Annotated in this window: 53 protein-coding genes and 1 riboswitch (1 of these 54 cut by a window edge); of the genes, 31 read left to right on the forward strand and 22 right to left on the reverse strand. The window is 56.0% G+C overall.

The genetic code is table 11. The features are described from left to right. Positions 1–59: 59 nt before the first annotated feature. Positions 60–968, reverse strand: a complete 909-nt coding sequence (locus ACE6ED_RS12680) for an NAD(P)-dependent oxidoreductase (RefSeq protein ID WP_410827535.1) — start codon at positions 966–968, stop codon at positions 60–62. 406 nt (positions 969–1,374) lie between these two features. On the opposite strand from ACE6ED_RS12680, the gene ACE6ED_RS12685 reads away from it, so the two are divergent. The 3 genes from ACE6ED_RS12685 to ACE6ED_RS12695 all read left to right on the forward strand — a co-directional run bounded on the left by ACE6ED_RS12685 (position 1,375) and on the right by ACE6ED_RS12695 (position 4,079). Continuing rightward, a complete protein-coding gene (locus tag ACE6ED_RS12685; RefSeq protein ID WP_410827536.1) occupies positions 1,375–2,730 on the forward strand; it encodes a glucose-6-phosphate isomerase in 1,356 nt (451 codons plus the stop codon). 129 nt (positions 2,731–2,859) lie between these two features. Continuing rightward, on the forward strand, positions 2,860–3,492 hold the full coding sequence (locus ACE6ED_RS12690) for a YigZ family protein (RefSeq protein WP_410827537.1): 633 nt from the start codon (positions 2,860–2,862) through the stop codon (positions 3,490–3,492). A gap of 5 nt (positions 3,493–3,497) precedes the next feature. Beyond that, entirely contained in the window at positions 3,498–4,079 is a 582-nt protein-coding gene (locus ACE6ED_RS12695) for a TetR/AcrR family transcriptional regulator (protein ID WP_410827538.1), read from the forward strand. A gap of 200 nt (positions 4,080–4,279) precedes the next feature. On the opposite strand, the gene ACE6ED_RS12700 is transcribed toward ACE6ED_RS12695, so the two are convergent. Further along, on the reverse strand, positions 4,280–4,681 hold the full coding sequence (locus tag ACE6ED_RS12700) for a secondary thiamine-phosphate synthase enzyme YjbQ (protein WP_410827539.1): 402 nt from the start codon (positions 4,679–4,681) through the stop codon (positions 4,280–4,282). Between the two features lie 219 nt (positions 4,682–4,900). On the opposite strand from ACE6ED_RS12700, the gene cysT reads away from it, so the two are divergent. From cysT to ACE6ED_RS12720, 4 genes are all read left to right on the forward strand, one after another. Next, a complete protein-coding gene (gene cysT, locus ACE6ED_RS12705; RefSeq protein ID WP_410827540.1) occupies positions 4,901–5,716 on the forward strand; it encodes a sulfate ABC transporter permease subunit CysT in 816 nt (271 codons plus the stop codon). After that, a complete protein-coding gene (locus ACE6ED_RS12710; protein ID WP_410827541.1) occupies positions 5,713–6,510 on the forward strand; it encodes a sulfate ABC transporter permease subunit in 798 nt (265 codons plus the stop codon). Before cysT ends, ACE6ED_RS12710 begins: the two co-directional genes overlap by 4 nt. A 1-nt stretch (position 6,511) precedes the next feature. Beyond that, positions 6,512–7,579: a sulfate/molybdate ABC transporter ATP-binding protein gene (locus ACE6ED_RS12715; RefSeq protein WP_410827542.1), complete on the forward strand. Its 1,068-nt coding sequence runs from the start codon at positions 6,512–6,514 to the stop codon at positions 7,577–7,579. A gap of 97 nt (positions 7,580–7,676) precedes the next feature. Then, complete coding sequence (locus tag ACE6ED_RS12720) at positions 7,677–8,684, forward strand: sulfate ABC transporter substrate-binding protein (protein ID WP_410827706.1); 1,008 nt, start codon at positions 7,677–7,679, stop codon at positions 8,682–8,684. Between the two features lie 180 nt (positions 8,685–8,864). Here the strand turns inward: ACE6ED_RS12720 and ACE6ED_RS12725 are convergent, their stop codons facing one another. From ACE6ED_RS12725 to ACE6ED_RS12735, 3 genes are all read right to left on the reverse strand, one after another. Next, positions 8,865–9,800 (reverse strand): ABC transporter permease, encoded by a 936-nt coding sequence (locus ACE6ED_RS12725; RefSeq protein WP_410827707.1) that lies wholly within the window; start codon positions 9,798–9,800, stop codon positions 8,865–8,867. A 230-nt stretch (positions 9,801–10,030) separates the two neighbouring features. Beyond that, on the reverse strand, positions 10,031–11,044 hold the full coding sequence (locus ACE6ED_RS12730; protein WP_410827543.1) for an ABC transporter ATP-binding protein: 1,014 nt from the start codon (positions 11,042–11,044) through the stop codon (positions 10,031–10,033). 3 nt (positions 11,045–11,047) lie between these two features. Next, a complete protein-coding gene (locus ACE6ED_RS12735; protein WP_410827544.1) occupies positions 11,048–12,211 on the reverse strand; it encodes an NEW3 domain-containing protein in 1,164 nt (387 codons plus the stop codon). Between the two features lie 265 nt (positions 12,212–12,476). Here ACE6ED_RS12735 and ACE6ED_RS12740 point away from each other — a divergent pair, with 265 nt between their 5' ends. The 4 genes from ACE6ED_RS12740 (at position 12,477) to ACE6ED_RS12755 (ending at position 15,621) form a co-directional block, all read left to right on the forward strand. Then, on the forward strand, positions 12,477–13,076 hold the full coding sequence (locus ACE6ED_RS12740) for an RNA polymerase sigma factor (protein ID WP_410827545.1): 600 nt from the start codon (positions 12,477–12,479) through the stop codon (positions 13,074–13,076). Continuing rightward, on the forward strand, positions 13,060–14,040 hold the full coding sequence (locus tag ACE6ED_RS12745; protein WP_410827546.1) for an anti-sigma factor domain-containing protein: 981 nt from the start codon (positions 13,060–13,062) through the stop codon (positions 14,038–14,040). The genes ACE6ED_RS12740 and ACE6ED_RS12745 overlap by 17 nt, the downstream gene beginning before the upstream one ends. Positions 14,041–14,107: 67 nt before the next feature. Then, positions 14,108–14,896, forward strand: a complete 789-nt coding sequence (locus tag ACE6ED_RS12750; RefSeq protein WP_410827547.1) for an MBL fold metallo-hydrolase — start codon at positions 14,108–14,110, stop codon at positions 14,894–14,896. Positions 14,897–15,042: 146 nt separating this feature from the next. Continuing rightward, positions 15,043–15,621 (forward strand): GNAT family N-acetyltransferase, encoded by a 579-nt coding sequence (locus tag ACE6ED_RS12755; protein WP_410827548.1) that lies wholly within the window; start codon positions 15,043–15,045, stop codon positions 15,619–15,621. Positions 15,622–15,699: 78 nt separating this feature from the next. Here ACE6ED_RS12755 and ACE6ED_RS12760 read toward each other — a convergent pair whose 3' ends face one another. After that, positions 15,700–16,503 (reverse strand): Cof-type HAD-IIB family hydrolase, encoded by an 804-nt coding sequence (locus ACE6ED_RS12760; RefSeq protein ID WP_410827549.1) that lies wholly within the window; start codon positions 16,501–16,503, stop codon positions 15,700–15,702. Between the two features lie 312 nt (positions 16,504–16,815). Between ACE6ED_RS12760 and ACE6ED_RS12765 the strand changes: the two genes are divergently transcribed. Then, on the forward strand, positions 16,816–17,550 hold the full coding sequence (locus tag ACE6ED_RS12765; protein ID WP_410827550.1) for a metal-dependent hydrolase: 735 nt from the start codon (positions 16,816–16,818) through the stop codon (positions 17,548–17,550). A gap of 182 nt (positions 17,551–17,732) precedes the next feature. On the opposite strand, the gene ACE6ED_RS12770 is transcribed toward ACE6ED_RS12765, so the two are convergent. Continuing rightward, entirely contained in the window at positions 17,733–18,734 is a 1,002-nt protein-coding gene (locus ACE6ED_RS12770) for a lipoate--protein ligase (RefSeq protein WP_410827551.1), read from the reverse strand. Positions 18,735–19,055: 321 nt separating this feature from the next. Here ACE6ED_RS12770 and ACE6ED_RS12775 point away from each other — a divergent pair, with 321 nt between their 5' ends. Beyond that, positions 19,056–20,078: a glycosyltransferase family 2 protein gene (locus ACE6ED_RS12775; RefSeq protein ID WP_410827552.1), complete on the forward strand. Its 1,023-nt coding sequence runs from the start codon at positions 19,056–19,058 to the stop codon at positions 20,076–20,078. A gap of 293 nt (positions 20,079–20,371) precedes the next feature. Here ACE6ED_RS12775 and ACE6ED_RS12780 read toward each other — a convergent pair whose 3' ends face one another. Continuing rightward, positions 20,372–21,364 carry a ketoacyl-ACP synthase III gene (locus ACE6ED_RS12780; RefSeq protein WP_410827708.1) on the reverse strand — a complete coding sequence of 331 codons (993 nt, stop codon included), beginning with the start codon at positions 21,362–21,364 and terminating at the stop codon, positions 20,372–20,374. A 259-nt stretch (positions 21,365–21,623) separates the two neighbouring features. Next, on the reverse strand, positions 21,624–23,315 hold the full coding sequence (locus ACE6ED_RS12785) for a methyl-accepting chemotaxis protein (protein ID WP_410827553.1): 1,692 nt from the start codon (positions 23,313–23,315) through the stop codon (positions 21,624–21,626). A 344-nt stretch (positions 23,316–23,659) separates the two neighbouring features. Here ACE6ED_RS12785 and ACE6ED_RS12790 point away from each other — a divergent pair, with 344 nt between their 5' ends. Further along, a complete protein-coding gene (locus ACE6ED_RS12790; protein ID WP_410827554.1) occupies positions 23,660–25,768 on the forward strand; it encodes a methyl-accepting chemotaxis protein in 2,109 nt (702 codons plus the stop codon). A 68-nt stretch (positions 25,769–25,836) separates the two neighbouring features. After that, positions 25,837–25,882, forward strand: a riboswitch (PreQ1 riboswitch). A gap of 7 nt (positions 25,883–25,889) precedes the next feature. Beyond that, positions 25,890–26,639: a queuosine precursor transporter gene (locus ACE6ED_RS12795; RefSeq protein WP_410827555.1), complete on the forward strand. Its 750-nt coding sequence runs from the start codon at positions 25,890–25,892 to the stop codon at positions 26,637–26,639. Between the two features lie 452 nt (positions 26,640–27,091). Here ACE6ED_RS12795 and ACE6ED_RS12800 read toward each other — a convergent pair whose 3' ends face one another. Then, complete coding sequence (locus tag ACE6ED_RS12800; RefSeq protein WP_410827556.1) at positions 27,092–27,979, reverse strand: NAD-dependent epimerase/dehydratase family protein; 888 nt, start codon at positions 27,977–27,979, stop codon at positions 27,092–27,094. A 271-nt stretch (positions 27,980–28,250) separates the two neighbouring features. Continuing rightward, entirely contained in the window at positions 28,251–29,348 is a 1,098-nt protein-coding gene (locus ACE6ED_RS12805; RefSeq protein ID WP_410827557.1) for a M24 family metallopeptidase, read from the reverse strand. Between the two features lie 450 nt (positions 29,349–29,798). On the opposite strand from ACE6ED_RS12805, the gene ACE6ED_RS12810 reads away from it, so the two are divergent. From ACE6ED_RS12810 to ACE6ED_RS12820, 3 genes are all read left to right on the forward strand, one after another. After that, the gene (locus tag ACE6ED_RS12810; protein ID WP_410827558.1) at positions 29,799–31,106 is read left to right on the forward strand and encodes a PQQ-dependent sugar dehydrogenase; all 1,308 of its coding nucleotides are present in this window, start codon (positions 29,799–29,801) and stop codon (positions 31,104–31,106) included. Positions 31,107–31,198: 92 nt separating this feature from the next. Continuing rightward, positions 31,199–32,044: an SDR family oxidoreductase gene (locus tag ACE6ED_RS12815; protein WP_410827559.1), complete on the forward strand. Its 846-nt coding sequence runs from the start codon at positions 31,199–31,201 to the stop codon at positions 32,042–32,044. A 41-nt stretch (positions 32,045–32,085) separates the two neighbouring features. Beyond that, positions 32,086–32,592, forward strand: a complete 507-nt coding sequence (locus ACE6ED_RS12820) for a GNAT family N-acetyltransferase (protein WP_410827560.1) — start codon at positions 32,086–32,088, stop codon at positions 32,590–32,592. 43 nt (positions 32,593–32,635) lie between these two features. Here ACE6ED_RS12820 and ACE6ED_RS12825 read toward each other — a convergent pair whose 3' ends face one another. Continuing rightward, positions 32,636–32,983 (reverse strand): winged helix-turn-helix transcriptional regulator, encoded by a 348-nt coding sequence (locus ACE6ED_RS12825; protein ID WP_410827561.1) that lies wholly within the window; start codon positions 32,981–32,983, stop codon positions 32,636–32,638. Between the two features lie 82 nt (positions 32,984–33,065). Here ACE6ED_RS12825 and ACE6ED_RS12830 point away from each other — a divergent pair, with 82 nt between their 5' ends. The 8 genes from ACE6ED_RS12830 to ACE6ED_RS12865 all read left to right on the forward strand — a co-directional run bounded on the left by ACE6ED_RS12830 (position 33,066) and on the right by ACE6ED_RS12865 (position 42,850). Then, the gene (locus ACE6ED_RS12830; RefSeq protein ID WP_410827562.1) at positions 33,066–33,338 is read left to right on the forward strand and encodes a YqkE family protein; all 273 of its coding nucleotides are present in this window, start codon (positions 33,066–33,068) and stop codon (positions 33,336–33,338) included. A gap of 257 nt (positions 33,339–33,595) precedes the next feature. Continuing rightward, the gene (locus tag ACE6ED_RS12835) at positions 33,596–34,549 is read left to right on the forward strand and encodes an ABC transporter permease (protein WP_410827563.1); all 954 of its coding nucleotides are present in this window, start codon (positions 33,596–33,598) and stop codon (positions 34,547–34,549) included. Then, the gene (locus ACE6ED_RS12840) at positions 34,546–35,490 is read left to right on the forward strand and encodes an iron chelate uptake ABC transporter family permease subunit (RefSeq protein WP_410827564.1); all 945 of its coding nucleotides are present in this window, start codon (positions 34,546–34,548) and stop codon (positions 35,488–35,490) included. Before ACE6ED_RS12835 ends, ACE6ED_RS12840 begins: the two co-directional genes overlap by 4 nt. Then, positions 35,484–36,245, forward strand: coding sequence for an iron ABC transporter ATP-binding protein (locus tag ACE6ED_RS12845; RefSeq protein ID WP_410827565.1), 762 nt, complete (start codon positions 35,484–35,486; stop codon positions 36,243–36,245). Before ACE6ED_RS12840 ends, ACE6ED_RS12845 begins: the two co-directional genes overlap by 7 nt. A 161-nt stretch (positions 36,246–36,406) precedes the next feature. Continuing rightward, positions 36,407–37,432, forward strand: a complete 1,026-nt coding sequence (locus ACE6ED_RS12850) for a siderophore ABC transporter substrate-binding protein (RefSeq protein ID WP_410827566.1) — start codon at positions 36,407–36,409, stop codon at positions 37,430–37,432. 192 nt (positions 37,433–37,624) lie between these two features. Continuing rightward, positions 37,625–39,715 carry a serine hydrolase gene (locus ACE6ED_RS12855; RefSeq protein WP_410827567.1) on the forward strand — a complete coding sequence of 697 codons (2,091 nt, stop codon included), beginning with the start codon at positions 37,625–37,627 and terminating at the stop codon, positions 39,713–39,715. Between the two features lie 403 nt (positions 39,716–40,118). Continuing rightward, the gene (locus ACE6ED_RS12860; protein WP_410827568.1) at positions 40,119–41,567 is read left to right on the forward strand and encodes an RtcB family protein; all 1,449 of its coding nucleotides are present in this window, start codon (positions 40,119–40,121) and stop codon (positions 41,565–41,567) included. Beyond that, positions 41,564–42,850 (forward strand): AAA family ATPase, encoded by a 1,287-nt coding sequence (locus ACE6ED_RS12865; RefSeq protein ID WP_410827569.1) that lies wholly within the window; start codon positions 41,564–41,566, stop codon positions 42,848–42,850. Before ACE6ED_RS12860 ends, ACE6ED_RS12865 begins: the two co-directional genes overlap by 4 nt. A 461-nt stretch (positions 42,851–43,311) precedes the next feature. Here ACE6ED_RS12865 and ACE6ED_RS12870 read toward each other — a convergent pair whose 3' ends face one another. Further along, positions 43,312–43,434: an RCKP-type rubredoxin-like domain-containing protein gene (locus tag ACE6ED_RS12870; protein ID WP_410827570.1), complete on the reverse strand. Its 123-nt coding sequence runs from the start codon at positions 43,432–43,434 to the stop codon at positions 43,312–43,314. Between the two features lie 226 nt (positions 43,435–43,660). On the opposite strand from ACE6ED_RS12870, the gene ACE6ED_RS12875 reads away from it, so the two are divergent. The 3 genes from ACE6ED_RS12875 to ACE6ED_RS12885 all read left to right on the forward strand — a co-directional run bounded on the left by ACE6ED_RS12875 (position 43,661) and on the right by ACE6ED_RS12885 (position 45,494). After that, complete coding sequence (locus tag ACE6ED_RS12875) at positions 43,661–44,167, forward strand: metallophosphoesterase family protein (protein ID WP_410827571.1); 507 nt, start codon at positions 43,661–43,663, stop codon at positions 44,165–44,167. 126 nt (positions 44,168–44,293) lie between these two features. Beyond that, positions 44,294–44,755: a GNAT family N-acetyltransferase gene (locus ACE6ED_RS12880; RefSeq protein ID WP_410827572.1), complete on the forward strand. Its 462-nt coding sequence runs from the start codon at positions 44,294–44,296 to the stop codon at positions 44,753–44,755. A gap of 22 nt (positions 44,756–44,777) precedes the next feature. After that, complete coding sequence (locus ACE6ED_RS12885) at positions 44,778–45,494, forward strand: HAD family hydrolase (protein ID WP_410827573.1); 717 nt, start codon at positions 44,778–44,780, stop codon at positions 45,492–45,494. Between the two features lie 280 nt (positions 45,495–45,774). Here the strand turns inward: ACE6ED_RS12885 and ACE6ED_RS12890 are convergent, their stop codons facing one another. Both ACE6ED_RS12890 and ACE6ED_RS12895 read right to left on the reverse strand, forming a co-directional pair. Continuing rightward, positions 45,775–46,860, reverse strand: coding sequence for an FAD:protein FMN transferase (locus ACE6ED_RS12890; RefSeq protein ID WP_410827574.1), 1,086 nt, complete (start codon positions 46,858–46,860; stop codon positions 45,775–45,777). A gap of 267 nt (positions 46,861–47,127) precedes the next feature. Next, positions 47,128–48,060, reverse strand: coding sequence for a glycosyltransferase family 2 protein (locus ACE6ED_RS12895; RefSeq protein WP_410827575.1), 933 nt, complete (start codon positions 48,058–48,060; stop codon positions 47,128–47,130). Between the two features lie 213 nt (positions 48,061–48,273). On the opposite strand from ACE6ED_RS12895, the gene ACE6ED_RS12900 reads away from it, so the two are divergent. Beyond that, a complete protein-coding gene (locus ACE6ED_RS12900) occupies positions 48,274–49,533 on the forward strand; it encodes a glycosyltransferase (RefSeq protein ID WP_410827576.1) in 1,260 nt (419 codons plus the stop codon). Positions 49,534–49,959: 426 nt separating this feature from the next. After that, positions 49,960–50,673: a DsbA family oxidoreductase gene (locus tag ACE6ED_RS12905; RefSeq protein ID WP_410827577.1), complete on the forward strand. Its 714-nt coding sequence runs from the start codon at positions 49,960–49,962 to the stop codon at positions 50,671–50,673. Positions 50,674–50,900: 227 nt separating this feature from the next. On the opposite strand, the gene speD is transcribed toward ACE6ED_RS12905, so the two are convergent. The 7 genes from speD to ACE6ED_RS12940 form a co-directional block, all read right to left on the reverse strand. After that, positions 50,901–51,731 (reverse strand): adenosylmethionine decarboxylase, encoded by an 831-nt coding sequence (gene speD / locus ACE6ED_RS12910; protein ID WP_410827578.1) that lies wholly within the window; start codon positions 51,729–51,731, stop codon positions 50,901–50,903. 193 nt (positions 51,732–51,924) lie between these two features. Beyond that, on the reverse strand, positions 51,925–53,505 hold the full coding sequence (locus ACE6ED_RS12915) for an oleate hydratase (RefSeq protein WP_410827579.1): 1,581 nt from the start codon (positions 53,503–53,505) through the stop codon (positions 51,925–51,927). 340 nt (positions 53,506–53,845) lie between these two features. Next, the gene (locus ACE6ED_RS12920; protein WP_410827580.1) at positions 53,846–54,415 is read right to left on the reverse strand and encodes a TetR/AcrR family transcriptional regulator; all 570 of its coding nucleotides are present in this window, start codon (positions 54,413–54,415) and stop codon (positions 53,846–53,848) included. A 34-nt stretch (positions 54,416–54,449) separates the two neighbouring features. Beyond that, entirely contained in the window at positions 54,450–54,857 is a 408-nt protein-coding gene (locus ACE6ED_RS12925) for a hypothetical protein (protein ID WP_410827581.1), read from the reverse strand. A 60-nt stretch (positions 54,858–54,917) separates the two neighbouring features. Further along, positions 54,918–55,433 carry a hypothetical protein gene (locus tag ACE6ED_RS12930; protein WP_410827582.1) on the reverse strand — a complete coding sequence of 172 codons (516 nt, stop codon included), beginning with the start codon at positions 55,431–55,433 and terminating at the stop codon, positions 54,918–54,920. 128 nt (positions 55,434–55,561) lie between these two features. Continuing rightward, positions 55,562–55,747 carry a CLC_0170 family protein gene (locus tag ACE6ED_RS12935; protein ID WP_410827583.1) on the reverse strand — a complete coding sequence of 62 codons (186 nt, stop codon included), beginning with the start codon at positions 55,745–55,747 and terminating at the stop codon, positions 55,562–55,564. A gap of 72 nt (positions 55,748–55,819) precedes the next feature. Beyond that, positions 55,820–56,626: the 3' portion of a Ger(x)C family spore germination protein gene (locus ACE6ED_RS12940; protein WP_410827584.1), read on the reverse strand. 402 nt of this gene lie beyond the right edge of the window; the window shows 807 of its 1,209 coding nt (coding positions 403–1,209); its start codon lies off the right edge, out of view; the stop codon is at positions 55,820–55,822.

Here is a 56,626-nt window from a genome sequence, read left to right on the forward strand (position 1 = left end):
TGACGCCTTACAGCGCCTGACGCCTTACAGCGCCTGACGCCTTACAGCGCCTACTGACCTCAATCCTGCTTGTCCGACGCGGTGCTGCCCATTTTCCGGCCGATCCAGTGCTCGTAGACTTTTACGACGGCCGACAAGTCCTCATCGCCGTAGCCCTCCGTGTAGCCAGCCTGGAACAGGCTTTTGGCAAGGCCGAGCATCGGGGTCGGGACGCCGGTTGCGTCGCTTAGAGATGAGGCCAGCTTCAGGTCCTTCAGCATCAGGGCAAGCGAAAATTGGTTGCTGAAGTCGCCTTCAATAATCTTGCGGCCCTTCAGCTCGGCCTGCTTGCTGCCTGCGGAGCCGTTTTGCACCAGCTCAAGGAACTTATCCGCCGGCACGCCGTTATTGACCGCAATCGCGAAGCCTTCCGCCAAGGCCGTGTTGTGAATGCCGACCATCGCATTATGCGCCAGCTTGGCGACAGCTCCGCTGCCGTTGCCGCCCATGTGCAGCAGGCGGGTGCCCATGGCGTCGAACACATCGCGGTGCTCGGCGATGGCTTCCGCGTCTCCGCCGACCATAAAAACGAGCGTTCCGCCGACCGCGGCCGGCTTGCTGCCTGTCACCGGCGCATCAAGAAAACGTCCGCCGCGCTGTTCCACTTCAGCGGCGATTTCTTTGACCAGCTCGGGCGATATGGTGCTGTTGTCGATAACAACCGCTCCAGGCTTCAGTGCTCCCAGCACGCCGTCCGCGCCGTAATAAACTTCCCGGATGGAAGCATCGTTGCTGATCATCGTAATGACGACATCTTTGCCGCCCGCCGCCGCACCGGGCGTAGCAGCGGCTGAAGCGCCAGCCGCCGTAAGCGGTTCGCATTTTGAGGCCGTGCGGTTATACACTGTTACGGAAAAACCTTTGGCTAACAGATTGGAAGCCATAGGAGCACCCATCGTGCCGAGTCCAATAAATCCGATCGTTTTCATTATTCGGTCACACCTTTGCTGTTGTAGTGTAGGTCGCTAGGCGTCAATCCAGGCATATAGAGCAACGGCTTCTTGTCCTAATTCTGATATCTTGGCCGCCTGCGTAAAAATAAAGTCGGCGCCGCGCAGAACCCGCCGCGCCCGGCTGAAATCTAGTGTATCACGGCCCCGCGGCAAGCACCAACTGGCCGGGATCAGCAGAACTTTATTTTCGCCATTCGCAGAACTTTATTTCCGCCATCCAGTGAACGCGCGTTACGCATAAGAACGGCGTTTTTTTGAGTCTGCCGGGAAGGCGTGATGTGCCGTAAAACCTTGCGTGAGCAGGAAAATTAAAGTATCCTATTATAAAGTTGTTACAAACGGTGTCAAATCGAAAGAGACAAACAGGAGGGTACCATTACCGATGTCCAAAAAGATCAGTTTTGATTACAGCAAAGCCCTTGCTTTTATCAGCCAGCACGAAGTCGACTACTTGGCCGAACCGGTGAGATTGGCGCACGAGCAGCTACATAACAAGACGGGGGCAGGCTCGGATTTTCTGGGCTGGATCGATCTCCCGACCGCGTATGACAAGGAAGAATTTGCACGCATCCAGAAGGCCGCATCCAAAATCCAGAGCGATTCCGACGTCCTGATCGTGATCGGCATCGGCGGTTCCTACCTGGGCGCCCGTGCTGCTATCGAATCGTTGTCCCATTCGTTCTATAACAATCTGCCGAAGGACAAGCGCAAGACGCCGGAGATTTATTTTGCAGGGAACAATATCAGCTCCACTTATGTGAAGCATCTGCTGGATCTGGTAGAAGGCAAGGACTTCTCCGTAAACGTTATTTCCAAGTCGGGCACTACGACGGAGCCGGCGATCGCTTTCCGGATTTTCCGCGCCGAGCTGGAGAAGAAATACGGCAAGGAAGAAGCCCGCAAACGGATCTACGCTACAACCGACAAAGCCAAAGGTGCGCTTAAGAAACTGGCCACTGAAGAAGGTTATGAATCGTTTGTGATTCCGGACGATGTAGGCGGACGTTATTCCGTATTGACTGCAGTCGGCCTGCTGCCGATCGCAACCGCGGGGATCAATATCGAAGAAATGATGCAGGGCGCTGCCGCCGCGGCTGATGAGTTTAACAACCCGGACCTGGCAACGAACCTGAGCTATCAATATGCGGCTGTCCGCAACGCGCTGTACCGCAAAGGCAAAACAACCGAAATTCTCGTCAACTACGAGCCATCCCTGCACTTCGTGTCCGAATGGTGGAAACAGCTGTACGGCGAAAGCGAAGGCAAGGATTTTAAGGGTATTTACCCGTCTTCGGTCGACTTCTCGACAGACCTGCACTCGATGGGGCAGTTCATTCAGGAGGGCAGCCGGAATATTTTTGAAACAGTTATCCAGGTGGAGAATGTTGCCGAACACATCACGATCGAAAGCGATCCGGACGATCTGGACGGCCTGAACTTCCTGACCGGCAAAACGATGGACTTCGTCAACAAGAAGGCGTTCCAGGGCACAATGCTGGCGCACACCGACGGCCAGGTGCCGAACCTGATCGTAACGCTGCCGGACCAGACCCCTTATACATTTGGCTACATGGTTTATTTCTTTGAAAAAGCCTGCGGCATCAGCGGTTACCTGCTGGGCGTCAATCCGTTTGACCAGCCGGGCGTAGAAGCTTACAAGAAGAACATGTTTGCGCTTCTCGGCAAGCCGGGTTATGAGCAGGAAAAAGCGCAGCTGGAAGCAAGACTAACCGAATAGGCCGTCCCTGATCCAGCCTTAGACAACAATTAACGGGAGCAGTCCATAGGTAATTCTACCGCGGACTGCTCCTAAATATATATTTATCCGCCATTACAATTCACTAACAGTAAGGATTGAAGGTAACGCATGCTGGAACGATACCGTACCGTCCGGGGACCCGGCTCCCGGGAAGTGGTGATCCGCAAGTCGCGGTTTATCGGCCACGTGATGCCGGTGGAGAAGGAAGAGGACGCTGTAGCTTTTATCGAACGAATCAAAAAAGAACACTGGAACGCGACCCACAACTGCTCCGCCTACATGATCGGAGAACGGGACGAAATCCAGAAGCAGTCCGATGACGGGGAGCCGAGCGGAACCGCGGGCAAACCCATTCTTGAAGTCATTAAGAATCAAGGCGTCAAGAACGTTGCTATCGTCGTCACCCGCTACTTCGGAGGCATTATGCTTGGAGCCGGGGGATTGATCCGGGCTTACACGGACGGTGCGGTGCTTGCGCTGGAAGCCGGAGAAGTCATTACCCGGGTGCTGCGGCGTGAAATTTTTGTCGAACTGGATTATACCTGGCTCGGCAAAGTGGAGAACGAGCTCCGGAACCGGGGCTACAAGACGGGAGAGACGCAATTTACCGACAAAGTGACGCTGACCTGTCTGCCCACCAATGAAGAAGCGGATGCGTTTGTGGCCTGGATGACCGATCTGACCCAGGGGCAAGCGGCCGTAAGCGAGGGACGGCAGCTGTACTACAACGAAGGGGAATAACAACTATGGCCAGAAGAGCAGTGGAGCAGGAGTTGACAAGGGAGAGGATATTGGAGGCGGCGAGGCATCTGTTTATCACCAAAGGCTACCGCGCGATATCCATGCGCAGCATCGGTCAGCATTTGGGCTACAGCCATGGTTCCCTGTATTATCATTTCAAGGAGAAAGCGGAGCTGTTCTACGCCATCGTCGTCGAGGATTTTAATTATATCGCCTCCCTGCTGCTGCAAGCGATGAACGAACCGCCCTTGGAGAATTTGAGCCGGGTAGAGCAGCTGTTGATGGAATTTATCCGTTTCGGTCTGAACCACCCGCATCAATACGAAATTATGTTTATGATCAGGGATGAAGAGCTGCTGGCTTACTGCCGGTCGGAGCAAGGCAAATGTTTTGAGCTGTTCTCCAGTATCGTGCGCAAGCATATGCGGGAGGAAGGTTATGTTTCGGAGGATTGGCAGAGCCTGCCGCTGACGCTGTTTTTATCCGCACACGGATTCATTTCTTATTACATCCAGGACAAAATACCATTCGAAGACGTCAAAGCCGCAGCCCTGTCCCATGTAAAGGTGTTGTGCAGGAATTTGTAGTTCTTCACGCTTTCCTGCTTTATAGCTGTGAATTATTAACTGTTTGCATGGACAAAGTTATATCTGCACTTTTACCGAATTGTATCGAATTGAAATAACCGCTTCCCGGATAGGGGGAGCGGTTATTTCAATTGGAGACCGGTTCCGCGCAGAAACGGCTGGTTTATCGATTTTTGTTTAGCCGGCTGGCCTTATGCGTTTTATCCTTTCATGATTTTCAGATAACACTCCCGGCGGCGCGGCCCGTCGAATTCGCAAAAATAAATCCCCTGCCAGCGCCCGAGCAGTAGCTCGCCGTTTTGAATAATCACCGTCTGGGACGGGCCTGAGGTGATGGATTTCAAATGCGACGCCGTGTTGCCTTCACCATGCCGGTATTTGGGATGTTCCCACGGATACACCTCATCCAGGCGCATAAGCACGTCATGCTTCACATCCGGATCGGCGTTTTCATTAATGGCGATGCCCGCCGTCGTGTGGGGACAATAGATCACCGCGACTCCCTCGCTTACGCCGCTTTTTTTCACATATGAGCTGACTTCCCTTGTAATATCCCGCATTTCGTCCCGTTTGCTTGTAGTAATCTCCAGCTTGTGCAGCATGTCTGTTTCCCCGCTTTCCGTCAAAGTAGGATTGTCCCGCAGGCAGCGGACAGTTTCATAAGGTTTATTTATATATTTTACCCGAAAAAGCTTGGAAAGTAATTGACGGTGACGGGCGGCATTTGGTAAAGTAATGACTAATCCAAGTATGTTAATAGGAATAATATTAGCTTGTCTAGGCAACCGACCGGTCAGCCGGAGGTAGGGGAGGAAGGTTAGTTGAACACACTTCTGAGGCACAAGGGTTGGACCTGGGGGTTCCGCAGTACGGTGCTGCTGTATTTTACGGTATTGATTGTGCTGCCGATTCTTGGGGTCTACTATAACTCGTTTACCGGCGGGCTCGGATCCTTTGTGCATGCCGTAAGCGATCCGATCGCATGGAAATCCGTACTGCTGACGCTTAAACTTGCAGTTATCTCTACGCTGATCAATGTGGTGCTTGGGACGATGGTTGCTTGGGTACTGATCCGGTATAAGTTCCCCGGAAGATCACTGCTGAACAGCATGGTGGATCTTCCCTTTGCGCTTCCCACGGCGGTCGGCGGACTGATGATTCTGTTGCTGCTCGGACCGGGAAGCCTGATCGGCGGTTTGTTTGAGTCCATAGGGATTGAAATTGTGTTTCATCAGCCGGCGATTGTCATCGCGATGGTATTTGTAACGTTTCCGTTTGTGATCCGGGCCGTGCAGCCACTGCTGGAGGAGCTGGATGCTTCCGAAGAAGAAGCGGCGTACACGATGGGGTCAAGCCGGTTCCGCGTGTTCCGGCAGGTGATTCTGCCGTCGATGGCGCCGGGGATGATCGGGGGCGGCATGCTGGCTTTTTCCAGGGCGCTGGCGGAGTTTGGAGCTGTCGTGCTGGTTGCGGGCAATATTCCCGGACGGACGCTAGTTTCTTCCGTATTTATTTACGGTGAAGTGGAAAGCGATAATCCGGCGGGAGCTGCGGCGGTATCAATTATTTTGCTTACTCTTTCTTTTGTGATTTTGTGGCTGATTAACCTCGTACAGATGCGGGGGCGCAGACGATGAAAAAACTGCTGATTCTGCTCACTTACCTTGTCTTCGCCCTGTTGATTTTCGCCCCTTTAGGCAAAATGGTGTGGGGCGCCTTTGAGGAAGGTCCGGACGCGCTGTGGGCGGCGTTGACCCGGCCCGAGGCGCTGCATGCATTGATGATGACCGGACTTGTTGTGCTTGTTGTGACCGTGGTGAACACGCTGTTTGGCGTGATGCTGGCTCTTTATCTCGTCCGTGCCGATTGGATCGGCGGGCGGATGAAAAGACTTCTGAACAGTATCGTTGATCTGCCTTATGCGGTATCCCCGGTAATCGGCGGGCTGATGATTGTCCTGCTGCTTGGACCGGACAGTGCGGTAGGCGGCTGGCTAGCCCAGATGGACTTCAAAATCGTCTATGCTTTTCCCGGCATGGTCATCGCCACCTTGTTTGTGACGTTTCCGCTTATGGTGCGTGAAGTGATGCCTGTGCTGCAGGAGATCGGCTCCCAGCAGGAGGAGGCTGCATCGACCCTTGGCGCTTACGGCTGGACGACGTTCTGGAAAGTGACTTGGCCGTCGATACGGTGGGCGGTGATCTATGGTGTGATTTTGACGGTCGCCCGTTCTTTGGGAGAGTTTGGGGCTGTACTCGTCGTATCGGGCAACATTATGAACCGCACCCAGACGGCGACGACATTGGTTTATCAGGACGTGGAGAACTTTAATATATTGGCGGCAGGCGGTGTGGCGCTGGTGCTGGCGGCATTTTCCGTAGGCCTGCTGCTGCTGATGGAATGGAGCAAAAGAAGAAAGGAAGTGCGCTGATATGCACGTGGAGGTCCGTGGACTCGATAAGCATTTTGGAGATTTTCATGCCGTGAAGGATGTGCATTTTCAGATTTCCAAAGGACATCTGATCGGCCTGCTCGGACCGAGCGGCGGCGGCAAGACGTCGATTCTGCGCATGCTGGCCGGGCTGGAGACGCCCGATGCCGGCGATATTTTGTTCCACGGACAGCGGGTGAACGCACTCCCTCCGCAGGAACGGGGGATCGGCTTTGTGTTCCAGAACTATGCGCTGTTTAAGCATATGACCGTGTTCGACAACATTGCGTTTGGACTGAAGGTGAAGAAGGCAAGCAAGGCGGTCATCAAGGACCGGGTGAACGAACTCGTCGAATTGACCGGGTTAAAAGGATTCGAGAAGCGTTATCCTCACCAGCTGTCGGGCGGGCAGCGCCAGCGCGTCGCTTTTGCCAGGGCGCTTGCGCCGGAGCCGCAACTGCTCCTGCTGGATGAGCCGTTTGCCGCCATCGACGCAAAAATCCGCCAGGAGCTGCGTTCCTGGCTGAGAGAGATGATCGAGCGGCTTGGCATTACCTCCATTTTTGTAACACATGACCAGGATGAAGCAATTGAAGTAGCGGACGAGATTATGATCATCAATCAGGGGCGGCTGGAGCAGAAGGGGACGCCATGGGATATTTATAAAGAACCGCGGACTCCGTTTGTGGCGACCTTTATCGGGGAATCCACGCTGATTCCGGATGTCACCGAATTAAAAGGCTTTAGAGCTGAAGCCGGCGGCGGTCAGCCGACCAAAGCGCTGATCCGCCCCGAATATATCGAAGTTGGCCAGCGTCATGAATTTAACATGCCGTCAGCGACCGCGCAGGGCATCGTGAAGCATCTGCATTTCCGCGGCAGCGAGTGGCTGGTGGAGGTAGAGGTAGGCGGCCATAAGCTCTCCACTTACCGTTCGCTTGAGAAGGAGACGCTGCAGCCCGGGCAGGAGGTTGCCGTGCTCGTCCACCGGGCGTACCTGTTCAACGAGGAACGGAGCTGGATTCAGGAGAACAGCCTGAAGGAAGATCCGATGCCGGTATTTATTTAAGCAATCATAACGTCAAAGGGATGTGGCATGCGTGGCTTCACTCGGAACGAGCAGACAACTGCAGAGACGAATTGTGCCGGTACTGTTGGCGGCGCTAATGCTGGCGCTGACGCTTGCCGGGTGCGGCTCCGCTCCGGAGGCCGACGGTAAAGCGGCGGCTCCGAAAGGGGACGTCACGCTTGTTATTGGCGCATACAGCGTGGCCAAGGATGCGATGGGCGAAATTCTGCCGATGTTCGCAGCGGACTGGAAAGCGAAAACCGGACAAAGCGTCGTGTTTGAGGAGTCGTATGAAGCTTCGGGGACGCAGGCGCGGGCCATCGCCGGCGGGTTTGAAGCGGATGTGACGCTGCTTGCCATGGAAAGCGATGTCGACAAGCTGGTTACTGCCGGACTGCTGGACGACTCGTGGCGCAAACGCGGCGAAGGCGGGATGGTGACGCGGTCCGTCGTGGCCCTCGGCACACGGAAAGGCAACCCGCTGAATATCCGCAGCTTTGCCGATCTGGCGAAGCCCGGCGTCAAAGTGCTGTACCCGAACCCGAAGACGTCCGGCGGAGCGCAGTGGGATATCAACGCAATCTACGGAGCGGGTTTGAAGCAGGCGGAACGGGAAACGGGGAGCAAGGATCCCGCTGCGGCCAAAGCTTTTTTGGAGCAGGTCCACGCCAACATTGAATCGCTTGATAAAAGCGGGCGGGCGTCTATGGCGGCTTTTGAATACGGGGTCGGCGACGTCATTGTCACCTATGAAAATGAGCTGCTGGCCCGGATCTACCAGGGCGTCGATTACGAAGTGATTGTCCCGGACGATACGATCCTGATCGAAAATCCAGCCGCGGTGGTGAGCCGTTATGCGGACCGCCACGGCACCCGGGAAGCGGCCGAAGCGCTCGTCGATTATTTGTTGACTCCCGATGCGCAGCGGATTTTTGCGAAGCACGGCTTCCGTCCGGTACTGCAGGAGGTGTACGCGGAGAACAAGGACCGCTACCCGGTTCCGCCTGGACTGTTCGACATCAGCTATCTCGGCGGCTGGAAGGAAGTGCGGTCGACCCTATATTCTTCGCGGGGCATCTGGTATCAGGTGCTGGCCGGGATTTGAGCGATTTGACCTCATAAGGCCGATACCGTAAAAGAGGCCTGTGCCGCGCTCCAGAAGGAGCCCGCACAGGCCTTTTGGTGTTGAAGCAGATTTATTGGGTGGATGCCATCTGCCCTGGATGCATTGGGGCCCGGTAAACTGCATAAGCCTTGTAGTCCGTCAAGTTTACCGCTTTCCGTCCTAGACGCGAGAGCGCACCTCCTGGCGCATAAAGAGCAGATAGGAGATTCCAAAACATACCATGGTGGCTGCCAGCAGACCTGTCAGCTGCGGCCAGACGAGCAGCAGGCTTTGACCAAACGACAGCGGGCTGGAGATCGCGCCGACCAGCTGGTCCATCGTCAGCGGTCCAAGCGAGCGCACACCCGGCGAAAGCATCGTTGTAATCGTTTCGGAGAACAGCTGGGTCGGCGACAGGCGGTTCAGCAGCAGAATGAAGTTGGCCTGGCTGAGCTGGGCGGACACATCGGCGGTTTGCGGAAGCGCCGTTGCGCTGTTGATGAGCCCAACGATCATGTCATAAAAGATGGTGAAGAATAGCCACACCGCAATCGACGAGAGTGCAGAGGTCGCAGCCTGGCGGAACCGGATCGAAAACAAAATGGAGAGGTTCAGCCAAAACCCAATATAGACGACCGCAATCACCAGAAACAGCACAATACGCAGGAACTCCTCAGGCGTCGGCGGGTAGCCGATCGTAAACAGCCCAAGCCCCATCACCAGAAAACCGAGCGAAAACACGACAACCGCAATCAGGGCAAGCGCGGAAACGAATTTTGCCTTAATAAAATCGTCCCGGTACAGCGGCTGGGAGAGCAGCCGCCCCAGCGTTCCTTTGCTCCGCTCGGTATTGACGGCGTCGAAACCAAGCGCAATCCCGATCAGCGGCCCAAGCCACGACAGGAACGTGGTGAAGGTCGGAATCGACAGCGAAGGGCTGGACAAGGTATACAAGCGTAGGAACAGGAATGACTCGTCGATCTGCTGGCTTTGCGTGCCTTCCGACATCCCTTTGACGGCGGAGTAGACGGAGCCGATACAGGCAAGGACGATAATCGAGATCAGAATGCCGAACCTCCAGCTCCGGATATGGTCGCCGATTTCTTTTTCCACCATGACCCAAAAAGGAGACAGGGAGCTGCGGGCAGCCGAAACGGCACCGGAACCGGCACTGAAACCGCTGTCCGCCGGATTCGGTTTCTCCAGTCCCGCTGCTCCCGCGGTGCCGTCTGCTCCCGCGGAAGCCTGCAGCTCCTGCCGGCCCCCGGAAGCTTTTTGGGCCGAACCGTTTCCCGGCTTCATCCGCAGCCGCCATCCCCGGGACAACTTGAGCGCGTTGATCCGGTTCATTCCCCTTCCCTCCTTTCAAAATAATGGTGATAGATTTCCTCCAGACCGTAGTCTTTTTTGCGGATATAAGACAGACTGGCGCCGGCGGCAATTACAGCTCCCGCGATGTGCGAGGAGACATCCCGGTCGCAGACAATCGTCACTACCGGTGCAGTGGCGCCCGGCTCTTCTCCGGCTGCCGCCGAGGCATACTGCAGCCCGGTAACGCCGTCCAGCTCCCGGATCGTCCAGGCCAGCTCTTCGGTCCAAGGCTGCGCGGTGAGCTCGACATAGACGTGTTTGTCTCCGTCCAGCTGTCTGGACAGCTCGGCGACGTTGCCGGAGGCGATCAGCTGCCCCTGAACAAACAGGCCAACCCGGTCGCAGATCTGCTGCACCTGATGAAGATGATGCGACGACAGCAAAACGGTCAGCCCTTCGTCCCGGCTCAGCGCCGAAATGAGCTGAAGCAGCTCCCGCACGCCTTCGGGGTCGATGCCGAGCGTCGGTTCGTCCAGAATGATGACCTCCGGCTGTTTAATCAGCACGTCGGCCAGTCCCAGCCGCTGGCGCATCCCCCGGGAAAACGAACCGACCTTCTGATTCCCGTGTCCGTCCAGTCCAACCCGCTGCAGCAGCTCGGCGGCTCTCCGGCGCGCTTCGCGCAGCGGAATGCGGTTAAGCCGGGCGGTGTAGACGAGATTATCTTCGGCCGTCCGGTCCTCATAAAAACCAACGTCATCGGGAAGGTAGCCGACCTTCCGTTTGACCTGCAGCGCGGAACGAGCCGGATCGAGGCCGCAGATGGAGGCTTCACCCGACGTCGGCTCGGCGAGTCCCAGCATCATCAGAATCGTCGTCGTTTTGCCCGCGCCGTTTGGTCCAAGCAGTCCAAATACCTCGCCTGGATAAATATCAAGGCTGAGCGCGTTTACGGCGGTGAAATCGCCGTACTTTTTGGTGAGCTGGTGCAGACGGATGATCGGCGTACCCGCTGCGGGGATGGAAGTGGTCAGCGTATCCGTACTCATGGCTTACCGTCTCCCGTATTTCCGGAACAGATAATACAGCCCGCCGCACACCGCCAAAATAATCAAGATGCCGATCCATCCCCACAGCACCGATGACTTCACTGTCATCCGCAGATCTGCTTTGGCCGTTTTGCCGGAGGCCTGTGCACTCAGGCTGACGACATAATCGCCCGGGAGCGATTGGTCGCTTGCCTTAATGGTGGCCTGCACATGGGCCTGCTCGCCTGCCGGCACGCTGTTGATGGTAGAGGGCTCAAACGACACCTCCCAGCCTGAAGGCGTACCCGCTGAGGAAAAGGACAGGTCCTGCAATTCCGCCGATCCGGTGTTCGTGACGACAAAATCCATTTTCCGCTGCGATCCGGCCTTGACGTCCCCGCTGAGCAGACCATCCGGTGTCGAAAACTGCATATCGTAGGTCCCTGTGATAACCGCTTCAACCGTGGCTTTCGCATTGGTCGAGTTGTTGGAGGCGGTCACCGGAATCTCGTAGGTTCCGGCCTTTACCTGTTCCGGCGGCTTGACTTCAATGGTTATCGTTTTTTCTGCGTTCGGTTCGATCTGGACGGAGGTGACATTGTTGCCGTCCGCTTTAAAACGGACATCCCACCCGCCTTCCGACTGGGCGCTCAGCGCGTAGGTCTGCTGCTCCGTCGTCCGGTTGCGCAGCACGGCGCTGTAGGTGAAGGTGGTGTCGGAGTGACCCTCCATATTGGCCTGGTCCAGGGTCAGCTCGGTTTTGAAGGTCCCCTGTTCCGATACATTGACGGTCAGCGGCAGCGTGCCTTGACCCGCCGCAGAGAGCTGAAAGGTATAACGGCCTTTATTGATCTTCAGCGGGACATCCAGCTGAAGGTTGATGGTCTGCGTATCGCCCGGTTTTACGGACAAGCTGCGGATTTCACGTCCTCCCGCGGTCAGCTGGGCTTTCCAGTCGCTGTTGCCGTTTGTCTGAAACGACAGGTCTGCCGTCTGGGTGGCAGAGCCGCGGTTAATGACATCAATGGAGTAGCTGATCGATTCGCCCGGCGCCGCGGACCACTCCCGGTACGGGGTATACAGCTCCAGCGAACCGGCGGCATAGGCCTCTTTTCCGGGAACGCCCCAGGCCAGCCCGGTCATGACCAGCAGCAGCAGCGCCGCTGCCATTCGAACGCGTTGTTTCATTGCTCCGATTCCTCCTGAACAGTTGTGTCTAAAATGCGCGCAAAATCCGTTGGCGCAAGGCGCCGCCTTCCTCCGATGGGCCCCTCGGGAACAAGGCCGCAAACGCCTCCGGGAACTTGCTTCATGAAGGATACGCACGAGCGGAGCGGATGGATTTACCGGACCAAAAAAAAAATTTGCGGGACTTTTCCCGCTTCGGATTTTCTGGTAAAACGTTAAGTAAAGAGCGTTAAACGGGTAAGCGGAAAGCGGAAGGAGAACGAGCATGGACCTTCTCAACGAGGCGATGGCGAAACGGCTGCAGGAAATGTGCCGCGGATCGTCCGAAGCGTTTGATGCGTTTTATTGCGAATATGCGCCTTTTGTCCTGCATATCGCCGAGCGGATTGTGGGCGAGCGGATGGAGGCGGAAGACATCTGTCATGATGTCTTTCTGGAGGTGCTGCGGCGCGGTGCCGATTACGACCCGGCGCGGGGATCGATCCGGGCCTGGCTCGCCGTGATGACGCGCAGCCGGAGTCTGGACCGGCTCCGCAGGAAGCAGCGGGTGCGCCCGCTGGCCGACCGGGAAGCGGAGCTGCCGGAACAGGCGGCAGCCGGGCAGGAGGAAGAGGTGCTTGCCAGACTGGAGGGGGCGGCTCTCCGGGCGGCGCTGAACTCGCTGCCGGCTCCCCAGAAGCGAGCGGTCGTGGCGTCTTATTTTGAATACCTGACACAGGCCCAAATGGCGGATACCTGGAAAGTGCCGATCGGTACGGTAAAATCCTGGATCCGGTACGGGGTGTCGAATTTGCGCAAGCAGATGTACCGGGCGGGCTGGATGGAGCAGACGGGAGAGGGGGAGCCTCATGAGCGAAAAGGCTGAACACGGCTGGCTGCCGCGAACAGAAACGGAACGGACAGAAACAGGACCGGCAGAAACGGAACGGACAGAAACAGACTGGACAGAAATGAGCCGGACAGAAATGGACCGGATAGAAACAGACCGGACAGAAATGAGCCGGACACGGATAGAAACGGGCAAAAGAAACGGGCGGGAAGATGCTGGAGACCGCATTTGCGCTTACTCGGAAGAGGATTGGGTGGACTTCCTTTCGGGTGCCGCGGGCGGCGGCAAATCGGCCGCCATGATGCGACACCTGCCCCTCTGCTCCCGCTGCGCGTCTGTGCACGCGGAATGGACACGGCTGCTTGCCCCGCCTGCAGGCCACGAGCAGATCCCGGCCGGTGGAGACGTGAAAGCGGAGGTGCGACAGCCGGGTGCAAATGCCGTCCCGCCTGCTCCCCGCGTCTACCGCTCGCTGCGGAGGCGGGTCAAGCGGATCGGCCTCCGCCGGCGGCTTGGCGCCATCCGCCCGGCCTACCGCTGGGGAGCGGCCGGGGTCTGTGCGGCGCTGCTGCTGGTATTCGGCCTGCTGCGCATGAATACCGCCGCATCCGATAATCAGTGGAGCCGCTATGTGGCTGCGTATGAACCGGCGGCGCTGACCGTGCTTCATGATCCCGGCACCGTTTCTTACCCGATTGACACAGCCGCGTTCCAAAAAGGGGAAGGCCGGATCTGGTACAACGAGCAGTCGGGGGAGGTGCTGGTGCTGGTTAACGGCCTGCCGCCGGGTGAAGACCGCGTCTTTCAGGCCTGGGCGGTCCGCAGCGGCGGCCGGGACAATCTCGGCCTGCTGCATTATCACCTCGACCGGGCGCATCTCTATATCCGGCCCGATGCCTGGAACGGGGCGGGCAATATTGCGCTTACGGTCGAGCCAAACGGCGGCAGTCCCGTTCCGACTACGCCGGATACGGTTCTTTTGAGGCTGCCGAAGCCTTGACGCCGCCTGTATAATAGGGGAACAAGGATACGTGTAATCGATTCGGCAGCTAAAGGAGCTAGACGTCATGAATGAACTGACTTTTCTTGGAACAGGCGATGCGATGGGCGTGCCGCGGGTCTACTGCGGCTGTCGGGTATGCGCCGAAGCGCGCGGCGGAGGAGTGAACCGGAGATTGCGTTCATCGGTGCTTGTCCGCGGGGACGGGGAATTTTTTGTCATCGACTGCGGACCCGACTGGCGCAAGCAGATGGAATCACAGGGAATCCGAAGCATGGAAACGCTGGTTGTGACGCACGCGCATTTTGACCATATCGGCGGACTGCCGGAATGGGCGGATGCCTGCCGCTGGCTTGGCGTACGCGGAAAGCTGTACGCGCCGGCGGAAGTGATCGACATTATTTTGCGGCAGTACCCTTGGCTCGGCGGCCACATCGACATGACAGCAGTTGGAAAGACCTTCCGGCTGCAGGGCTGGGAGATCCGTTCCTGGAAAGTATGTCACGGCAAAAACGGGTATTCCTACGCCTACCGGCTTGAGCGGGAGGGGTATGCCTGGGTCTACTGCTCCGATTCGATTTCGCTTGGAACGGAGGAGACGCTGCCGATGCTGGGGGCGGATCTGCTGGTGCTGGGCACAAGCTTTTTCCATGAGGAGGCCGAACTTTCGACCCGGTCCGTATATGATATGACTGAAGCCGCCGGTCTGCTGGAGGAAGTGCGCCCGGGCCGGGCCATTTATACCCACATGTCGCACGGAGTGGACCTGAACGCCGGTTATCCGCTTCCGGAGGGCGTAACGCTGGCCCGAACCGGGATGACGATACCGCTGAGCCGGGACTATACGAAGGAATAGAGGATCATTGTGCGAATGACCTGCACACGCTGTACCGGCGGATGGGGTTTTATTTTGCATAACCTATTTTAAACGCGGCGGGGTGGCCCGATTCCGGCCTCCTTGCCGTTAGAAACTCAATTTGTTCCGGCAAGGAGGCCAAATACATGGCTGTATTAAAACCGGTTTTATTGGATATTCCCGAGAGCTTCGAGACGGAGCGGCTGCTGATCCGCGCGCCGAGGCTTGGAGACGGACCCGCGGTTTGCGAGGCAGTACACGAGAGTCTCGAAGAGCTGCGGCCCTGGATGCCGTTTGCGGAACATCCCCCGACTCCTGAAGATTCCGAGCTGCATTCCCGGGAAGCCAGGCTGAACTATTTAGCGCGTTCGGATCTTCTGCTGCGGCTGTATGATAAACAGACCGGGAAGCTGATCGGCAGCAGCGGGCTGCACCGGATCGACTGGGAGGCGGGCAAATTTGAGATCGGCTACTGGATCCGGACCTCGTGTTCCGGACAAGGCTACATGACCGAAGCGGTAAACGGCATTACCGCGTTTGCGGTAAATGAGCTGCAGGCCAACCGTGTCGAAATCCGCTGCGACGCACGCAATATCAAAAGCGCCCGGGTGGCGGAAAGAGCGGGCTTCCGTCTGGAAGCGGTTCTGAGAAAGGAAAAACGCGCTTTGGACGGGACGCTCAGCGATACGAAGGTGTATGCGAAAGTGCGCGGTGAGGAATTTTAAATGGACATAAAAAAAGCGGGCCCTTCGCTTCGGGGCTCGCTTTTTTGCGGATGCACTGGCGGTAAACCAGCTTTATATTTACTCGGCGGTCTGTAAAATGAACTTGTCGATGACGTGCTTGACGCCGTCTTCATTATTGCTGCGGGTGATATAGCCCGCAATTGCTTTGAGCGCAGGGATGCTGTTGCCCATCGCAACACCAAGGCCTGCGACCTCCAGCATTTCATGGTCGTTCCAGGAGTCGCCGACGGCGATGGTGTCCGCCAGGTCGCAGCCGAAATGGCCGGCAAGGAATTCCAGCGCTTTGCCTTTTGTGCCTTCGTAATGCATGATTTCCAAAAAGTGCGGCTTCGACTTGGTGATGTGCACTTCGCTGCCGAGCAATTCGCGCAGGATGGGGGCCAGATCGTCGAGGAAGTCCGGATCGTCGATGATGAGCAGCTTCGGTGTCGGCTGGGCGGCCAGCTTCTCCCAGTCCGGCTCGACATAATACTGCGTTTTGTTCAGATCGGTGTATCCTTTCAGCTTGTCGTTCTCCTCGCGGGCGTACAGCTTGTCGTCGATATACGTCTGAAGGTGCAAATTATGCTCCACGCAGTAAGCAAACAGCTTGTGTACGGCATCCTGCGGTACATTTCGTTCGTACAGCACCTGTTCATCCATCAGATTTTTGACGAGCGCGCCTTGGTAGGTGATGATCGGTACGTTCAGTCCCGTCTGGCGGGCAATGGCTTGGGCGGACGCGTAAGCGCGGCCGGTGGCCAGCGTTACGACCACGCCTGCGGCGACGGCCTGTTCCAAGGCGGTTTGGGTGGCGGGGGTCACTTCTTTGTCGTCATTGATCAACGTGTCGTCAATGTCGATGGCGATCAGTTTGTACATGCAGATTCTCTCCTTCTCCGTATCTCTCTTCATCTTGTGCAAGTTGCGCGGCGGACAGCGGTTCCGCTTACTTACTGTTATCCCGACAAATTGTATCCTAAAAACGGGAGGAGAACAAGGCTTTACGCCTTCTAATCCCCTTCCGCTGTGCGCGCTCAGGCGGGTAGGGGCATGCCCTTGGAGTCCAATAATGATCCAGGGCTGAATCCAAAATGCTGCATAGCTGTAGACAGAATTGGAGAGGACTGGTATACTACAATACCGTACATATGTTCTTATTCGTTCAGTCACCAAGAAAGGAGCACATTTCCCATGATGGGTAAATCCCACCTGATAATCGGAACCGGCGTTTCGCTGTCGATCATGCAGCTGGCCGGCGTGGAAATTACGCTCCCCTGTGTGGCGATTGCGGCAGTCAGCTCGCTGGCGCCCGACCTTGACGAGCCGAATTCACTGCTTGCCCGCAAAGCGATTCCCGGTATTCTGCTGCGCGTGCTGCAGGTGCTGCTGCTGGCAGCCGGCGTCTATATTTACGCCGCCGAATTGGCTCCCGCCCCGTGGCATCTGGTGTTGGGGATACTAACCGCCTCCGTGTCGTTTGTGCCAGGACGCAGCCTGCGGCAGCTCGCGATGCTGCTGATCGGCGTGGGCCTGATCGCCTTTCTGGAATCAGCCGCTCCCTGGAACTCCGTTGCCGGCAGCATTCTGGTGCTGTCGGCCGTGGTGCAGCACCGCGGGTTTACGCATACGTTTTATGCTTTGGCGGGCTGGACGGCGCTGTTGTATTTTGCCGGGCAGCAGGCCGATTCGGCGTCGGGACTGTGGATCGCCGGCGGCCTTGGTTATGCGCTGCATCTGCTGGCCGATTCGCTGACCCGCAGAGGCATCAAACCGCTGCCGCCTCTTCCCATCAAGCTCCGGCTGAAGCTGATGAGCACCGGGACGAAGAAGGGGGACAAGGTGGAGCGGATTTTTGTAGTGCTGACGCTTGTGCTGGTTGTGTATGCTTTTGCTCCGCCTCTGTTTGAACGGCTGACGGGAAGCTGATTCATACGGCCCGCAGAACCTCACATTTTTGACAGAGAAGAGACCACTTTATCCGCATCCCCGCACAAAAAAGCGGCTCCCAGCTAACATGGCCGGGAACCGCTCCTCGAACCGCGCCGCCAGGCGCTTTTCCCTCGGGTGCCGGGTTACTGCTCCCCGGTCTGCGCCGCCAGGCGCTTTTTTTATTCCTCCAAGAAAACAAGTCCGATGAAGTCTTCCGGTTCGATTTTGCCGAAATAGTGTTTGAGATCCAGCTCGGCCAAAGCCTGCGTGACTTCCACCTGCTCATAACGTTTGCCGCGAAGCGCGTTCTCCACGTCGGCTACATCGCCAACCCCAAAGAAATCGCCGTAAATCTTGATCTCTTCAATCTTGCCGTCCGCAATTTCCATCCGCAGGTCGATAATGCCGGCCGGGAATTTACGCGCATGCTTAACGTTGCTTTTTGGCGATTGACCGTAGTTCCAGTCCCAATTTTGATACCGGTCTTTGGAAATCTGGTTGATCACTGCCCAGTCCTTGTCCTCAAGCTTATACTGCGGCACCTGATCGGGCTCCATGCCAAAAATTGAGCGCAGCAGGCCGCTGCGGAACTCCTCAATGGTCATATCCGTTCCAAGCAGGTCTTTGATGTTGGCGACCCGGCTGCGCACCGATTTGGTGCTTTTGGATTTGAATTTCTCCGGATTGGCATTCAGGGAAGCTTGTACATCCTCCAGATTCAGATCGAACATCAGCGTGCCGTGACTGAACATCCGGCCCCGGGTGGAGAACTGCGCGTTGCCTGAAATCTTTTGCTCGCCGACCTGGATATCGTTTCGTCCAGTCAGTTCGGCGTTTACGCCCATTCCACGCAAATAGTCGATAACCGGCTGCGTGAATTTGAGGAAGTTGTGGAAGGATTGTCCGTCGTCTTTTGTAATGAAGCTGAAGTTCAGGTTGCCCAAATCGTGATACACCGCCCCGCCTCCGGACAAACGGCGCACGACGCGGATGTTGTTCTCCTTCACGTATTCCTGGTTAATCTCTTCGATTGTATTCTGATGCTTCCCGATAATGATGGAGGGCGCGTTGATGTAAAAGAGCAGGTAACTTTCGTCGACGGACAGATGCTTCAGCGCATATTCCTCGATCGCAAGATTGATTGAAGCGTCCGTAATTCCGGCATTGTCGATAAACAGCATATTTTATTACCCCCGTTGCGGCATGATGATCTACGTAACTTATTGTAAACCAACTTGGGACAGAAACAAAGCAGGACCAGCCTGAAGCAGCGGGGCGGGGGATCACCATCCGGCAGCGTGTCGGGCGTTACAGCGCAGATTGAGTCAAAAAACGGACAAGTAGACAAAAGTATTACAGCCGGCTTCCCCTTCGGGATGTTGGCAACGGTCCGGGCGGCTAGTATGGTAAACGTAAGAGAACAACCGAGAATTTTGTCTAAAAAGCGGCGGGGGCCCCAGCCGGACCTACATGCCGCATCCGATTTGTCAGGGAGTGAAGAGATGAGAAAAGAACCGCTGGTATCTGTGCTGATGCCCGTATACAACGGGGAAAAATACCTGGCGGAGGCGGTGGAGAGCATTCTCAGCCAGACCTTCGCGGACTTCGAATTTTTGATCATCAATGACGCTTCCAGAGACCGGACTGTTGAAATTATTGAATCTTACGGCGATCCCCGGATCCGTCTGATTCATAATGAAACCAACCTGAAGCTGATTGCAACGCTGAATAAAGGAATCGAGCTTGCGCGGGGCAAATATATCGCCCGGATGGACGCTGACGACATCTGTCTGCCAAACCGGCTTGAGCGGCAGATCAAATTTTTGGAGGCCAATCCTTCCATTGCCGTCTGCGGCTGTTGGGTGGATATGATTGGAGAGGATCAGGGCAAGGTGTGGAAATTTCCCGTCGAACCGGATGAAATCAAAGCGCGCCTGCTGTTTGAAAACTGTATTTCTCACCCTGGAGCTACGGTACGTAAATCGATCCTGGAGCACCCGCCGATCCGTTACAACCCGGCTTATCCCCATGTCGAGGATTGGGAGTTCTGGTGCCACATCAGCATGAACCACCGGATTTACAACATTCCTGAAGCGCTGCTGCAGTACCGCTTGAATGACAATAGCGTCAGCCAGGTGTACAAGGATGAGCAGACCTACAATAACCGCAAAGTTTTTGTTCCTTATCTGAACCGGCTTGGCATTGAACCTACGGAAGAGGAAATCGATACGCACCGGAGGTTTAATTTTGAGGCATGGCCTTTTACACCGGATAAGGAGTTTATCCAGCGCTGCCAGCAGTGGCTGCTTAAGCTCCAGGCAGCGAACCGGGAACGGGGCGTGTACGCGGAACCGGCTTTTACCAATCAGCTTGCGCAAAAATGGTATCTGATCTGCAGCCGTTCACGCAACTTAGGCTGGTGGGTATGGACGCAGTTCTGGAAATCCCCGCTGATCAACAACCGGCAGCTGTCCATCAAGCAGCGCACGAAGTTCATGATCAAAAGCGCGGCGGGCAAAAGCTGAAGCTTCTGAAGCTTCTGAAGCTCCTGAAGCTCCGCTTGTTGCTAGTCTCGCGGACACCAGGGGGAATTCTTCACACAAATTCATAGAACTGTAGCAAATGCTGCTGGATTTAGCTGTCCCCCGCATAGCAAGCGGGGGGCAGCCTTTTTATGTGCAAAGAGTTCCGCATATGAGGGGCAAATATAGAGCGAATTTAATAGCTGATTTTCAGCGAGCTTGCGGCAGTGTTACAGCAAACTTGCGGCAATGTATAGCAAAATTGCAGTTGTCTTAGCCTCAGGTTTATAGCGCGTTTACAGCGTCCAGCGGACAACGGCCCCGCCGTACACCAGCCCGCCGCCGAAGCCGAACAGGAGCATCCGGTCCCCGCGCCGCAAGCGGCCGTCCTGGACAGCCAAGTCGATCGCGAGCGGAATCGAGGCCGCCGATGTGTTGCCGAACTTGACCAGACTATACAGGGTGCGGTCCAGCGGGTATCCGCTGCGCTCGCAGATCGAGCCGATAATCCGCAGATTTGCGCTGTGGGGAACAAACCAGTCAATCGAACCCGCATCCAGACCGGAGGCGGCATGCAGGCGTTCAATACCGGCGCTGACTGTCTGAACGGCCCACTTATAGACCTCCCGGCCGTTTTGCTCAAAGCAGCCGTCCGGATGCAGGTCCACGCCGTCCAGCGAATGAGCGAGGCCCGGCCGGCGGACATGGATGCCGCCGCTGCCGTCGCTGCCAAAATCGCTTGCCAGCACGGCACTGCCTTCCGTCTGCTCCGTCCGTTCAAGCAGAACAGCTCCCGCGCCGTCCCCAAACAAAATACAGTTGGAGCGGTCAGTGTAATCGGTAATTTTGCTCATCGTATCGGCAGCGCATACCAGCACCTTGCGGAACGTTCCGGACCGGATGAAGCTGTCGGCCATCACCAATCCGTAAACGAATCCAGCGCAGGTGGCATTGAGATCCAGCGCACCGGCCTTGGGGATGCCGAGCTCCCGCTGCAGCAGGCAGGCTGCCGAAGGAAAAGCATAATCAGGCGTATGCGTGCACATCAGGATCAGATCGACATCGGACAAGTCCACCGCATACCGCTCAACCATATTGCGTACCGCTGCGATGGCCAGATGGCTGGTGAATTCCTGTTCGGCGGCAATGCGGCGTTCTTCAATACCCGTGCGGGACACGATCCACTCGTTTGTGGTATCCACCATCGTTTCCAGGTCTGCGTTCGTCAGTCTCCGCTCAGGCACATAAGACCCGATAGCTGTAATGGCAGCGCCGGAGAGAGCCGGCATAGGGTGTGAATTATTCACTTTCGATTCCTCCTTAAGACATTGGCGGGATTAAAGTCATCACTTCATGCGGGTACAAAAAACAAGTTTTTAGAACTTGGTATTAGTACCTGGTACTAAAATTACTTGTAGCTAACTTACCCGAAACTCTATCGGGTTGTCAAGATGGTACTTTCATCGGGCGGGAGTCCAACGGTTTGTTCAAGCTAAAAAAGCGCCCGCCACTTCCGGCGGACGCTTCTGCAAGCTGTATGCTTTACATTTAAATTTTGAACCGGCTGGCGGCCTGTTGAAGCTTCTCAGCCTGTCCGTGAAGATGCTCAACCGTCGAAGCATGCTCCTCCAGCTCAGCAAGCTGCCGGGCGTAGTTCTCGGACAGCACCTGGGCACCCGCCTGAGACTTGGCGGTGATCTGGGCCGTCTCCTCGACCGAAGCGCTCACTTCCTCTGTGCCGGCGGAAATTTCCTGGGTGGCTGCCGAGACGGACTGGATGCTCTGATTAATGGTCTGGATCAGGGAGCGGAGATGGCTGAACGCCTCACCCGCCTGCTTGACTGTGCCGGCGCCCGAAGTGATCTCTTCGTTGACCTGTTCAATTTCGGCCACCGAGTTCTTCATGTTTTCCTGCAGACCAAACAGAAACTTGCTGATTTGTTCATTGGCTGTATGCGACTGTTCAGACAGCTTCCGCACCTCGCCGGCAACAACCGCAAACCCCCGTCCGTGTTCGCCCGCCCGGGCCGCCTCGATTGAGGCGTTGAGGGACAGCATTTGGATCTGCTTCGTAATCACGTTGATTTCTTCAACCACTTTGCCGACCTGCTGTGATTGTTCTTCGATTTGCCGGAACTGTTTCAGTGACTCCACGGAGGCCTGCTCTACTTGGGACATTTGACGCACCGCATGCTGAGCCAGGCTGTTGCCGCTGTCGGCCTCCTCCGAAGCCTCGTGGATGCGCTCCGTCACCTCGCCGGCGGAGGAGGCGATATGCTGGATGCCGCTCGCGATTTCTTCCATCGCTCTGGCATTGTCCATGGCGCTGGTGGCAATCGTAGTGCTGCCCGCGGCGATATGCTGCACGGATTCGGTAGAGCGGCGGGTCATGCCGTTCATGCTGTGCACCCGGCTGCGCAGATTGTGGGCATCGCCGACAACTGCTTCCGAGGTGTGCAGCACCTGTCCGATCATTTCTTGGAGCCGCAATTTCATGGAGCGGAAGCTTTCCGCTAACAGCGCCGTCTCATCTTTGCCTTTAATTTCGATATCCTGGGTAAAGTCTCCATCCGCCAGCCTATTGCTGTACACCACCAGCTGCTTGATCGGACGGACGATGCGCCGGGCAAGCATCCAGGCGGCACCCATGCCCAGCAGCAGCGCCAGCAGCGTAATGCCGCTGCTTGTCCAGAACAGGCTGCTCATTTTGTCCTGGACAAAGGCGGTGTCCGCACTGACTCCAAGCACAATCGGGCTGCCCGAGATGCCTACATAGGCCGTTTTGTGCATACCGTGAGCATCGCTGTACATGTCGCTGAGCCCGCTTTTTCCCTTAAGCGCCTGCTGCATGGCCGGCTGCTGCTCCATTGTTTCCTGAAGCTTCAGCTTCGAGCCCCGGTCGGTCGCGAGAACGACGGCGGTTCCGTCCTCTTTTACCTCCGCTAAAAATAAAGTTTCCAAATGGTGCAGCTCACGTTTGTCTTCCAGATAGAAGCCAATGGTAGAGATGGCTTGTTCACTCTGGTTGCGGGTTTGCTGGGCGTGAGTCATGTTTAGTCCCTTATACACGTCTTGGACCGAGGAAGTCAGGACCTTGTCGATCTGGGGCATCACGTAGTTGTTGATGATACCGACGGATATGTAGTACGAGCTAACGCTTAACAGCAGAGAAGCAAACAGAAGCACAAAAAAGACTAAAGTAGTAAACCTGCGGCTGATAGACTTCTTGAACCAAGACATAACTTTCTCTCCTTTTTCCCCGGTATTCTGGTCCGTATCCGATTATGTATATACAGGACAGGGAGTGCTATCCTACTGCATCCAATGTCCCGGTAATAGGCAGAAAGAACGGATTGATAACTATTCTATATTAATTATCCTGCGGTTGAATAGAGAAAAATTGGGTTTTTAACGCATTATTTTCTGTAATCGCTCATGAAGATCCTGTAAATTTTCATCAAATGTCCATAGTTTACATCCCATGAAAACTAGTATTTAATATTTTTGCATATTTCCTGGTTTTTCATCTGAAATAAATGTCGAATTATGACGATAAATAACCATTATGAATACGGGGTGAATTTATGAAGAAACTTGGAAATCTTTCACTTACGGCCAAGCTGCTGACGCTGCTCGGAGCCGTTTTGGTACTGGTGTTTGGCGTTTTGATTACAGTGAACCTTAGTCAATTAAAAAACGTCAGCCTGGCCAAAGCAGAACTGGAGGCGCAAAACGCCGGCAAGTCGTTTGCGCTGCACATTGATAAGGAAATGACCACAGCTCATGGGCTGCTGGCGGCGCTGACCGACACGCTGCAACATGCCCGGACGCACGGAAGCATGAACCGCGCCGAAATTGTGGGGCTGATGCGCGATATGCTGACAGAGCGCCCGCAACTAATGGGGGTGTATACGCTGTGGGAACCCGGGGCATTTGACGGGAAGGACCAACAGAACGTGAAGTTGACCGCATATGACGATCAGACAGGCCGCTTTATCCCATATGTCACGCGGCGGAACAATACCATCGTAACGCTGCCGCAAGTAGATTATGAGAAGCCGGGGGAAGGCGATTTTTATCTCGTTCCCAAGCAAACCAAGAAAATTTATTATATGGACCCTTATGTATGGAAGACCGACGGCGAAACGCTGCTGCTGATGTCCATTATCTTGCCGATTACGGATGAAAAAGGAAACTTTCTTGGAGTTGTAGGGGCGGATATCTCGCTTGACTCTCTTCAGGCGGAAGCGGGCAAATATAAGCCGCTGGGCGGATACGTGTCGTTAATTGGCCAGAACGGGGCTTACGCGGCCAATCCAAACGATCCGGAATCGCTGACAAAGCCTTTTGGCGACAGAGCGGACAAAGAAGCGTTGTGGAAAAAGGTGCAGTCCGGCGGCGGGTTGTCCGGGTATACGATAAATTCCAAGGGCGAGCACGTACTGCGTGTATTTGAGCCGATTGTGCTTCCCGGCGGCGGACCGACCTGGTATACCCAGACCGTGGTGAAAGAGGCGACAATTTTCCAGACGTATAATACAAACCGGACGCAGTCGCTTGTAATGGCGGTCGGAGCGATGCTGGTGATCGGTGTTCTTGTTGCGCTGCTTCTGCGATATATGGTGCTGCGGCCGATAGGCTCGTTAGTGGAGAAGCTGAAGCATATGGCGGACGGAGATCTGACTCAGAAGCTGGATATCCGGACAGGTGACGAATTCGGAAAAATGGCACGTTACTTTAACCTGATGACTACGAATCTCCGGGATATGTTCCAGACCGTTGCGGATCTGGCGATGTCGGTGGGTGCCACGTCGCAGCAGCTGACTGCAAGCGCCGAACAGACCAGCAACGCGTCGGTCACCATTGCGGAATCCATGCAGGAAATCGCGGCGGGGGCGGAGCTGCAGAACAGCCACGCAGGCGATACGGCAAAAGCGATGGGCGAGGTCTCGCTGGGCGTCCAGCGCATCGCTGAATCTTCGGTGCAGGTGTCGCAGTCGTCGGGAGACGCTTCGGCTCAGACGGCCGCCGGCAACGAGCTGATCCGCACGGCAGTTGGTCAAATGGAGCATGTGCAGCAGTCGGTTGAAGAGACTGAAACCGCCATCGGGCGGCTGATGGAACGGACGGAGACAATTGGATCCATTATCGGCCTGATTACCGGCATCAGCACGCAGACGAATATGCTGGCGCTGAATGCCTCAATTGAAGCGTCCCGCGCCGGAGAGGCGGGCAGGGGTTTTGCCGTTGTCGCCGCCGAAGTCCGCAAGCTGGCCGGTCAGACCCGGCAGGCAGCGGAGCAGGTAAGCGATTTGATTGGAGCCGTAAGTGCGGATGCGGCGAACGTATCGGAAGCGATGAACCGGGGCGCGGCCGAGGTGCGGGAAGGCGTCCGGTCTGTGACCCGCAGCGGCGAGTTGTTTGGCACCATTTTGACGGAAATTGCGAATGTCAGCGACCAGATTCAGGAGGTGTCGGCTTCGGCAGAACAGATGACCGCCGGCGTGGAGCAGGTTACCGGAACGGTCGAGCAGCTCTCCGCAATCGCGAAGGAGGCTACCGGCCACGCCCAAGGCGTTGCGGCGGCGTCCGAGGAGCAGGTGGCGGCGATGGAGGAAATCTCCGCATCGGCTGAAGCGCTGAGCAGTATGGTCCAGGAGTTAATGGATAAGCTGGCCCGGTTTAAAATTTAACAGCGGAAAAAAGATAGCGCCCGCCCGGGAAGTGTGATAGAGTAATACTGTTTTTGCTTCGTTAGAGCGAAGCCGCGGTTCGAAACCATCCCGCGTAAACAAAACTAGGAGGAATTTAATCATGTTCAATTTGTGGTGGGGGGCGCTGTTTGTCCTCGTCAACTATGCCTTTTTTCTGCTGAGCTATAAGCTGTTCGGCAAAAAAGGGATGTACGCCTGGGTGGGCGTTGCCACTGTTCTTGCCAATATTCAGGTGGTCAAAACGATCGAGATGCCGCCCGGCATCGTCATGACGCTTGGTAACACGATGTACGTGACCCTGTATATGGCAAGCGATTTGCTGAATGAAAAATACGGGCGAAAAGAAGCGCGGACCGCGGTCTGGTTCGGATTTTTCACCTTGATTATTACGACGGTCATTATGCAGATGGCGATTTTGTTCCAGCCGTTCGGCGACGGCTCGGGAGTTCAGGCGCCGCAGACGGCAATGGAGACGATTTTCGGGATGATGCCCCGGCTTGCTTTGGGTAGTTTGACCGCTTATTTTGTCAGCCAGCTGCTGGATGTACGGCTGTACGCCTGGATCCGCCGTTACTTCAGCCACTCGCGCCAGCTCTGGATCCGTTCCAACGGCAGCACGATGATCAGTTCTCTGGTCGATACGCTGATCTTCTGCACGATTGCTTTTGCCGGAATCTATGATTGGGGTGTATGGCTCGAAATTTTCCTGACGACCTATTTGGTCAAGTTCCTGCTGACCGGGTTGGGGACGCCGGTGCTGTACATTGCGCGTTCGTTTAAGTTCGAGGAAGACGAGCGGGAACGGGAGCAGGTGCAGCCGTCCGGACATGCGTCCGCGGCCGGTCGCTGAGTTAGCGTCCTGGTGGGGGCAGGCTAAAGGCGGTAAAGGCAGGCTAACGAACTGCAGCTTTGGCAAGCGGGATTAAGCCCAGGATAGGCTTGACCGATTTATATATTGGTAACATAGAAGGGGCTGTCCCATAAGTCGCAGTGTGACGGGGGACAGTCCTTGCTTCGTAATACACTTGGCTCACTTTGTGGAGTGTCTACGCTTACGTATCTAACCAGGCGTATGTGTGATTCCGGCCTGCCAATGTGAATAATTGACACTGTGGGTCAGTAGCGGTCTAACGGGAAGGCTCGACCGCGGAAATTTTGTACGATAGTTTCGCTCAAAAAAATAGCCGAACCGTAAGATGACCCTCCTACTCCCCATCTGCGGTGCGGCTTTCTTTATTAGCAATTCGTGTAATTTGGAAGCTGTCTTTCTTACGTAAATCACTTCTGGGACAGCCCCTATTTTTATACGGTAAGCTCACGATGAATGGCGGAGATCAGCGGAGGTAGCCAATCCTTCAGCTCACGGAAGGTGTAACCCGCTGCCCGAGCTTTGTTGGTATCCATATGCCAGGATTGTTCAATTCCAAACGGCGACTGGTGCTTTTCCGGTGTTTCTTTGCGGATATCTGCCTTTTTGCCGGTTTCCCGTTCGATCATGGCTATCAGCTCTCCAATGGTCACGGTTCCGCCGGAGCAGGCGTTGACCGGGCCGGAGAAGGTCCCTGCTCCCAGGGCATACAGGAAATCGGCGGCCTCGTCCGAGGTAATAAACGAAATGCGGGCATACGGGTTCGGCACGCCAATCGGTTCACCGCCAAGGATATGCTCGACATGAAAATGCAGGCGTCTTGTGTAGTCATCTTCGCCCAGAACAATCGGGAACCGCACGGCAGCTGCGGAAAAATCACTCTGCTGGAGCAAAACCGCTTCCGCAAGCCGTTTTCCCTCCTGATAAGTGAAATCGTCTTTGCTCCCCTGCCGTATGGGATAGCCATACGGGTCGAACATGCCCTCGGTTAAGGCGTCCGGCTGGGGATCGTAAACGGACAAGCTGGAGGTGAGAATGTATCTTCCGGTTCTTCCCTGAAACAGGTTCCGTGCCGACAGCGCATCGTCCGGCGAATAACAGATGTTGTCGTATACAACGTCCCAAGACGAGTCTCCCAGCGCTTCCTCCAGCTGTCCGGGATTTGAGCGGTCCGCCCGCAGCCGGGTGACGTTGTCGCCGAAGCCGTCGCCGGTGTTCCCCCGCGTGAGCAGGGTTACTTCGTGGCCGGGATGCTGAATGAGGCGGCTGACCAGTTTTTTGCCGAAGAAACGGGTTCCTCCAAGCACCAAAACTTTTTTCATCACAGATTCCTCCTTGATTGCTAGGGTACGGTTTTCGTGGTTTGCTATACCTCATCATAATAGAAACGCATTGAGGACGAAATAAGATACGGAGGCGTAGACAATGACGAAGCCGAACAAAGCGCTGAATCTAATTGATGTGCAGGAGGCAATGTTCTCTTAGCCGGGAATGTCCAATACATCGGACTGTATTCAAAAAAACGGTTCTCCGCTTGGTTGCGGGAACCGTTTTTTTACGCTGCTGCGGAACAAACTTTTGGTTACCGCACGTTTAGGAACCAAACGACAGCACAGTGAGATCTTTCGGGAAAGAAGTTAGCGTTACCGCGCCATCCGGCGAGACGTATACTTCGTCTTCGATCCGCACGCCGCCTGTTCCTGGGACATAGATGCCCGGTTCGACGGTAAAAACATTGCCGGTTCCGACGAGATCCTCATTCCGGCTGTGCAGGGACGGATATTCATGTTCGTCCATGCCAAGCCCGTGTCCAACCCGGTGCATGAAATAAGGCCCATAGCCTGCGTCCTCGATGACACGCCGCGCGGCGCGGTCAACGGAACCGTACGTTTGCCCGGGGATGGCGGCTGCGATGCCGGCCAGATTGGCTTCAAGCACGGTATTGTAGATGCGTGTAAGCTCGGGTCCGGCTTCTTCCAGCGCAAACGTGCGTGTAATGTCGGAGGCATAACCGTCCGCAAAAACACCGAGGTCGAACATTACCAGCTCCCGGGGCTGCAGCTTGCGGCTGCCGGGAACGCCATGAGGCAGGGCCGTGTTCGGTCCGGACAGCACCATTGTGTCAAAAGACGGCCCTTCCGCGCCCACCTTTTTCATCTGATATTCCAACTCCGCCACCAGATCGGCTTCGGTTACCCCGGGTTTGATATGGGTAAGCCCCCGGCGCAGCACCTCTTCCACCAGCTCCGCCGCCCGGCGCATCCGCTGCACTTCATCGGGCGTCTTGCGGCTGCGCATGGCCCGCAGCGCCGGTCCGATATCGGTATAATCGGCTTCCGGCGCAGCCTGCCGGATCCGGTCGAACCGGGCGACCGACAGATGCTCCTTTTCGATGCCGACCGTACCGCCGCGGCCGCCAAGCAGCTTCTGCAGCAATGCATAGGGATCATCCGAGTCGGTGTGGGCGATAAGCCGGGAGACGGAGGACGCGGTCCGCGCTTTCTCTTCATCCAGGGCGGGCAAAATCAGCGCGGGTTCCTCGTTCGGCTGCAGAATCAAACCCAGAAACCGTTCATGCGGATTGGTGGCAAAACCGGTCAAATAGTATACGTGTTTCGGATCGGTTACCAGGACCGCCCCCAGTCCCAGCTCCGTAATTTTGCCGGTAAGCTCGCGTAAAGCGTTGTTCATTGGTTGTTTCTCCTTTCGCGTAAGCAAGCGATGGATTCATTATAGATCAAAATCCGGTGCTGCGCACGGACATACATCCCGCTATATTTCTGCTGTAGGATCCCCATCACCCAGTCATGCTCTCCTCCGTGCGTTTGCCATGCGCCAAGCCATATTCCAGCCATGCTCCCCGTACGTATAGCGGGCATTGAGTCATACGCCCGCCTTGCGTCTGCCATGCGCCAAGCCCATATATCCCGCCGAGTCCTGACCGTTTAGGCAGTGCGGCGGCCGGGTAATAGTACCGGATTCTCCATCTGCAGTGCGGTTTATTCCTATTCATATCGGACAATTTGTGTTCAAACCGATCTATATCGATCTCTTAGCGATAAACAAAAGGAGGTAACCTGATTATGCTCCATCCACCAAAACGTTTGGGCGTGTGGCGTCCCGCTGCCCTGGGGGCGGCGATTGCGCTGTTTGCGGCAGGCTGCGCCAGCGGAAAAGAGGACGGCGGGCAGCGGCCAACGGGCGGGGCGGCGAACGCCAGCCAGCCCCGCGGCTTCTTCGCCTGCTGCCGGCGGCGCTGTCCCTGATGGTGCCGGCGCTTCACCATCGCCATCCGCTCCCGGAGCGGACGGTGCTGCTCCGCCGGAAACGGCGCGCGCTTCCGCCGGTACGCCCGCTGCCGCGCCGCCTGCAGCTTCCGCTCCAGGCGGCAGGGAAGCAGCGGACGGAGCTGCGGAACACGCCTATTCCGCCGAGACGCTGCTTCAAGGCCTTGACGTGCCTTGGGACATCGCTTTTGCGCCTGACGGACGGCTGTTTTTTACCGAACGTCCGGGCAAGCTTAGAGTGGTGGAGCAGGGTGAGCTCAGGGCCAAACCGCTGTACGAGGTGCCTGCGCCGTTTGTCAGCGAAGGAGAAGGCGGACTGTTGGGACTGGCGCTGCATCCCGACTTTGAGAACAACGCATTCGCTTACGTCTATCACACGTATAAGGCGGCGGACGGCGGACAGATCCAGAACCGCGTATTGCGGCTCAAGATCGGCGGCGAGCGGGCCGTCCTGGACCGGGTCATTCTGGATGGGATTCCGGGCGGCGTGAATCATAACGGCGGCCGAATCCGGTTCGGACCGGACGGGATGCTGTACGTAACGACCGGGGACCGCTATGAACCGGAGCTTGCCCAGGACCGCGAGAGCCTTGGCGGCAAAATTCTGCGGATCGCGCCGGACGGCTCCATTCCGGCCGATAATCCGTGGCCGGGATCGCCGGTGTACAGCCTCGGCCACCGGAATCCGCAGGGCCTGGCCTGGCATCCGGAGACGGGCGGGCTGTACGCGTCGGAGCACGGCCAGTCGGCCCATGACGAGATCAACCGGATTGAAGCAGGCGGCAACTACGGCTGGCCCCGGATCGAAGGAGACGAGACGGACGGCAGGCTGAAGCCGCCGCTGCTGCACAGCGGCGAAGATACGTGGGCTCCATCCGGGATGACGTTCGTCTCCAAGGGGGAGCTGAGCGGCCGTCTGCTGGTGGCAAACCTGGCGGGACGCCAGCTGCTTGAAGTAACGCCGGAACGGGAAAACAGGGAAGACAGCGTAGCTTCCGCCCGGCGGCTGTTCCCGGAGGAGTGGGGCCGCCTGCGTACGGTGGCGGAAGGTCCTGACGGACGCCTGTATGTGCTGACGAATAACCGGGACGGCCGGGGAAATCCAGGAGAAACAGACGACCGGATCATTGTTTTGACACCAGCTGAAGGAGCGGGGTCATGATCCCGGCTTTCACCGGAAGCCTGACTCTTTCTCTAGCGTCGGCCTTGGTATAGAATAGGACGTAAGCATGCGAAAGGAAGGGATCGGACCGGATGCAGCAGCGTACGGCGATTGTTACCGGGGCCAATTCAGGGATGGGATTGGCCACCGTCAAGGAATTGTCCCGCAGAGGATACACGGTAATCATGGCCTGCCGCAGCCGGGAACGCGGGGAACAGGCATTGGCCGAAGCAAGGGCGGCGGGAGGAAGCGGCCGCATCGAGTTGATGCTGTGCGACCTGGCTTCCCTGGACAGCATCCGCGGTTTCGCCGAGTCGTTTGCGCACCGTTATCCTGTGCTGGATGTCCTGATCAACAACGCAGGGGTGGTTATGCTCAAACGGAAATTGACTAAGGACGGCTTCGAAATGGATCTCGGCGTCAATCACCTCGGCCATTTTTTGCTGACCTGCCTGCTGCTGGACCGGCTGAAAGCATCGGAGCAGGGAAGGGTCGTCACCGTCGCCTCCGGCGCGTACAAAATCGGCTCCATGCATTACGGGGACCCGACATTGGCGCGCGGTTTTAATCCGGCCAAGGCGTATGCCCGTTCCAAGCTGGCGAACATTTTGTTCACGGCGGCGCTGGCCAAGCGGCTAAAAGGAACCAGGGTGACGGCCAACTGCCTGCATCCGGGCGCCGTAGGCACAAACATCGGCGTGAACCGGGAGACCGGCTTTGGCAGGTCGATTGTGAAGCTGCTGTCCCTGTTTTTCCTGACACCGGAGCAGGGGGCGGACACCGCGGTTTATTTGGCGGATTCTCCTGAGGTGTCGGGTTTATCGGGCGGCTATTACTACCGCCGGCGCCTGCAAAAGCTGGCGAAACGGGCGGAAGACCCGGATGAAGCGGAGCGGCTCTGGCAGTGGAGTCTGGAGCAGGTGGGCCTGCGGGATTAAAGCGGCATCCTGCCTATTACTAGCAAAAGGGGAAGACAACAATGGATTGGCATAATGCCCAAATTGAAGACGCAGTCGCCGGGGATCTTCCGGCGATTGTAGACATTTATAACTCTACGATCGCAGGCCGCATGGTAACGGCGGATCTGGAGCCCGTCTCTGTGGAAGACCGGCAGCGCTGGTTCGAAGAGCACAACAGCCACCACCGTCCGCTGTGGGTGCTGCGGCGGGACGGTGAAATTGCCGCTTGGCTGAGTTTTCAATCGTTTTATGGCCGCCCGGCTTATAACGGAACGGCGGAAATCAGCATTTACGTAAGCGAAAGCAGCCGTTCAGGCGGCGCTGGCAGTCTTCTGCTGGCCAAAGCGCTGGAAGAAGCCCCGCGGTTGGGGCTGTCGAACCTGGTGGGTTTCGTGTTCGGCCACAATGAACCAAGCCTTGGTCTTCTGCGCAAATTCGGCTTTGAACAGTGGGGACTGCTGCCCGGCGTTGCAGAGCTGGACGGCGTGAAGCGCGACCTTGTCATTGTAGGACGCAAAGTAGGGTAACCGCAAAGAGGCAGGCCTGTTGCGGCTGGCAGGTGCAGCAAGTTTATGTGCCTGAGTCCGGCCCGCAATCCGTCGCTTCTTCCGTCTCAACCCATGTTTCCGACCAGCGGTGCAGCTCCCGGAGGACCGGTTCGAACGCAAGTCCTTTCTCCGTTAAAGAATATTCGATCCGCACCGGAGTCTCGGGGTACACGTCCCGGCGGACGATGCCTTCCTTCTCCAGGTCCTTCAGTCTTTCGGAGAGCAGCCTTCCGCTCAGCGGCAGCGCCGATTCTATGCCGCTGAAGCGCTGGGGCCCCGGAAGCAGCTGATCGATGATCAGGCCGGTCCAGCGCTTGCTCAGCACCTGCATCGCTTTTTCAAAGCGCGGGCACAGGTTGTTCGGTTTCATGTCACTCACCTCTCGATAATCAATATAAACACAAGCGCCCGACTACAAACAAAAGGCGTGTTTTAAGAAAGGAAGAGGTCCAATGGCCAAAAAGAAAAAAACGGCGCCCGCTCCCCGCGCAGGGGCGGGAAACGCGTCTCAGGAAGCAAAAACCACACTGAAGGACCTGCTTGGCGGAGACATCCTCGGCAAGCTGAAGGCGCAGGCGGATGCGCTTAAAGAAGAAGAGGCCGAGCGCAAAGCGGCGGAGGCCCAAGCGAAAGAGGAAGCGCGCAAAGCCGAGCAGAAGCGCTTGGACAATGATTTTGCCCACCTGCTGGAGAACAGCAGCGAGGATTGGCGCAAATTCAAATAGACGTTAACCATTGGGATCGACCGGGCTGAGTACAGTCTGGCGGTCCTTTTTTTGTGGACAAAACCAGCTTCGCACGAGACATTCCAAGGCTCTGTTTTCCGGTATAAAACATTAAAAATTTTATGTATTTAGCCCGCTACTCGGTTGACAAAAAACCGGGAATCCGTATAATCGTACTTAATGCAAATGAAAATCATTATCATTTATGAGCGAAAGTCCGGTGTTTCCGGCCGTCTTGATTGGAGCAGGTACCCGCTATGAAACTTCGATATCTTATACTGCTGCTGATCCTGTTATCGTTCCTCTCCGTGTTTGTGGGCGTGACGGATATTTCGCCGCTTGATTTGCTGTCGCTGACGGACGCCCAGCTTCAGGTGCTGACGGTCAGCCGTCTGCCGCGGCTCGCCGCCCTGATTCTGGCCGGCGTCAGCATGAGCATAGCCGGTCTGATCATGCAGCAGCTGTCCCGCAACAAATTTGTGTCCCCGACTACGGCAGGCACAATGGATTCCGCGAGGCTCGGCATCTTGGTTTCGATCATGCTGTTTTCGGGAGCGTCCGTCTTCCAGAAGCTGCTGATTGCGTTTGCGTTTTCGCTGGCCGGGACCTTTATCTTTATGCGGATTCTTGAGCGGATCAAATTCAAGGACAGCATCTTTATCCCGCTAGTCGGGCTGATGTTCGGCAACATCATCGGATCGGTCACCACGTTTTTTGCGTACAAAAACGATCTGGTGCAGAACATCTCCGCTTGGCTGCTGGGGGACTTCTCCAGCGTGATGAAGGGGAATTACGAACTGATTTACATCAGTCTTCCGCTCGTCATTCTGGCTTATCTGTTCGCAAACCGGTTTACGGTGGCGGGCATGGGCGAGGATTTTGCCGTCAATCTCGGTCTGAACTACAAAACGGTGGTGAATATTGGCCTGATTATTGTGGCGATGATTTCGTCGGTGGTCATTTTGACAGCCGGTACGATCCCGTTTCTCGGGCTGGTGGTTCCCAATATCGTTACCCTGTACATAGGCGACAATCTGAGAAAAAGCTTGGCGCACACTGCAATCCTGGGAGCCGTGTTCCTCCTGTTCTGCGACATCCTGGGCAGAGTGATCCTCTACCCGTATGAAATTTCAATCAGCCTGACCGTCGGCGTCATCGGCAGCGCGTTATTCCTGTATCTGCTTATGAGAAGAAAGGCGCATGCCGTATGAAAATGAAGTTGACGATCTTGGCCGCCGCAGCCCTCGCGCTCATCGCGCTGTTTATGACCTTCCGGGCGGGAGGCAACTGGGATTACATTCTTCCCAGCCGGGGCCGCAAAGTCGCTGCGATTGTGCTGACCGGAGCAGCAATCGCGTTTTCCACCGTCGTGTTTCAGAGCATCACGAACAACCGGATTTTGACGCCCAGCATTCTTGGCCTCGATTCGCTGTATATGCTGATTCAGACCTTCGGGGTGTTTGCTTTGGGTTCGGCCAATATGACGTTTATGAACAAAAACATCAATTTCCTGTTCTCCACAGGGGCGATGATTTTGTTTTCCGGCGTGCTGTACCGGCTGATGTTCCGCAGGGAAGGGCGCAACCTGTATTTCCTCCTGCTGGCGGGGATGATTCTTGGAACGCTGTTCCAGAGCGCTTCGTCGTTTATGGAGGTGCTGATTGATCCCAACGAGTTCCTGGTCCTGCAGGGCAAAATGTTTGCATCCTTCAACAATGTGAGCAGCGACCTGCTGCTGGTGTCGGCCGCCGTAATCGTGCTGACCGGACTGTATTTTATGCGTTTCGCCAAATACCTGGATGTGATTGCGCTTGGCAAAGACGAAGCGGTGAATCTTGGCGTCGATTATGCTTATGTGGTCAAACGGCTGCTGATCGTCATTTCGGTGCTTGTTTCGGTATCGACCGCATTGGTTGGTCCGATTACATTCCTCGGCCTGTTGGTGGCAAATCTCGCCTACCAGCTGCTGAAAACTTACAAGCATGCCTATCTGATTCCAGGTGCGATGCTGCTGGGCATTGTCGCTTTGATTGGCGGACAGTTTCTTGTGGAGCGTGTCTTCACCTTCACGACAACGGTCAGCGTGATTATCAATTTTGCGGGGGGCGTGTATTTCGTCCGGCTGCTGCTGAAGGAGAACAAGTCATGGTAGAGGTCAAACAGGTATCCAAGCGGTACGGCCCGATGCAGGTGGTCGACCAAGTTTCGCTGAACATCGCCAAAGGCAAAATCACTTCCTTTATCGGTCCAAACGGAGCCGGCAAAAGCACCCTGCTGTCGATGATCAGCCGCCTGATCGACAAAGACGCGGGTGAAGTGCTGATCGAGGGGCAGGAGATTACGCGCTGCAAAAGCAAGGAGCTGGCGCGCAAGCTGTCGGTGCTCAAACAGAGCAACCACATCGGCGTCCGGCTGACCGTGGAGGACCTCGTGGCCTTCGGCCGTTTCCCGTACTCGCAGGGACGGCTTACGGCGGAGTGCCGGCGGATCGTTGCCGAGTCGCTGGCCTATATGGAGCTGGAGGACCTGAAAGACAAGTACATCGACCAGCTCAGCGGCGGCCAGCGGCAGCGGGCGTACATCGCCATGGTCATGGCGCAGGACACCGAATACATTTTGCTGGATGAACCGCTTAATAATCTCGACATGAAGCATTCGGTCCAGATTATGAAGGTGCTGCGGCGCCTTGCGGACGAGCGGGGGAAGACCATCGTACTGGTTATCCACGACATCAATTTTGCTTCCTGTTATTCCGATTACATCGTTGCACTGAAGAATGGACGAGTGGTCAAGGAAGGGCCGGTGGACGAAATAATCGATTCGGCGGTACTCAGCGAGGTCTACGATATGGAGATTCCCATCGAGATTATCGGCGGTAAAAAAATCGGCGTGTACTTCGGCACTTAAAGCTTGCGTATAGAGGTCATTACCGCATGCTGGACGAAGGCTGGCCGGGAGAAACGGGAAACCGCATCTCCCGGGTTAGTCCACCCGTTGGAATGGAAGAACAACCTGTCCGGTATGCGGAATTATAGTTTAACCAACATCGATTTAGGGGGATTCAGACAATGAAGAAACATGCGCTTCTTATTGTAATGACGCTGCTCATGGCCGTGGTGGTTGCAGCTTGCGGAAGCAACAACAATGCTTCTACATCGGGTAACAACGGAGGAAGTGTTGATAAAACGGGGGCTGCTGCTGGTTCGTCCACGGCAGAGCCGTCGGCGTCGCAAGCGGCGGAGCCTGCCGAAATTACGGTAACCCACAAGCTGGGCGAAACGAAGGTCGGCGTGAAGCCTGCGAAGGTCGTTGTGTTTGACTTCGGCACGCTGGACTCGCTGGATAAGCTTGGCGTAGAGGTGCTGGGGGTACCGAAATCGAATCTGCCTTCGTATCTGTCCAAATATGAAGATGCGAAATATGAAGATGTCGGCGGTCTCATGGAACCGGACTTCGAGAAAATCAATTCCCTTCAGCCGGATTTGATTATCATTTCGGGCAGACAGCAGGATGCCTATGAGGAGTTCAGCAAAATCGGGCCGACGATTTTTATGGGTGTGGATAATGCAAAATACATGGATTCGTTCACAGAAAACGTAACGCTGCTTGGCCGGATTTTTGGCAAAGAGACGGAAGCCAAAGCGGAGCTTGACGCAATTAGCAAGTCGATTGAGGACCTCAAAGCAAAGGCTTCGGCAAGCGGTAAAAAAGCGCTGGTTATCCTCGCGAATGAAGGTAAAATCAGCGCTTATGGACCGGGATCGCGGTTTGGCATCCTGCACGATGTGTTTGGATTTGCCGCTTCGGACGACAGCATTGAAGTGTCGACACACGGTCAAAGCGTATCGTTTGAGTATGTAGCCGAAAAAAATCCGGATTACCTGTTCGTTGTGGACCGCGGCGCTGTGGTTGCGGCGAAGAACGGGGAGTCGAAGCCGGCAAAAGAAACGGTGGAAAACGATCTGGTGAAGAATACGAACGCATTCAAAAATGGGAAAATTGTCTATCTTGATCCGAACTACTGGTATCTGTCCGGCGGCGGACTGGTATCGGTAGCCGAAATGATCAAGGAAACGCAGACGGTACTGGAGTAGATGAAACTGAGAGTTCAAACGGAGCCGCCAGTTTAAGCGGGGCAACAGCCGCATATACGAAGGGGCCGCACTGCAAGCCGGCCGGCAAAAGGGTTTATCCTTTGCCGGCCGGCTGTTTTTTTTTGCACATCCCGTTACCTGAACGCCTTTCTGGCGTAATTAGGGGTATACCCCAAAGAATGGAGTGAAGCAATGAGAACCAGCTTTGAGCAAAACAAGCCTTTCTGGTGGATGAGGACCGTGCTTGCGGCTGCCCTCTTTATGACGCTGCTAGCCCCTGCCGTTCAGGCGGCTCCGGCTGCAGGACAAACCGCCAAACAGGGCAAGCCGCTGACAAGCGCCAATGTGTCGGCATTCCTGAAGAAGTTTTTTGCTTCCGAGCAGGCCAAGCCGAATTACGTCGGCGCTACCGTCGTGGTGGTGAAAGACGGACAGACCGTGTTCCAAAGCGGTTATGGCTTTGCGGACAAAGCCAAAAAGAAGACTGTCGATCCGAACGAGACGGTATTCCGGATTGCGTCCATTTCCAAGACATTTACCGCCGCGGCTGTCATGCAGCTGGTGGAACAGGGCAAGGTGAACCTCCAGGAAGATTTTCGTACATACACCGGGCCCTTGGAGTTCGATAATCCGTTTGCCGAACCGGTGACCGTCGGGCAGCTGCTCACGCATACGACCGGTTTCCGGATTCAGGACCCGAAGCAGGAAGACATACACAATGATTTGACCAAGGTTGTCAGCATTGAAGATTATGCACGCAACAACATGCCTCCGGTTGTGCGGGAGCCGGGCAGCTCGTACATGTACGACAATTTTGCTTACCTGCTGCTTGGCCTGATTGTGGAGAAGGTGAGCGGCGAGCCGTTTGACGACTACATGCAGCAGCACATTTTTACACCGCTTGGGATGGACAAAAGCGGATTTAAGCTGGAAGGCAAACTCAAATCAGACCTTGCCACAGGCTATGACGCCGCGGGCAAACCGATTGATCTGTACGCCGTAACGCCAACCGTCATGCCGCAGGGCGGCATGTTATCAACCGCTGATGATATGGCGCGGTTTATGAACGCTTTTCTGAACGGAGGAACGCTGGGCAACAGCCGGGTCCTGGAGGAGAATACGGTTGCTGAAATGCAGCAGTACCGCTCCAGCATTCACGCGCTGCTGCCGGACACAACCTACGGGTTTGAGGCGGCTTCCCAGCTTCCAGGCGCGGGCAGCAGCACATCGATCATCGGCAAAGCCGGCGATTTGATCGGCTTCAGCTCGTACATGTTCCTGATCCCAGAGCAAAAGACCGGCGTCTTTATCGCTTATAACAAGCAGGGGATTCTCCGGGAGCTGTTTTATCCGGCATTTATCGCCGAGTTTTTCCCGCAGTACGCTTCTCCCGCAGCGAACTGGATGCCTAATCCGGCGCCCGGCGATAACCTGAAGGCGTATGAAGGCTATTATGCCGACCTGCGGCTGAAGAGCCTGGTCTCTTCCGTTACTTACAGCGCCAAAGAAGGCCTGGTGATTTCCGATGCGATCCTTGGACCGCGTAAGCTGATCCAGGTGGATAAGGGACTTTTTTCCGACCAGCTCACCGGGAAGTTCACCGCATTCAAGCTTGGCGAAGACGGCAGAATGTACTTGAAGGAGCCTTACCTTAACCCGCTTGGTTATGAGCAGCGGGGCGTAGAGCCAAAAGGCTTTGCCGATGTGACGGCGAAACACCCGTACGCCAAGCCGATTTTGATGCTGCAGTCACTGGGTTACTATGAAAACGATCCGGCGAAAAAATTCCTGCCAAAAAGCGGAATCACCCGCGCCAAATATGTGCGGCTTTTGCTGGAAGCCAGCGGAGTTCCGGGCAGTGAGCAGATGAGCAAACCGGTATTTTCCGATATTGCGGGCCATCCGGATGCGGCTTATGTGCAGCGCGCGGCGGAGCTCGGCATGATTAAGGGAATAAAAGGCGGAAAGTTTAAGCCAAATGAGGTCATTACACGCCAGGAAGCGGCGGTAATGATCTGGAGACTGCTTGCGCCGCAGTACCCGGCCGAGCTGTTCAAAAATGTGAAGCTTGCGGGCAATACGGATGAATGGGCGGTGCCTGCGGTCAAAATGATGGTCGCTTTTGGACTGCATGGCCCGCAGGCGGTGAAGGATGCCAAGGGAGCGGTCGATTTCCGGTCCAGACAGCCGCTTACGAACCAGGAAACGGCGGCCATTGTGTACGCTCTGTTTACCCAGCCGGTGGACCAGATTGCGGCACAATTAATGCAGACTAAAAAATAGTTTCCAGAAACAGGGTTGACAACAGCTTGTTTTAGCATTTATCATTGGTTCTAACATTACAAGAAGGGAGGCCGACCGGTCATGATCGTCAGAACATCGCAGCAGTCCCAATTTCATACCCGATTTTTTCTTTCATCTGATCGCATCGCCTCCAATCGGGAGACGTAAGGGCTTAGATCTGCTTCGCCATGAACAACGGTTTATGGCACGGCAGACTCCAATTGTGCGGACGCCGGACGGCGTCTGCAGCAGGGAGCCGCGGATCATGAGGATCCGCGGCTTTTTTGCGTCCAAAAAGACGGGAACGGGACATAGGAGAAGGGACATAAAAGGCGGAAAATAAGGACGGAACATATAGAACGGAACTATAGAACGAAACAAAGAAAGGATCGAGTTTATTTTTATGAATACGAACATACAACCAGCGGGCATCACGCCCAGCTACAAGCACGAAGTAAAGCTCCCGAGCGGCGATCTTCATGTCTATGCCAGCGATCAGCTGTTTGGAGAGCTGGATTACAAGGTGCTGGAGATGGCGAACAACAATTTGCAAATCCCGGGCATCGCCTATATGAGCTATACGCCCGATGTACACGTCGGGGTGGGTACCTGCATCGGCACAACGGCCGTCTGGGATGCCGAAGATGGAATGGTCTCCCCCACGATCGTCGGCAGCGACATCGGCTGCGGCATGCGGGTTCATTTGACCAATCTCCAGCGGGAGGATCTGCAGGATATTAAGCTGCGGAAAAAGCTGGTGCGCACGATTGAAAAGTATTTGCCGATGGACACGCGCGAACGCGGCCATTACTCGGACATCCGGCTGGAGCATGTTGTCCGGAAGGGCCTGCAAGGCCTGCCGAACAAATACGTATCCGACAGCTACACCCCCAAGAAGGCCACTTCCCTCACGCATGTGGAAATCGCAAGACAGCCATTTGACGAAGAGGTGCTTGGCGAGCTTCCGGATATGATGTGGCACCGCGCCCACCGGCAGCTTGGCACACTGGGCGGCGGCAATCATTTTGCGGAGATTCAAGCCATCGAGATTGCGGAGGAGAACCGTGAGACCGCTGAGCACTGGGGGCTGAAGGACGGACAGATTGTCGTCATGATCCATTCGGGTTCGCGCGCCTGGGGCGGGGCGGTAAACCAGATGTGCACCCCGGATTTTGCCAGAGCGATGAGCAAGCTCGGCCTCGGGACGGCTGACCCGCGTCTGATGTTCGCACCGCTTGCGCATCCGGCGGCCCAGCGCTACGTGAACCTGATGTATTCGGCGTTGAACTACGCGGTGGTCAACCGCCATCTCATCGCCCATTCCATCCGGGAAGCATTCCGGGACGTTTTTGGCCCGCGCTGCGAATTCCGTACCCTGTACGATCTGATGCACAACTATGCGCGGGAAGAAACCATGGATGACCGGAACGTGTTTGTGCACCGTAAGGGAGCGACACGCGCGCTGCCGGCCGGCCATCCCGGCAACCCGAAAGCGTACGCGGAAACCGGCCATCCGGCGCTCATTCCAGGCTCCATGGGTACGTCTTCGTATCTGATGGTAGGCCGGCCCGATGGGGCGGACAACTACTATTCCATCTGCCATGGAGCGGGACGCGCACGGTCGCGTTCGGCGACAAAGCGGATGGTCACCGTCGGACAGTTCGCAGGGGCGCTTAAAGTGGGCACCCCCGACGAGGTTGTGGTCAACCAGCGTTCGCTGGAGACCATTTTGGACGAATCGCCGCAGGCCTACAAGGATGTGGATGAAATTATCGAAAGCGTGACGGGAGCGGGCCTGGCCAGTGTGGTGGCCAAATGCAAACCGCTTGCGGCACTGAAAGGAACCAAATGAGGAAACTGACAATGGAACGGCCGGCGGTCATCTACCGCCGGCAAGAAGGTGAAACGGCAATTCGGGGATATGCCGCCCACTCCCGTCTGGTTGAAGGGATTCTAAATGCCCTGTACAGACGGTATGGCGTTGAATATGAGCTGTATGCAAGCGACGACCCCAACAGCGAATATTGGAAGCTGCTGGAGCACGATATCCGCTCGGGCGATGAACGGGTGGAGCATGTCGCCCGCATTTTCGAACGGCTGGAGGAACGAACCTTCGCGTATGACGACGACAAGGAGCTGCCGGATTACGGCGTGCATCTGTCGGTGCGGAACAATGTGTTTGCTTATCCGGGTATGGGCGTGGCGTTAGCCCGGGTCCCGATTTTTCTTGATCACGGGATCAACTTTCAGGATTTCGTGTTTGCGGCTTCGGATGAACAGCTGAAGGTTTTTCTCGGTAATGTGCGCATCCGCCAGAGAGAACAGACGCTGAACCAGGTTACGGTGTTCACCGACCGCAGAAACGGCATTTCTCGAGAAGACGAGCCGATTACGCGTGCGGTCCGGCGGGAGGATGTAGTGCTGGAAGCCGAGCTGAAAGAAGAGATCTACCGTTCGCTGGACCGGTTTTTCGACAGCGACCGCACGTTTTACCGGACTTACAATATTCCTTACAAACGGGGAATTCTGCTGTACGGCCATCCGGGCAATGGCAAAACGACGTTGGTTAAATCGATTGCCGGCAGTGTCTCGGGGCCGGTGGTCTACTGGCAGATCACGGAATATACAAGCAGCGAGTCGGTAAACGAGGTGTTTGAAGCGGCCGCCCGCCTGGCCCCGATGGTGCTGGTGATCGAGGATATCGACTCCATGCCGCAGGAGGTCCGCTCTTTTTTCCTGAATACGCTGGATGGGGCGACCTCCAAGGAAGGCATTTTTCTGATCGGCACAACCAACTATCCGGAAAAAATCGATCCGGGCCTGATGAACCGGGCGGGGCGGTTTGACCGGGCTTATGAGATCAAGATGCCGGACCTTAACCTCCGGCGGCAGTATCTGGAGCTGCGCGGCTTTGCCCAGTTTGCCGGAGAGGAAGGAATCCGGGAGGCTGCGCGCCTGACCGACGGGTTTTCGCTGACCCAGCTCGGCGAGCTGTTTGTCAGCGCGGCGCTGGAGTGGCATGAGCATGGCCGCGCCGATTTGCAAGCGCTGGTTCAAGGCATGCGCTCCGAGCTGGACAAAGGAAAAAAGCAGACATGGATGAAAGAAGAAGGGAACGGAATCGGATTTTTCTGATCCCGTAAATCCTGAAGCCGTACCAATCGTACATGCCGGCCGGCAGCCGCTATTGCAGCAGCCGGGCCGGCGTTTTTTTTATTTTGCGGCAGGTGTAACTTTGCGGCAGGTAAAACGTGGATTCCAATAAGGGGTAACCGGCCCGGCCAAAGAGCTGCTGAAGCAGAAAACAGTCCCGTAGGTCTCCTATTTGCGGTTAGGCAAGGTTGCTCTCTGGAATGGGAGTGTGGACCGGCCTTTCGAGTAGGACCGGTCCGCGTGGGGACTGCTAAAGGACTGCTAAAGGACTGATTAAAGACCGGATTAAAGGCCGGATTAATGCCCGGATCAGTTTCCGGACTTATGCCGGATCGGTATGCGGATCCATGTCTGAGGCCATGTCCGAAATCATGTCCGAAATCATGTCCGAATCCATACTTGAAACCATGTTCGTTTAAACTTACACGTGAACCGCCCAGCGGTTATTGCGCCGCCTGCTCTTCCACTTTGACGAATTGCCCTTTACTTTCGCATGCGGGGCATTTCTGCGGCTTGCAGCGGCCTTCCTTTGTTTCGCCGCATGCCGTGCACTGCCATTTGGCCATACCGAGTCCCTCCTGCTTCCCTTTGGATTTGTGTTTGATCTTATCAGAACCGGCGCGGACAAGGCTGGGAAGGAAATCACAGGAAGTGGACGATGGCCGTGAGTGGGCGTAAAATGGGCAGAGAAGGCGCTGTTCCGGGTATTGGCGGGATAAGCACACACGGGCCGGTACGCAGCGCGCGGCAGGGAAACAACCAAGAACCGAATCGGAGACGGAGGGAATCCTTATGAAGATCGGCGTAGTATCAGATACACACATGTCGCGGATGGCCAAGGCGCTGCCGCAGACGCTGCTGGAGCATTTTCGGGGCATTGACCTGATTTTGCATCTGGGAGACTGGGTCGTGCTGGATGTGTATGAGCAGCTTGCGGCGCTTGCCCCCGTGGAAGGAATCGCGGGGAATAATGACGGCCGTGAAATCGTCAGCCGGTTCGGCGAGAAAAAAATTCTCGATTTGGCAGGCCGCCGGATCGGCCTTGTTCATGGACATAAGCCCTACACGGGCAGAGGAACGGATGAAAATGCCCGCCGTGCCTTCCACGGCGAGCAGCTGGATGCCATCCTCTTCGGGCATTCCCATCAGCCGTATATCCGAAACGACGGTGGAGTGCTGCTGTTTAATCCGGGATCGCCGACAGACAAACGCCGGGAACGGCAGTATTCGATTGGCCTGCTGGAAATCGGAGATAGCGGCATCGAAGCCCGGCATGTGTTTTTTGACAGCAAAGAGTAAGAGTAAGAGTAAGAGTAAGAGTAAGAGTGCAAACGATCGGGCATCCGGTCCATGGGCTTTCCCGCCGCCTATCCTTACAATGGGTTTGAGAAACATGATTTTAGGCGGAAAAGGGGAGCGAAAAGCATGACGGAACAAAATCGGTTTATCCTGCGGCAGGCGGGAGCAGAGGATTTGGCGCAGCTTGCGAAGCTTTTTAATGAATATCGTGTTTATTACGGGCAGGCATCCGATGTGGAGGCAGGCGCTGCTTTTCTGGCGGAAAGGCTGGAACGGAAGGAATCGGTTGTATTTCTGGCGCTGACTCCGGAAGGAGAGGCGGTTGGCTTTACGCAGCTGTACCCGTCTTTTTCATCCGTCTCGGCCAGACGGCTGTGGATCTTAAACGATCTGTACGTCGGTGAAGCGCACCGGGGAGCGGGCGCGGCTACTCAGCTGATGCGGGAAGCGGAAAGTTTTGCCCGCGCCACGGGAGCGAAAGGGCTGACGCTGACGACGCGAAAGGATAACCTGACCGCCCAGCGGCTGTACGAAGGGCTAGGATACGTTCGGGAAGAAATGTTTTACGCCTATTATTTTAATTTTTGAAAGTTGAAAGGAAATTCTCGGTTTGAACAACAATGATAAACTAGCGGTATTTTTTGATCTGGACGATACGCTGTACGATCACCTGATCCCTTTTCGCGAGGCGGTGCGGGAGGTGGTCCGGCCGGATGAAGCGGGACTGTCCTATCCGGAGCTGTTCCATCTGGTCAGACATCACAGCGACCTGCTGTGGCCGAAGTATCTGAGCGGGGAATTGGAGCTGGAGGAAACCCGCGAGCTGCGGCTGGTCCGGGCGTTTGAAGAGTTCGGCATGCCGCTTGACCGCCCGGTGGCGGCGCAGGTGCAGAAGGCGTATATCGGCCGGCAATACGAGATTGAGATGATGGACGGGGTGCTGCCCATTCTGGAGCGGCTGCTGGACGCGGGACATCCGGTTGGCATTATCACCAACGGCCCCGAAGACCATCAAATGAACAAAATCCGCGCGCTTGGAGTGGACCGGCTAATTCCGCCGGAGATGATCTTCATTTCCGATGCGGTTGGATTGGCGAAGCCGGACCCGGAGATTTTTGCTTATGCCAACCGGCAGTCGGACACCCGCCCGGAGCAGAGTTTATACGTCGGCGATACGTGGCAGAATGACGTGGCCGGCGCATTGGCCGCCGGCTGGCGGGTGTGCTGGTTTAATCCGCGGGGAAGGGAGCCGGGAACGGACTGTACTCCAACCCATGTGTTCCGTGATTACCGGGAATTCATGGAGCTGCCGATCATCCGGGGCTAGATGGATACGGAAGGAACAAATCTGGGTGTGAGTACGAAAACAGGGGCTGACCTTTGCCGCAGTATTGCAGCAGGTCAACCCCTGTTTTTGTTTGCCGGACGGCCGCCAAGCAAACCGCCGTACAGCTGCGGGCAAACCGCCAAACTGCTGCGGGAAACCGCCGAACTGCTGCGGGCAAACCGCCGGACAGCTGCCAGACAAACCGCGGACGGCCGCCGTACAAGCCGCCGGACAAACCAGCGTCAAGCCCCTAGCCCTCAGATCATCGGCAGCCTATCGGCTAGTCGGCAAAATCGTATTCGGGATCAGTCAAATTCAACCGTTCCCTGATGCCAGGAGTGGCGTAAATCTTGTTATCCTCCGTAATAAAGAAGGCCTCCACATTATCCAGCGATTCGATGTACTTCATACCTTTTTCCAGGCCCATAAGAAACACGCCGGTCGACAAAGCGTCCGCGTCTGTGGCGTTAGGACTCATAATTGTAATGCTTTTTAGGCCGTTCTGCGCCGGAAAACCTGTGTGCGGGTCCAGAATGTGGTGATAACGGACGCCATCCTGCATGAAAAACCGTTCATACACGCCGGAAGCGTCGATCACTTCGTCGGCGATCTGAATCGTGCCAAGCTGGGTGCCGCGGCTCTTATCGGGATCCTGGAGGCCGATGTTCCACTTCACGCCGCCCGGCTTCGTTCCCAGTCCGATAATGCTGCTGCCGCCAAGGTTGATCATGGCGCTGTCGATCCCTTCGCTTTTCAGATACTCGGCGATTTTGTCCGCAGCGTACCCTTTGCCGATGCCGCCAAGGTCAAGCACCATGCCTTCCCGCTTCAGCATTACCGTCTTGTTTGCTTCGTCGATAACGATATCTTTGTAATTGGTCAGCTTCACCGCCGCGTCGATGTCCGCTTGATCCGGCACACGCTCGCCGCCTTCGCCGATCTTCCACAGGTCGACCAGCGGTCCGATGCTTGGATCGAACAGACCGTCCATGTCTTCGGCATATTTTACCGACAGCTTCACAATCTCCAGCGTATCTTCCGATACGGCGACAGCTTTTTTTCCGGCCGCCTGGTTCACCGCATACACTTCCCCGTCCGCTTCCGTCCGGCTGATCTGGCGGTCGATCGTCTCCAGAATTTGTCCAATGTGGTCCATATGCTCCTGGGCTGCTTTGTCCCCGTTCAACCGGATATTAACCACCGTATCGTAAATATAAAACGTCTGCTCCAGAGGTGGCGTTTCGCTGCTGTCCGCAGACGGAGCGCTTGCCTCCTTGCCGTCTCTAGTCAGCATAACAGCTGCAAAAACCGCGGCAGCGATAATAATGACCGCCAGGAGCAGCAGTGTTTTTTTGTTCTTAAGCATGGCTCACCATCCGTAATAATGTAGTCTTTTCTGCCCATCTCTCCTATCATAACCCAGATGGGACGGGCATGGATACATAGAATTGACAATTCGGAGAAGGGAAGGAGCAGCGAAAAGGAGGAGGAACAGGCTGGCGGCTTAAAAAAGGAGGCTTGATGCATACGGAGAGAGGAGGCCGGAGAGAGGAAAGGTGATCTGGGTGGGATGGAAAGGCACCACCGGACATCTGCCGGAGAGAAAACACAAACGCGAACAGCCGGACTGAAATTAGTCCAGCATGTATTCGCGGTATTTGTTTTTGCGGGGATTCAGAACAAAAGCAATGCCTTTTACATAACCGGAAACGGCGTTAAAGTTGCGTTTTAGCGTGGATTTTACAGTCAGATAAGATAGTGTCCACAGCAGCGCGGCGTAGTTTCTGGGGGGAGCCTTGCGCAAATTCAGCAAATAATAATGATTGACGGCGGTGGCGAGCGCCACCCGGCCGGCTTTGTCCCGCGAACTGGGGGACTCGTGGTGGGTGATCTTCATCTCGGGATTGATGACAAGCTTGCCGTACCGGCTTGCCAGGTGGCACATATAAATATCGTCCGCGACCGCATAGCTGGTCATCCACGGATAAGGCTTCATGTCCTTAAGGGCGGAGGCGCGGAACGACATATTGCATCCGTGAAAAAAATCCGTCTCAAATACGCCGGTCGTCTCGTTCCAGCGCAAGAGCGAGCCTGCAAGGCTGCTGGCCGACAGCCGTCCGGGCGAGCCGGACATCTGGCAGGTCAACATGCCGAGCAGCTTGCCGGCTCGGCTGGCCGACAGGCCTTTGGCGATGCCGCCCACGCCGACGATCCGTTCGTCGCTGCGGTAGGTGTCCAGCATCCGGCGGATATAAAGCGGATCGTCCAATTCCGCGTCGTCGTCGAAGGACAAAAGAATCTCCCCGTCGATCAGGGACAGCGCTTCGTAACGCGACAGCCAGACGCCGGGGCGTGTTTTTTTGTAGTAGCGCAGTTCTGCGCGGGGCAGCGGTGCAAGTGCGGACCGGTAGGCTTCTAGCGCACTTTCCGGCAGCTCGCCGTCATCCACGATAAGCAGCTCAAGAGAGACGTCGTCCAAGGCCGTCTGCCTGCCAATCGACGCGATGCACCGGGTCAGGTCGTCCATCCGGTTGCGGGTGGGAATGACGATGGACACATCATGCATGTAGGCGTCCTCCTTTTTGTGCCGATTTTTGTGCTAGGGGTATCCGTTTCAGTGTCAAATCGGTTTTATTGTACCCTCCGTATAGGAAGGCGTATATACCACTTTCGTTTACTTTTATTTACTCCGCCTGGGTTTATAATGAAATGAAAGAACTGACGTGTTTTCAGGAAACGGCGAAGCCGGACTTCGCACCATCCGAGAGGAGGAAACGGGATGCATATCGGCATCTTTATGCATACGAACTACTTTGAGGATTTTTTTGTAAAAGGACTTGGGCTCAGCGAGGAGGAGTACGTCCAGTCTTACCATAATGATTTCTCTTTCGATTACGCGCGCCTCCTGCGCAAATACGGCATCCAGACGACCATTTATAATTTTACCCGCGAGGGAGAACTGCGGATGTACCGGCACGGGGTAGTGGACTGTGCGGTCAAATTTATACCGGTCGGTAAAATGTACCGGGCTTACTGCGCCATCCCTTTTTCCCACCGGACGCCGGTCGGCAAATTTGTCTCCCAGTACGTCTCGACCGTCCGGCCCGGACTGGAAGAGGTGCTCCGCGTGGACGGCATCGATTTGATCTACGCGCAGGAATACGCATCCGGCCGGTTTGAGCGTCTGGCTACGGCGGCGGAGCGGCTGAACATCCCCATTGTGGCCGCCTATCACGGAGGCACGATTCCAAAGGCGATTCTGCCGATCAAAAAGCGGACGCTGCGCCGGGCCGCGGCCCTCACGACGCTGAACGAAGACGAACACCGGCACATGACAAACGAATTCCCCGATATGGCGGACCGCATCCGCCTGGTCCCGAATTTCGTCAACACGGAGGTGTTCCGCAGAGGCGGGAAGGCGGAAGCCCGCGCGGCGCTTGGGCTGGACCCGGACAGCAGATACGTAATCACCGTCGGCCGGCTGTTCGAGCATCAGAAAGGCCATTCCCTGCTGGCCGCCGCCGCGGAACAGCTGCGGGATAAACCCGAGCTGAAAATTCTGATTGCGGGCAGCGGACCGGACGAAGACAGCCTGAAAGCGCTGATCCGCGAAAAAGGGCTGGAGCAAACCGTTATCCTGCTCGGCTCGATCCGGGACAAGGCGGTGCTGGCGAATTATTATAATGCCGCCGAGTTTTTTGTGCTGCCTTCCCGGTACGAAGGCCTGCCGCTTGTCATTCTGGAAGCAAGCGCCTGCGGGCTGCCGACCGTGGCGTTTAACGTGATGGGCGTCAGAGGGCTGGTCCGTGACGGGGACAACGGCCTGCTTGCCGACGGGCTTGATCCGGTCAGGTTTGCGGCCAATATGCGCAGGCTGCTGGACGATGAAGCCCTTCGCGTGAAGCTGGGCGAGCGGGCGGAGGAGATTGTCCGGCAGCAGTATACGGAGCAAATCATCGGTGCGAAGCTGAATGAGCTGCTGCGCGACTGCGTCGCCGGACGCAGCGGCGTGGTTCCCGCGGGGAGCGCCGCGTATTAAACCATAAGCGGGCGGGGCGCACAGCTGAACAAACCCTTTGCTATCCTTCATCTGGGGGAGGGCAAAGGGTTTGTTTATTTTTGCTACATACTATATAATAGTAAGTGAATTAACAAGAGCTTAAAGGCACAGGTTGGCCTTGTGGCCTTGCAGCCTTGTGATCTATATAGACTGAACTATTGATTGACAGGAAAGAGGAGAGGACGCGGAGGCAATTTGGAGATGGAGGAGCGAACGCGATTGCCTTTATTTTCGGAGTTCTCCCGCTAAATGGCCTACCCTTCAAGAACTCTGAAAATAACAGCAACCGGAAGTCCCAAATTCGCTGCAGTGTCAGCTCCGGCCTACCTGTCCTTCTTAAGTTCAATCTATATAGAAATTACAGGCTGGCAGATGAACTTAGGTATATCCGGGAGGGTTAACAAAATGAGAATAGATATTTGGTCCGACTACGCTTGTCCGTTCTGTTATATCGGCAAACGGCGGCTGGAAAATGCGCTGCGTGAATTCCCTGAAAGGGATGAGGTGGAGGTGGTGTTCCGGAGCTTTGAGCTGGACCCGCACGCCAAGGTTCTGCAGAGCGGCGATATTCACAGCAAGCTGGCCGAGAAATACGGCATGACCCGTGAGCGGGCCAAGGAAATGAACGCGCAGCTTGGCGCGCAGGCGAAAGAAGAGGGGCTCGACTTCCAGTTCGATTCCATTGTATCGACGAACACGTTTGACGCCCACCGGCTGGGCCACTACGCCCGGGAACACGGGAAAGCGGCTGAAATGACGGAACGCCTGCTGCAGGCTTACTTCACCGATGGACGCCATTTGGGCAAAAAAGAGTCGCTCGCCGAGCTGGCTGCCGAAGTCGGGCTCGACAAGCAGGATGTCCTTTACATGCTGGCGGGTAACGCCTTTACGGAGGCAGTCCGCCAAGACGAAGAGGAAGCCCGCCGTCTCGGCATTACCGGGGTGCCGTTTTTTGTGGTGAACGGCAAATACGGCGTGTCCGGGGCTCAGCCGCTGGACGTGTTCAAGGACGTGCTGAACACGGTTTGGGCCGAAGAGCACCGTCCGCAGCAGCTGCAAAGAATCGGCAATGCGGCACCGGACGGCGACGGATGCGGCGACGGCTCCTGCAGCGTGTAATTGCCGGAGGGCTCCTTGCAGCTGCCAAGGGAAAGCGGCTGGAGCCGCGGTATGGGGAAGGCGTATGGACGCCTTTCCGGAGTTTTGCTCCAGCCAGCCGGAGCATAAGGCGCACGGCCTGAGCCGGAGTTTGCAACAAAAACACACCAGCCCTGCGGCGGACGGACTGTCCGGCAGGGCTGGTGTGTTATTTTTTTAGAGAGACGATCCGTGATCCTTCGCCGGCGTTACTGCTCTTCGTCCAGCTTGCCTCTCCGTATATTGGTGCCGTAAAAAATCTCATCCATCTCGATCCGCAGCCGTTCCTCAATCTCCCGCTGCTCGCCTGAGCTCAGCTTATCCTTCGTGTAGCCGAACAGATAGTTATTAAGATCAAATTCACGGAGTTTACATTTGGTATGAAAAATATTTTCCTGATAGACATTGACGTCGATCATGTCGTATTGGTCTTTGACCGCGCGCGGGATGTAGTTCTGGATCGAATTGATGTTGTGGTCGATGAACAGCTTGTGTCCGCTGATGTCCCTCGTGAACCCCCGGACCCGGTAATCCATAGTCATGATATCCGTGTCAAAGGAATGGATCAGGTAATTCAGCGCTTTGAGCGGCGAAATTTCGCCGCAGGTGGACACGTCGATGTCGGCGCGGAAGGTGCTGATTTCTTCGTCGGGATGGTATTCCGGATACGTGTGCACGGTAATATGGCTTTTGTCGAGCTGCATCACCACATTGTCCGGAAGCGGTCCCGGCGTCTGGTAATACGATTCGCTTGGCACCTCCACCACGGGCCCTTCGGACACAAGCAGTGTAACGCTTGCTCCTTGGGGCACATAGTCTTGTTTGGCCACGTTCAGCACATGGGCGCCGATGATTTCCGCCACCGTCCCGAGAATATGCGTAAGCCGGTCCGCATTGTATTGTTCGTCGATATATTCGATATACGCTTCCCGCTCGGCCTTGGTTTTCGTATAGCAAATATCATACATATTGAAGCTGAGCGTCTTGGTCAGGTTATTGAAGCCGTGCAGCGTGACGCGGTCCTCCGGTATGTTCGTCATCGTTACTTCCCCCCGCTGTCGGATATATCCAGCCTTTTTCCTTATTCAATCGGACTTGCTCCTTGGGCACAACCTAAGGGCTGCCCACGTAAATATCTTTATTTTACCCATTCTGTACGATCAAAAACATAAACGGAAAAAGGAGCAGGGGCTAAACAAAACCAGGAATCCGATCCGGCGGAAACCTCCGGCGTTAGCGGAAAGAGGTTACCAGCCCGGCCAGCAGTGTGCGCACATCGTATTGATGGCGGTTGATCGGCGCAATCGGACGATCGATGCCCAGCAGCTTGTATACCGCGATGCGGGCGGTGCGCACGGAATATTCTTCGGTGAACACCACGTCGTCCGGGATTTCGCTGAATTGTCCGACAAACGCCAGGTTCGTCGAGCCCTCCGGTACCACTTCCGGACGGTCGCCGGCGATGCGCGGCATAAACTGGGACGTGATGAACGGCATCATGCAGGGGATGCAATTGGCGGTCTTCATGATCTCATCACGGGAATCTTCAAAATGCAGATGCCCGATCAGCTCGGTCATGATTTCTTCGCCGGTGCAGTCAGCCATTCGTTTACCTACAAAATCGCCCGGTTTGTCGGGGAACAGGCCGTATCCCCAGAAGACCCGGACATGCTCCGGCTGGTTCCGGAAATGCGGCTGGTAGGCGAGCACGATGGACATCAGCCAGGAGGAGTCTTTGAACGTAACCAGCGCGCCGGTGCCTGCCCGGTTCCGCGAGAACTGCTCCATTTTGTCGAAGAACACGGAGTCCTGGAACGTAACGGTGAACGATTCCCATTTCGAGCCGCCAATATGGTCGGCAAAAGCGGATGGGCGTCCCAGCCCCGGCTTTTTGGCCGCGATGCGTTCCCACAGCTTCCAGGAGCTGCCTTTGTCACCGAGCTGGGGAGCGGAGGTCATGGAGCCAAGGCTGGAGCTCTCCGTCATGGAGCCATTCGTTACGATCACGAGATCCTGTTCGCGAACCTCGATCCGGTCTGGCTGGCCCGCGCGTGTCACTTCCATTCCGGTAACCGTGATCCCGTCGCCCTCTTTGAAGATCAGGTCCGTGACCGTACAGTTCAGGCTGAAGTCGACGCCGTGGCTTTTTAAATATTCCTGCAGGGGCAGGATAATCGAATCGTATTGGTTATAAGGCGTGCGGGTAACACCCTCCAGCGTATGAATCCGGGGGAACTCGTGCATAAACCGGATCATGTAGCGCTTCAGCTCCACGGCGCTGTGCCAAGGCTGGAAGGCAAACGTGGTTGCCCACATGTACCAGAAATTTGTCTCAAAAAAATGCGGCGCAAACCAATCGTTAATCCGGGCGGCGCCCATCTGCGCTTCCGGCGTAATCAGCAGCTTCATCATCGCCATCCGGTCCGCCATGTCAAAGCCCATGGACAGCACATCTTCGACCTCGCCTTTGGCATTCACCAGACGGGCATTGGAATGCGTGGGGTTGGCGGTGTCAAACTCGATAATCTCCTCCCGCACCGACCGGCCGGGCTGATCCAGCGAAGGGATCGACAGAAGCAGGTCCCATAAATTTTCATAAGTCTCGTCGTTCAGCATCCGGCCGCCGCGGATTACATAACCTTCGTTTACATCGCCCGCGCCGTCGTTGCTGCCTCCAAGCACTTTCAGTTCCTCAATCACATGAATGTTTTGTCCGGAAAATCCGCAGTCCCGCACCAGAAACGCCGCACCTGCAAGCGAAGCGAGGCCGCCTCCCACAAAGTACACCTGTCTGTTCTGTTCTTCTGCATTCATTGCTGTCGCCTCCGTACAAATGGAATGTGCCGGGCACACGGGAGTCATTGCAATCTGAATCCGGTAACGTCCGAAGCGTCCGGCATAGCTATACTCTAGTCCGATCCGGGCGGGAACAGTATCGTCAGATTTGCGGGAATGTCCAGTTTTTGGTCATTGGAACGGAATTGTCGGGTTTTCCGACAGCGCTGCTCCCGGGCTTTAAAAAAAGCAGAGGGTTAGCAGACATGTAACAGCTGCTAAAAACACAAAAAAGCCCAGCCGGGATCAACCGGCTGAGCCTGGAACAGACCTAGAATAACCTCCGTAATGCAATAACTGACGCTGCCGGCTAAACGCGTTACGACAGCTTGCGGTCCCACTTGTCCAGCGCCTGCACAAAATGCCCTTCAATCAACGCGGACAGACGGCGGATCAGCAGGGCAGGGTCCTCCCGCATTCCGTCGCGCATCCACTGAATGACAAGCCCGGTAAAGGCCAGCGTATAAAAGTTTGCGATAAATGCCTGATCTTCTTCCGCAACCGTCCGGCAGGCGCATAATTCGCCGATGACGCCCATAATCAAGTCGTTGGTTACCGAGTACAGGTAAGCGTCAAGATGGTTTCGGCCGAGCGAATCCAGCGTATTGCGGCAAAAGGCTTTGTTCTGCTCGATATAAGCAAAAATGCGCTGGAATCCGTCAGTCCATGTCTCATAGCTTCGGTAGGCGGCGATTCCCTCCAGCGCCTCCGTACGGTAGATCCATCCGAGCAGATCGAACAGATCCTGGAAGTGGTAATAAAACGTCTGCCTGTTGACCCCGCAGTGCTCGACCAGCTGGCGTACCGTGATTTTGGCGAGCGGGGTATGCTCCATCAGCTGTTTCAGCGAGCGGGCCAGCGCTTTTTTGGTGAGCAGCGCATTGGACATAAGACCATCTCCCTCCGGATTCGGTAAAAATAGCTTAGCGGGGCGGCTGCCTCCGGCGGAGCAGCCAAAGCGCGGCCTCCGCGAGCAGGCCGGCCGCGAACCCCGCAAACGCCAGCAGCAAAAAAGACAGCAGGCCGGCCAGATCGTTCCATGCGCCGGGATCGCCTGCCAGCGAGTAGCGCAGCAGCATCAACAGGCCGGCCGCGCTGCCCGCCCCGGTCAGCAGAGCAGCAAGCCGGGCGCCGAGCCAGCCGGCAGCGGCGGCTGCCGCGCCAATTGCCCCGGCCGTAAAACCGAGCCGCAGTACGATCACGGGATCCATTGAATGTCCGGGCGGCAAGTAGAAATAATGCCACAATAGGAGCGCTATCCACAAAATGCCTCCATGCAGGACAAACCAGGTCAACCAGGCCCGGCCGCTCCGGGCGTTAGGCAGCTTCACTTGAGGCTCACTCCCTTCCAAAGTCCTTACTGCGGCTGGAATGACGGACTAAAAAGAGACTTAAACCGATTCCAGTGCTTCAGCGCTCCGCAGCACATGCTCCAGCAGATCGGGCAGGTCCTCCATCTGTTCTTCTGTAATCGTCCGGCGGAAATCAAGCTCGGCCGACACCTGAAGCGTATCGCCGGCCGCCCCGAAAACGTAGGACAGACGAAGCACTGGTTGAGGTTCGTGGCCCCATACCCGGCCAAGCTCCGCGGCGATTCGGGGACACTGCGTCTCCGGTTCGGCGATGCCGAGATGAAAACGCAGCCGCAGCCGGCATCCCGGCTGCGCTTCGGGCACCTCCAGAATCTCATCCGCCAAGTCGCGGAGTCCGGCGCGGAGGATGACCTCGGAAACCACCCTATGGCTGCCGGCTGCCCGAAAGGACAAGGTGAATGTTCGTGACATCCGGGCCAGATCGAGCGTATCCGTGCGGTCCGTGATCTCAATCCGGCTATCGAGGTTGTCCAGATCGTACAGCTGGTTTTCAAGCGCAACTTTTATATTCTCAAACACGGTCGGATGGAACATCGTTCACCTGCTCGTCTCAAAGTTAAGGCATAATAAGCCGTTCGAAGTCCTTTTGTTCAGCAGACCATCCCGCTCCCGGGTCTGCTCCGGATGCCAAAGGGCCTTTGTCACGTTTACGTTGCCGCATTCTAGTATAAGAATACGACAACGGCAAGTGTGAGCACAAACAGCCCGAGCTCCACCCAGCCGAACAGCCGGGCAAATTTGCGCTCCTTTGCCATACCGCTAACCTTGTAAATCCGCCGGTCCAGCAATAGAAGCAGCGCTCCGGACACGAGTAAGCAAACCGAGATAAAACCAAACAGCCGGGGCATTCGACCGCCTCCTTACAGCGAATAGTAATGGAATAGCCAACAGAATCAGACAACCGGCGGGGGATCCCGCCGTTATTTTGCTTTCAGGCCAACGCGGCGGATAGAATAATGCACGTCGAGCTTAACTGGAAGTTCACGGTAAATGCGCGACCAGTCTTCCGGACTGTGGACGTTTGCCCGCCAATAGGCGGGATGTCTGGACCGGAAAAGTTCACCCATCCCGAAAATATCAGAGCCTTCCTGCTGGGTTGTGCGGATCAGCGCCATAATGTCTCTATGCGCAACACTGTCCAAGGCTGCCGCGATTTCCTTTAGACGGGAGGTGGAGTCTACAGGCTGATCACCCCCGTAATGTTCTTCTACCACCGCCTCGAGCCGCAGCCTGCAGGTCACGGAGGGTTTGCCTCCGGAGATGGACGTTGTTTTACTGGCATAACGTTCCGTCGTCTGCACCATCACATAGCCAAGTCCCGGCACTTTGAACAGGACGGAATATCCGCCCGGTTCCATGCCTTGAACCGCCATATACGCACCGATGTCAAGCGGAAGTGTGGTCCCGGCCATCTGCCCGTTCCTAAAGTAAGCGAGACCATTAATCAAAATATTTTCATTGCTGCGGATCGAGACATATGGGAGGAACCCGTCCTGCCCCCATTTGGACTCCGCTGACCAGAACGAGCCGAGATAATCTTGGGGGAACTTGCCGGAAGCGACCGCCTTTTCAAGCATGGCGAGCAAATACAGCGTGGGCACACGCTGCAGCGGCGGGGCGACGGTCATGAATTCGATGGCGGGGCCCTCCGCGACAAGCAGCCAGGTTGTACGCCGGATCTCCGGATTGCGGCGGAAATAATCGTTTAGCTCGTCGAACCCTTCGCG

The sequence above is a fragment of the Paenibacillus nanchangensis genome, assembly GCF_046543445.1.
In the GTDB taxonomy this organism is placed as follows: domain Bacteria; phylum Bacillota; class Bacilli; order Paenibacillales; family Paenibacillaceae; genus Paenibacillus_AQ; species Paenibacillus_AQ nanchangensis.

Bases quoted from the DNA above. Each gene is read 5' to 3' on its own strand.
- ACE6ED_RS12680 (WP_410827535.1), bottom strand. From the start codon at position 968: ATGAAAACGATCGGATTTATTGGACTCGGCACGATGGGTGCTCCTATG.
- ACE6ED_RS12685 (WP_410827536.1), top strand. From the start codon at position 1,375: ATGTCCAAAAAGATCAGTTTTGATTACAGCAAAGCCCTTGCTTTTATC.
- ACE6ED_RS12690 (WP_410827537.1), top strand. From the start codon at position 2,860: ATGCTGGAACGATACCGTACCGTCCGGGGACCCGGCTCCCGGGAAGTG.
- ACE6ED_RS12695 (WP_410827538.1), top strand. From the start codon at position 3,498: ATGGCCAGAAGAGCAGTGGAGCAGGAGTTGACAAGGGAGAGGATATTG.
- ACE6ED_RS12700 (WP_410827539.1), bottom strand. From the start codon at position 4,681: ATGCTGCACAAGCTGGAGATTACTACAAGCAAACGGGACGAAATGCGG.
- ACE6ED_RS12710 (WP_410827541.1), top strand. From the start codon at position 5,713: ATGAAAAAACTGCTGATTCTGCTCACTTACCTTGTCTTCGCCCTGTTG.
- ACE6ED_RS12715 (WP_410827542.1), top strand. From the start codon at position 6,512: ATGCACGTGGAGGTCCGTGGACTCGATAAGCATTTTGGAGATTTTCAT.
- ACE6ED_RS12720 (WP_410827706.1), top strand. From the start codon at position 7,677: ATGCTGGCGCTGACGCTTGCCGGGTGCGGCTCCGCTCCGGAGGCCGAC.
- ACE6ED_RS12725 (WP_410827707.1), bottom strand. From the start codon at position 9,800: ATGGTGGAAAAAGAAATCGGCGACCATATCCGGAGCTGGAGGTTCGGC.
- ACE6ED_RS12730 (WP_410827543.1), bottom strand. From the start codon at position 11,044: ATGAGTACGGATACGCTGACCACTTCCATCCCCGCAGCGGGTACGCCG.
- ACE6ED_RS12735 (WP_410827544.1), bottom strand. From the start codon at position 12,211: ATGAAACAACGCGTTCGAATGGCAGCGGCGCTGCTGCTGCTGGTCATG.
- ACE6ED_RS12740 (WP_410827545.1), top strand. From the start codon at position 12,477: ATGGACCTTCTCAACGAGGCGATGGCGAAACGGCTGCAGGAAATGTGC.
- ACE6ED_RS12745 (WP_410827546.1), top strand. From the start codon at position 13,060: ATGAGCGAAAAGGCTGAACACGGCTGGCTGCCGCGAACAGAAACGGAA.
- ACE6ED_RS12750 (WP_410827547.1), top strand. From the start codon at position 14,108: ATGAATGAACTGACTTTTCTTGGAACAGGCGATGCGATGGGCGTGCCG.
- ACE6ED_RS12755 (WP_410827548.1), top strand. From the start codon at position 15,043: ATGGCTGTATTAAAACCGGTTTTATTGGATATTCCCGAGAGCTTCGAG.
- ACE6ED_RS12760 (WP_410827549.1), bottom strand. From the start codon at position 16,503: ATGTACAAACTGATCGCCATCGACATTGACGACACGTTGATCAATGAC.
- ACE6ED_RS12765 (WP_410827550.1), top strand. From the start codon at position 16,816: ATGATGGGTAAATCCCACCTGATAATCGGAACCGGCGTTTCGCTGTCG.
- ACE6ED_RS12770 (WP_410827551.1), bottom strand. From the start codon at position 18,734: ATGCTGTTTATCGACAATGCCGGAATTACGGACGCTTCAATCAATCTT.
- ACE6ED_RS12775 (WP_410827552.1), top strand. From the start codon at position 19,056: ATGAGAAAAGAACCGCTGGTATCTGTGCTGATGCCCGTATACAACGGG.
- ACE6ED_RS12780 (WP_410827708.1), bottom strand. From the start codon at position 21,364: ATGCCGGCTCTCTCCGGCGCTGCCATTACAGCTATCGGGTCTTATGTG.
- ACE6ED_RS12785 (WP_410827553.1), bottom strand. From the start codon at position 23,315: ATGTCTTGGTTCAAGAAGTCTATCAGCCGCAGGTTTACTACTTTAGTC.
- ACE6ED_RS12790 (WP_410827554.1), top strand. From the start codon at position 23,660: ATGAAGAAACTTGGAAATCTTTCACTTACGGCCAAGCTGCTGACGCTG.
- ACE6ED_RS12795 (WP_410827555.1), top strand. From the start codon at position 25,890: ATGTTCAATTTGTGGTGGGGGGCGCTGTTTGTCCTCGTCAACTATGCC.
- ACE6ED_RS12800 (WP_410827556.1), bottom strand. From the start codon at position 27,979: ATGAAAAAAGTTTTGGTGCTTGGAGGAACCCGTTTCTTCGGCAAAAAA.
- ACE6ED_RS12805 (WP_410827557.1), bottom strand. From the start codon at position 29,348: ATGAACAACGCTTTACGCGAGCTTACCGGCAAAATTACGGAGCTGGGA.
- ACE6ED_RS12815 (WP_410827559.1), top strand. From the start codon at position 31,199: ATGCAGCAGCGTACGGCGATTGTTACCGGGGCCAATTCAGGGATGGGA.
- ACE6ED_RS12820 (WP_410827560.1), top strand. From the start codon at position 32,086: ATGGATTGGCATAATGCCCAAATTGAAGACGCAGTCGCCGGGGATCTT.
- ACE6ED_RS12825 (WP_410827561.1), bottom strand. From the start codon at position 32,983: ATGAAACCGAACAACCTGTGCCCGCGCTTTGAAAAAGCGATGCAGGTG.
- ACE6ED_RS12830 (WP_410827562.1), top strand. From the start codon at position 33,066: ATGGCCAAAAAGAAAAAAACGGCGCCCGCTCCCCGCGCAGGGGCGGGA.
- ACE6ED_RS12835 (WP_410827563.1), top strand. From the start codon at position 33,596: ATGAAACTTCGATATCTTATACTGCTGCTGATCCTGTTATCGTTCCTC.
- ACE6ED_RS12840 (WP_410827564.1), top strand. From the start codon at position 34,546: ATGAAAATGAAGTTGACGATCTTGGCCGCCGCAGCCCTCGCGCTCATC.
- ACE6ED_RS12845 (WP_410827565.1), top strand. From the start codon at position 35,484: ATGGTAGAGGTCAAACAGGTATCCAAGCGGTACGGCCCGATGCAGGTG.
- ACE6ED_RS12850 (WP_410827566.1), top strand. From the start codon at position 36,407: ATGAAGAAACATGCGCTTCTTATTGTAATGACGCTGCTCATGGCCGTG.
- ACE6ED_RS12855 (WP_410827567.1), top strand. From the start codon at position 37,625: ATGAGAACCAGCTTTGAGCAAAACAAGCCTTTCTGGTGGATGAGGACC.
- ACE6ED_RS12860 (WP_410827568.1), top strand. From the start codon at position 40,119: ATGAATACGAACATACAACCAGCGGGCATCACGCCCAGCTACAAGCAC.
- ACE6ED_RS12865 (WP_410827569.1), top strand. From the start codon at position 41,564: ATGAGGAAACTGACAATGGAACGGCCGGCGGTCATCTACCGCCGGCAA.
- ACE6ED_RS12870 (WP_410827570.1), bottom strand. From the start codon at position 43,434: ATGGCCAAATGGCAGTGCACGGCATGCGGCGAAACAAAGGAAGGCCGC.
- ACE6ED_RS12875 (WP_410827571.1), top strand. From the start codon at position 43,661: ATGAAGATCGGCGTAGTATCAGATACACACATGTCGCGGATGGCCAAG.
- ACE6ED_RS12880 (WP_410827572.1), top strand. From the start codon at position 44,294: ATGACGGAACAAAATCGGTTTATCCTGCGGCAGGCGGGAGCAGAGGAT.
- ACE6ED_RS12890 (WP_410827574.1), bottom strand. From the start codon at position 46,860: ATGCTTAAGAACAAAAAAACACTGCTGCTCCTGGCGGTCATTATTATC.
- ACE6ED_RS12895 (WP_410827575.1), bottom strand. From the start codon at position 48,060: ATGCATGATGTGTCCATCGTCATTCCCACCCGCAACCGGATGGACGAC.
- ACE6ED_RS12900 (WP_410827576.1), top strand. From the start codon at position 48,274: ATGCATATCGGCATCTTTATGCATACGAACTACTTTGAGGATTTTTTT.
- ACE6ED_RS12905 (WP_410827577.1), top strand. From the start codon at position 49,960: ATGAGAATAGATATTTGGTCCGACTACGCTTGTCCGTTCTGTTATATC.
- speD (WP_410827578.1), bottom strand. From the start codon at position 51,731: ATGACGAACATACCGGAGGACCGCGTCACGCTGCACGGCTTCAATAAC.
- ACE6ED_RS12915 (WP_410827579.1), bottom strand. From the start codon at position 53,505: ATGAATGCAGAAGAACAGAACAGACAGGTGTACTTTGTGGGAGGCGGC.
- ACE6ED_RS12920 (WP_410827580.1), bottom strand. From the start codon at position 54,415: ATGTCCAATGCGCTGCTCACCAAAAAAGCGCTGGCCCGCTCGCTGAAA.
- ACE6ED_RS12930 (WP_410827582.1), bottom strand. From the start codon at position 55,433: ATGTTCCATCCGACCGTGTTTGAGAATATAAAAGTTGCGCTTGAAAAC.
- ACE6ED_RS12935 (WP_410827583.1), bottom strand. From the start codon at position 55,747: ATGCCCCGGCTGTTTGGTTTTATCTCGGTTTGCTTACTCGTGTCCGGA.